44 protein-coding genes (1 of these 44 running past the window's edge) are annotated in these 57,671 nt (G+C 63.4%); 33 read left to right on the top strand and 11 right to left on the bottom strand.

What is annotated here, in order from left to right:
• Positions 1 to 1,419 carry the 5' portion of a penicillin-binding protein 1C gene (gene pbpC, locus NKH97_RS27200; RefSeq protein WP_128303433.1) on the bottom strand. It extends 663 nt beyond the left edge of the window, so only the first 1,419 of its 2,082 coding nucleotides appear in the window; the start codon lies at positions 1,417 to 1,419; its stop codon lies off the left edge, out of view.
• 174 nt (positions 1,420 to 1,593) lie between these two features.
• Entirely contained in the window at positions 1,594 to 7,092 is a 5,499-nt protein-coding gene (locus NKH97_RS27195) for an alpha-2-macroglobulin family protein (RefSeq protein WP_352799161.1), read from the bottom strand.
• A 272-nt stretch (positions 7,093 to 7,364) separates the two neighbouring features.
• On the opposite strand from NKH97_RS27195, the gene NKH97_RS27190 reads away from it, so the two are divergent.
• From NKH97_RS27190 to NKH97_RS27155, 8 genes are all read left to right on the top strand, one after another.
• The gene (locus NKH97_RS27190; RefSeq protein ID WP_352611324.1) at positions 7,365 to 9,293 is read left to right on the top strand and encodes an autotransporter assembly complex protein TamA; all 1,929 of its coding nucleotides are present in this window, start codon (positions 7,365 to 7,367) and stop codon (positions 9,291 to 9,293) included.
• 3 nt (positions 9,294 to 9,296) lie between these two features.
• Positions 9,297 to 15,350, top strand: a complete 6,054-nt coding sequence (locus NKH97_RS27185) for a translocation/assembly module TamB domain-containing protein (protein ID WP_352799160.1) — start codon at positions 9,297 to 9,299, stop codon at positions 15,348 to 15,350.
• A 266-nt stretch (positions 15,351 to 15,616) separates the two neighbouring features.
• Positions 15,617 to 17,269, top strand: coding sequence for an ABC transporter substrate-binding protein (locus NKH97_RS27180; protein WP_352799159.1), 1,653 nt, complete (start codon positions 15,617 to 15,619; stop codon positions 17,267 to 17,269).
• Between the two features lie 228 nt (positions 17,270 to 17,497).
• Entirely contained in the window at positions 17,498 to 18,532 is a 1,035-nt protein-coding gene (locus NKH97_RS27175; RefSeq protein WP_027035014.1) for an ABC transporter permease, read from the top strand.
• A 12-nt stretch (positions 18,533 to 18,544) separates the two neighbouring features.
• Positions 18,545 to 19,702 carry an ABC transporter permease gene (locus tag NKH97_RS27170; RefSeq protein WP_023813215.1) on the top strand — a complete coding sequence of 386 codons (1,158 nt, stop codon included), beginning with the start codon at positions 18,545 to 18,547 and terminating at the stop codon, positions 19,700 to 19,702.
• A gap of 66 nt (positions 19,703 to 19,768) precedes the next feature.
• Positions 19,769 to 22,117, top strand: a complete 2,349-nt coding sequence (locus NKH97_RS27165) for a dipeptide ABC transporter ATP-binding protein (RefSeq protein WP_128303439.1) — start codon at positions 19,769 to 19,771, stop codon at positions 22,115 to 22,117.
• A 118-nt stretch (positions 22,118 to 22,235) separates the two neighbouring features.
• Positions 22,236 to 22,463 carry a ribbon-helix-helix domain-containing protein gene (locus NKH97_RS27160; RefSeq protein WP_023813213.1) on the top strand — a complete coding sequence of 76 codons (228 nt, stop codon included), beginning with the start codon at positions 22,236 to 22,238 and terminating at the stop codon, positions 22,461 to 22,463.
• Complete coding sequence (locus NKH97_RS27155; RefSeq protein ID WP_023813212.1) at positions 22,460 to 22,897, top strand: TA system VapC family ribonuclease toxin; 438 nt, start codon at positions 22,460 to 22,462, stop codon at positions 22,895 to 22,897. Before NKH97_RS27160 ends, NKH97_RS27155 begins: the two co-directional genes overlap by 4 nt.
• Positions 22,898 to 22,984: 87 nt before the next feature.
• On the opposite strand, the gene NKH97_RS27150 is transcribed toward NKH97_RS27155, so the two are convergent.
• Complete coding sequence (locus tag NKH97_RS27150) at positions 22,985 to 23,575, bottom strand: transglycosylase SLT domain-containing protein (protein WP_352799158.1); 591 nt, start codon at positions 23,573 to 23,575, stop codon at positions 22,985 to 22,987.
• 215 nt (positions 23,576 to 23,790) lie between these two features.
• Here NKH97_RS27150 and NKH97_RS27145 point away from each other — a divergent pair, with 215 nt between their 5' ends.
• Entirely contained in the window at positions 23,791 to 25,329 is a 1,539-nt protein-coding gene (locus tag NKH97_RS27145) for a trimethylamine methyltransferase family protein (protein ID WP_352799157.1), read from the top strand.
• Positions 25,330 to 25,386: 57 nt separating this feature from the next.
• Positions 25,387 to 27,813, top strand: coding sequence for a GcvT family protein (locus NKH97_RS27140; RefSeq protein WP_352551713.1), 2,427 nt, complete (start codon positions 25,387 to 25,389; stop codon positions 27,811 to 27,813).
• Positions 27,814 to 27,926: 113 nt separating this feature from the next.
• Here NKH97_RS27140 and NKH97_RS27135 read toward each other — a convergent pair whose 3' ends face one another.
• Complete coding sequence (locus NKH97_RS27135; RefSeq protein WP_352799156.1) at positions 27,927 to 28,319, bottom strand: DoxX family protein; 393 nt, start codon at positions 28,317 to 28,319, stop codon at positions 27,927 to 27,929.
• A gap of 182 nt (positions 28,320 to 28,501) precedes the next feature.
• Here NKH97_RS27135 and NKH97_RS27130 point away from each other — a divergent pair, with 182 nt between their 5' ends.
• On the top strand, positions 28,502 to 29,005 hold the full coding sequence (locus NKH97_RS27130) for a hypothetical protein (protein ID WP_502897098.1): 504 nt from the start codon (positions 28,502 to 28,504) through the stop codon (positions 29,003 to 29,005).
• Between the two features lie 99 nt (positions 29,006 to 29,104).
• Here the strand turns inward: NKH97_RS27130 and NKH97_RS27125 are convergent, their stop codons facing one another.
• A complete protein-coding gene (locus NKH97_RS27125; protein WP_352551717.1) occupies positions 29,105 to 29,881 on the bottom strand; it encodes a VOC family protein in 777 nt (258 codons plus the stop codon).
• A gap of 166 nt (positions 29,882 to 30,047) precedes the next feature.
• On the opposite strand from NKH97_RS27125, the gene NKH97_RS27120 reads away from it, so the two are divergent.
• The 11 genes from NKH97_RS27120 to NKH97_RS27070 all read left to right on the top strand — a co-directional run bounded on the left by NKH97_RS27120 (position 30,048) and on the right by NKH97_RS27070 (position 41,535).
• The gene (locus NKH97_RS27120; protein WP_352630904.1) at positions 30,048 to 30,776 is read left to right on the top strand and encodes a gamma-glutamylcyclotransferase; all 729 of its coding nucleotides are present in this window, start codon (positions 30,048 to 30,050) and stop codon (positions 30,774 to 30,776) included.
• A gap of 130 nt (positions 30,777 to 30,906) precedes the next feature.
• Complete coding sequence (locus NKH97_RS27115; RefSeq protein WP_352551720.1) at positions 30,907 to 32,271, top strand: NAD(P)-dependent oxidoreductase; 1,365 nt, start codon at positions 30,907 to 30,909, stop codon at positions 32,269 to 32,271.
• Between the two features lie 2 nt (positions 32,272 to 32,273).
• Positions 32,274 to 33,587 (top strand): NAD-dependent dihydropyrimidine dehydrogenase subunit PreA, encoded by a 1,314-nt coding sequence (gene preA / locus NKH97_RS27110; RefSeq protein WP_027035003.1) that lies wholly within the window; start codon positions 32,274 to 32,276, stop codon positions 33,585 to 33,587.
• Between the two features lie 105 nt (positions 33,588 to 33,692).
• A complete protein-coding gene (locus NKH97_RS27105) occupies positions 33,693 to 34,196 on the top strand; it encodes an RrF2 family transcriptional regulator (RefSeq protein WP_023813203.1) in 504 nt (167 codons plus the stop codon).
• A gap of 43 nt (positions 34,197 to 34,239) precedes the next feature.
• Entirely contained in the window at positions 34,240 to 34,698 is a 459-nt protein-coding gene (locus tag NKH97_RS27100) for a carboxymuconolactone decarboxylase family protein (RefSeq protein ID WP_023813202.1), read from the top strand.
• A 62-nt stretch (positions 34,699 to 34,760) separates the two neighbouring features.
• Positions 34,761 to 35,138 carry a DoxX family protein gene (locus NKH97_RS27095; protein ID WP_352799155.1) on the top strand — a complete coding sequence of 126 codons (378 nt, stop codon included), beginning with the start codon at positions 34,761 to 34,763 and terminating at the stop codon, positions 35,136 to 35,138.
• A gap of 114 nt (positions 35,139 to 35,252) precedes the next feature.
• A complete protein-coding gene (locus tag NKH97_RS27090; protein WP_352799154.1) occupies positions 35,253 to 36,314 on the top strand; it encodes a glycosyltransferase family 4 protein in 1,062 nt (353 codons plus the stop codon).
• 50 nt (positions 36,315 to 36,364) lie between these two features.
• Complete coding sequence (locus NKH97_RS27085) at positions 36,365 to 38,527, top strand: amylo-alpha-1,6-glucosidase (RefSeq protein WP_352799153.1); 2,163 nt, start codon at positions 36,365 to 36,367, stop codon at positions 38,525 to 38,527.
• Between the two features lie 141 nt (positions 38,528 to 38,668).
• Positions 38,669 to 40,447 carry an alpha,alpha-trehalose-phosphate synthase (UDP-forming) gene (locus tag NKH97_RS27080; RefSeq protein ID WP_352799152.1) on the top strand — a complete coding sequence of 593 codons (1,779 nt, stop codon included), beginning with the start codon at positions 38,669 to 38,671 and terminating at the stop codon, positions 40,445 to 40,447.
• A 17-nt stretch (positions 40,448 to 40,464) separates the two neighbouring features.
• A complete protein-coding gene (gene otsB, locus NKH97_RS27075; protein ID WP_502897097.1) occupies positions 40,465 to 41,226 on the top strand; it encodes a trehalose-phosphatase in 762 nt (253 codons plus the stop codon).
• A gap of 60 nt (positions 41,227 to 41,286) precedes the next feature.
• A complete protein-coding gene (locus tag NKH97_RS27070; protein ID WP_352799151.1) occupies positions 41,287 to 41,535 on the top strand; it encodes a hypothetical protein in 249 nt (82 codons plus the stop codon).
• Positions 41,536 to 41,545: 10 nt separating this feature from the next.
• On the opposite strand, the gene NKH97_RS27065 is transcribed toward NKH97_RS27070, so the two are convergent.
• Positions 41,546 to 42,268, bottom strand: coding sequence for an SDR family oxidoreductase (locus NKH97_RS27065; RefSeq protein WP_352799150.1), 723 nt, complete (start codon positions 42,266 to 42,268; stop codon positions 41,546 to 41,548).
• Positions 42,268 to 43,110, bottom strand: a complete 843-nt coding sequence (locus tag NKH97_RS27060; protein ID WP_352799149.1) for an SDR family oxidoreductase — start codon at positions 43,108 to 43,110, stop codon at positions 42,268 to 42,270. Before NKH97_RS27060 ends, NKH97_RS27065 begins: the two co-directional genes overlap by 1 nt.
• 103 nt (positions 43,111 to 43,213) lie before the next feature.
• On the opposite strand from NKH97_RS27060, the gene NKH97_RS27055 reads away from it, so the two are divergent.
• A complete protein-coding gene (locus NKH97_RS27055; protein ID WP_352799148.1) occupies positions 43,214 to 44,101 on the top strand; it encodes a helix-turn-helix transcriptional regulator in 888 nt (295 codons plus the stop codon).
• A gap of 4 nt (positions 44,102 to 44,105) precedes the next feature.
• On the opposite strand, the gene NKH97_RS27050 is transcribed toward NKH97_RS27055, so the two are convergent.
• Positions 44,106 to 44,741, bottom strand: coding sequence for a TetR family transcriptional regulator C-terminal domain-containing protein (locus tag NKH97_RS27050; protein WP_352799147.1), 636 nt, complete (start codon positions 44,739 to 44,741; stop codon positions 44,106 to 44,108).
• Between the two features lie 226 nt (positions 44,742 to 44,967).
• Between NKH97_RS27050 and aptA the strand changes: the two genes are divergently transcribed.
• On the top strand, positions 44,968 to 46,296 hold the full coding sequence (aptA, locus tag NKH97_RS27045; RefSeq protein ID WP_128303455.1) for an omega-aminotransferase AptA: 1,329 nt from the start codon (positions 44,968 to 44,970) through the stop codon (positions 46,294 to 46,296).
• Between the two features lie 112 nt (positions 46,297 to 46,408).
• Here the strand turns inward: aptA and NKH97_RS27040 are convergent, their stop codons facing one another.
• Complete coding sequence (locus tag NKH97_RS27040) at positions 46,409 to 47,047, bottom strand: TetR/AcrR family transcriptional regulator (RefSeq protein WP_013530908.1); 639 nt, start codon at positions 47,045 to 47,047, stop codon at positions 46,409 to 46,411.
• A 121-nt stretch (positions 47,048 to 47,168) separates the two neighbouring features.
• Here NKH97_RS27040 and NKH97_RS27035 point away from each other — a divergent pair, with 121 nt between their 5' ends.
• The 3 genes from NKH97_RS27035 to NKH97_RS27025 all read left to right on the top strand — a co-directional run bounded on the left by NKH97_RS27035 (position 47,169) and on the right by NKH97_RS27025 (position 50,306).
• A complete protein-coding gene (locus NKH97_RS27035) occupies positions 47,169 to 48,419 on the top strand; it encodes a Zn-dependent hydrolase (RefSeq protein WP_352776322.1) in 1,251 nt (416 codons plus the stop codon).
• 61 nt (positions 48,420 to 48,480) lie between these two features.
• Entirely contained in the window at positions 48,481 to 49,932 is a 1,452-nt protein-coding gene (hydA, locus tag NKH97_RS27030) for a dihydropyrimidinase (protein ID WP_352799146.1), read from the top strand.
• Between the two features lie 2 nt (positions 49,933 to 49,934).
• The gene (locus NKH97_RS27025) at positions 49,935 to 50,306 is read left to right on the top strand and encodes a hypothetical protein (protein ID WP_352799145.1); all 372 of its coding nucleotides are present in this window, start codon (positions 49,935 to 49,937) and stop codon (positions 50,304 to 50,306) included.
• 35 nt (positions 50,307 to 50,341) lie between these two features.
• On the opposite strand, the gene NKH97_RS27020 is transcribed toward NKH97_RS27025, so the two are convergent.
• Complete coding sequence (locus tag NKH97_RS27020; RefSeq protein WP_127296050.1) at positions 50,342 to 50,746, bottom strand: cupin domain-containing protein; 405 nt, start codon at positions 50,744 to 50,746, stop codon at positions 50,342 to 50,344.
• Between the two features lie 127 nt (positions 50,747 to 50,873).
• Between NKH97_RS27020 and NKH97_RS27015 the strand changes: the two genes are divergently transcribed.
• From NKH97_RS27015 to NKH97_RS27000, 4 genes are all read left to right on the top strand, one after another.
• On the top strand, positions 50,874 to 51,665 hold the full coding sequence (locus NKH97_RS27015) for an ABC transporter ATP-binding protein (RefSeq protein WP_023813186.1): 792 nt from the start codon (positions 50,874 to 50,876) through the stop codon (positions 51,663 to 51,665).
• 373 nt (positions 51,666 to 52,038) lie between these two features.
• A complete protein-coding gene (locus NKH97_RS27010) occupies positions 52,039 to 52,917 on the top strand; it encodes an ABC transporter permease (RefSeq protein ID WP_352443081.1) in 879 nt (292 codons plus the stop codon).
• Positions 52,914 to 54,068 (top strand): ABC transporter permease, encoded by a 1,155-nt coding sequence (locus tag NKH97_RS27005; protein ID WP_352799144.1) that lies wholly within the window; start codon positions 52,914 to 52,916, stop codon positions 54,066 to 54,068. Before NKH97_RS27010 ends, NKH97_RS27005 begins: the two co-directional genes overlap by 4 nt.
• Before the next feature lie 40 nt (positions 54,069 to 54,108).
• Positions 54,109 to 55,080 carry an ABC transporter substrate-binding protein gene (locus tag NKH97_RS27000; RefSeq protein ID WP_352443079.1) on the top strand — a complete coding sequence of 324 codons (972 nt, stop codon included), beginning with the start codon at positions 54,109 to 54,111 and terminating at the stop codon, positions 55,078 to 55,080.
• A gap of 50 nt (positions 55,081 to 55,130) precedes the next feature.
• Here NKH97_RS27000 and NKH97_RS26995 read toward each other — a convergent pair whose 3' ends face one another.
• Complete coding sequence (locus NKH97_RS26995) at positions 55,131 to 55,589, bottom strand: Lrp/AsnC family transcriptional regulator (RefSeq protein ID WP_352443078.1); 459 nt, start codon at positions 55,587 to 55,589, stop codon at positions 55,131 to 55,133.
• 125 nt (positions 55,590 to 55,714) lie between these two features.
• Here NKH97_RS26995 and NKH97_RS26990 point away from each other — a divergent pair, with 125 nt between their 5' ends.
• Positions 55,715 to 56,998: a cystathionine gamma-synthase family protein gene (locus tag NKH97_RS26990; protein WP_023813181.1), complete on the top strand. Its 1,284-nt coding sequence runs from the start codon at positions 55,715 to 55,717 to the stop codon at positions 56,996 to 56,998.
• 147 nt (positions 56,999 to 57,145) lie between these two features.
• Positions 57,146 to 57,589, top strand: coding sequence for a CHRD domain-containing protein (locus NKH97_RS26985; protein WP_352443077.1), 444 nt, complete (start codon positions 57,146 to 57,148; stop codon positions 57,587 to 57,589).
• The last annotated feature ends 82 nt before the right edge of the window (positions 57,590 to 57,671 follow it).

The following is a 57,671-nucleotide window of genomic DNA, read 5'->3' as shown; positions in this document are numbered from 1 at the left end:
AGGCTCGGTGCCATCATGCAGCGTGTGCGTCTTGCCGCCATTGGCGAGCCCTGTGTAGAGCTGGACGAGGTCGCGCAATGTCACCCCGACGCCGCCAAGACCGATGGCCAGGCCCGGGGCTTCGTTGACCGGCAGTATGGGGCTGACGCCGGCCTGGCGGAAGCGCGCCATCAGCCGCGTTGGCCCGACCGCGTCGAGCACGCGGATCGCCGGCACATTGAGCGACAATTGCAGCGCTTGCCGGATGCTGACATCGCCCTGGTAGCCCATATCGAAATTCTTCGGTCGGTAGCCGGAGAAATCGACGGGGCTGTCGTCGATCAGCGTTTCCTGCGCCACGAGGCCCTGTTCGAAGGCCAGACCGTAGATGAAGGGCTTCAGCGTCGAGCCGGGCGAGCGGACGATCTTTGTCATGTCGATCCAGCCGGAGCGGCTGGCGTCGAAGAAATTGGCCGAGCCGACTTCGCCAAGGATGTCGCCGGTGCGGGAGTCGGCCAGCACCATAGCGACCGACAGGCGAGGGCCGAGCTTGGTGGCCGCGTCCCTCGCCACCTGTTCCAGCCCCTCCTGGACGCTCTTGCGGATCGTCAGCTGCAAGGGCTGGCCGGGGACGGCCTTGGGCAACATCGCATAGGCGGCGTGCGCGGCGAGCGCCGGCAGCGTGCGGCGCAGGTCCGAGACATCGTCGAGGGCGGCCCGTGCGGCCTCGCGCTCGCCGAGCAGGCGGGAGGAGACCATTCGGGTCAGCACCCGGTCGCGGGCGGCGTGGGCGATCTTCAAATTGCGGTCGGGCCGGCGCTTTTCCGGCAATTGCGGCAGAGCGACGAGCAGGGCGGATTCGGAAACGGTGAGCCGTTTCGGCTCCTTGCCGAAATAGGCGAGCGAGGCGGCGCGCACGCCTTCCAGATTGCCGCCATAAGGCGCCAGCGTCAGGTAGCGTTCGAGGATCTCGCGTTTCGACAATCGCCGCTCGATCTGGATGGCGCGCAGCATCTGCTTGACCTTGGAGCCGAGGCTGCGGCTTTCGCGCGGCTCGATCAGCCGGGCAAGCTGCATCGAAAGCGTCGAGCCGCCGGAGACGATGTGGCCGCTCGTGGCGAACTGGCCGGCGGCGCGGGCCAGCGCCAGCACGTCGACACCTTCATGGTCCCAGAAACGCTTGTCTTCGTAGGTGACCAGCATGTCGACGAACTGCTTGTCGACCTGGTCGAGGCGGGTTTCGAGCCGCCAGTAGCCGTCCGGCGTGGCAAAGGCGCGCAACAATTCGCCGTCGCGATCCTGGACTTCGGTGGAGACCGTGAGTTCGGCTGGAAGCGGGGGTGGGAAAGCACGGTCGAGTTCCCAGAGGCTGGCTGCGGAGAGCGCCAAAAGGCAGGCGCCCCCTGCGGCTCCAATAGCGAGTTTGCGAAGTATCTTCATGGCTGGAAAGACGCCCCCTCATCCGGCCGCTTCGCGGCCACCTTCTCCCCGATGGGGAGAAGAGACTGGCGCCGGCGCTGGTCGTCTCCTCTCCCCTCGGGGAGAGGTCGACCGAGCGAAGAGGAGGGCGGGTGAGGGGGCACTTTGCTTATCGCGTCCATCACCATCGGAGCCTTACGGCGCCTTGACCTCCATCATGCCGGTGGCGGTGCGGGCCGAATATTGCGGCCGGTACATGTCCTCCACCGTTGCCGCCGGGTGCGCATAGGTACCCGGCGTCACCGCGCGCACGACATAGGCGAGTGTCAGATTGTGGTCATGATCGCCATCGGCCGGGTTGAACGCCGCGACGAAACGGTCGTCGCGGAATTCGAGATGGGCCGCATCGGTCTGCGCCAGCCAGGAGAAGTTCGTCAGCTGGGCGCTGGAGACCAGGCCGGGATTGTCGATCTCGAAGCCGGCCGGCAACAGGTCGGTGACCAGCAGGCGCGACGGCCATTTGTTCTGCTCGTTGACCTTGAGCACGACGACATAGCGTTCGTTCTGCGTCGCCTCGGTGACATTGGCCTCGGTGCCGTCGAGCTTGTAGTAGGTGCGGCTGATGGTGAAGCCGTCGCCGCCGGCCGGCAAGGGCTGGACCGGCGACGCCACGGTGGTAACGACTGCCTGCAGCGGGGTCTTGCCGGTGTTGGCGATGGTCAGCGGGCTGTCGGCCAGGTCAGAGCCTTCCACCTGGTTGGAGTAGCCGCCGGAATGCGCCGCGCCATTGACGGCCAGCGTGATCGAATCATTGCCTTCCTTCAGCGCGCGGGCCGCAAGCAGCATCCAGGATTCGTCCTGGGTGCTGGTCCAGCGGGCTTCGGCGCGTTCCCTGGTCACCAGCTTGATCAGTTCCGGCACGATTGTCGGCACCGGCTTGGATTCCGCCGCCAGCGCCAGCATCGCCGCGCCATCACGCAGCCGCGAACCGTAGTCGGAGCGGTAGTAGTCGTAGTCGGTGGTGGACTTTGCCAACTGCAAGGCAGTCTTGAAGGTGGCTTCGGCGCGCGGTGTATCGCCGTAGAGCGCCAGGCTTGCCGCCAGCTGGGCAACGGCCATCGGGCTTGAGAAAGCTTCGAGCTGGGTGTCCGCATAGTAGCGCAGGTCGCCGATCGAGGCCTTCTTGTTGCGGGCCAGAACGTAGAGGGCGTAGGCGATCTCGCTGCCACGGTCCTGGACGCTCTGGTCGTAGCCGAGCGAGTTCTGCAGATTGCTCAGCGCCTGGTTCATGGCCAGGCTCGGCACGTCGTATTTCTGCTCGCGCGCCCTGGTCAGGAAGTCGGTGACATAGGCATCGAGCCACAGATCGCCGGAGCCCGGACCCCACAGGCCGAAGCTGCCGCCCGAAGCCTGGTAGCTCAGAACCTTGTAGATGGCGTCCTGGATGCGGCCATGGATATCGGGATCGCTGGCCATGCCGATGCCGGATGCCAACTCATTGACGTAGAGAAGCGGCATGGCGCGGCTGGTGGTCTGCTCGGCGCAACCATAGGGGTAGCGGTCGAGCGTCATCAGCAGCGACGGCACGTCGAAGGCGGCGGCCTGCGAAACGCCGACGCTGACGGAGGCGCCGTTGAGCAGGCTGGCTGCCAGCAGTTCCTTGTCGACGCGCAGCGCTCCGCCATCACCTTTGAGGTCAACCACCAGCCGGGTGGTCACCGGTAATTGCGCCGGGCGCACCGGCACATAGAGCGTCTGCTCGACCTTGGTGCCGTCGGCATGGGCGAGCTTGATGGTGAGCGAGGCATTGCCGGCCGTCTGAGCGATCAGCGGCACGGTCAGCGTCTGGCGCTTGCCCTGGGCGAGCGTCAGCTTCTGGGGCAGGGGCTTGTCGCCGGTCGACAAGTCGCCCGTCGTTTCGATCGAGAACGCATAGTCGCCAACCGGACCATCGGTGTGGGCGACATCGAGGCGCATGACGGCGGCGTCACCAGGCGCCAGGAAGCGCGGCAGGCCGGCGGTGATCACGATGGGATCGCGCACGATGACATCGGACTGGGCGTGGCCGACCGCATCCTTGGTCCAGGCGACGGCCATGACGCGCACGGTGCCGTTGAACTGCGGGATGTCGAAGTCGACCCGCGCCTTGCCGTCGGCATCGAGCTCGACGATACCGGAGAAGAAGGCGACCAGCTTTTCGGTCGGCGGGCTGCCTTGCGCCTGCATGTTGGCGCCGTCGCCGCCGGTCCTGAGCTTGCCGGTGTTGCCAAGCGAGCCGTCGATCAGGCGGCCGTAGATGTCGCGGATTTCCATGCCCAGCATGCGCTGGCCGAAGAACCAGCTCTCCGGGTCCGGTACCTTGTAGTTGGTCAGGTTGAGGATGCCGACATCGACGGCGGCAACCATGACATAGGCATTGCTGCCCGGCTGCACGCCGGCGACCGAAACCGGGATCGACAGCTGCTGGCGCGGCATGGTCTTGTCCGGCGGCGTCAGGGTGACCGCGAGCTTCTTCGAGCCCGGATCGACCTTCAGCCATTTCACGCCGATGGCGCGCGCCGGCATGCGCGTTTCCTGCGCCTCGCCCGGCCGGAACAGGGTTGCGGTGACATAGGCGCCGGCGCCCCAGTCGTCGCCGACCGGGATGTCGACGGTGCTGCCGCCGGCCGGCACGGATGCCGTGACGGTCTTCAACAGCTTGTCGGAACCGATGTTGATGAGAAGTTCGCCGGCAAAGTGCGGCGAGACTTTCAGCCTGGCCACTTCGCCGGCGGCATAATTGTCCTTGTCGAGGGCGATTTCGAGGCCGTCAGGCGTTTCGGTGGTGGTCGAGGAGACATACCAGCCGGCATCGAACTCGTAGCTTGTCGCCGGTCCCTCGGGATCCGATGTCTCGACTTCGAGGCGGTACTGACCCCAGTCGACCGGCACGGAGACCGTTGCGTCGCCGTCGGCGCTGAGGTCGACCTGGCCGTTGGCGATCGACTTGGTGAAGTTGACCGGCTCGTAGTTCCAGGAATTGTTGGAGCGGTACCACTGGTAATTGCGTTCGACCTTGACCAGCGTCCACTGCGCGCCTTTCAGCGCCTCGCGCTTGCCGTCGGGATCGACGGCGATCAGGCTGAACTTGGCGGTGCCACCCTGCGGCACTTCATTGTCGGCGAAATCCGGACGGATGCCGATCATATGGCCTTGCGGGCGGATGCCGATGTTGAGCGAGCGCTCTATGGCGCGGCCGCCGGATTCGCGCATCCTCACCGTCACCTTGGCGTCGACCAGCTTGGTGGTCGAGGGCAGTTGGTCGACGGAGACCGGGAAGGTCACCTTGCCGTCATCGCCGACCACCGGCAGATCGGCGAGGGGGGTGACCGTGGGTTCGGCCGACTGCTCGTCGGCGAGACCGAAGGAAAAGCCCTGGAAGCGGTCCCAGTCGCGCGACGTCGACAGCGTCAGCTCGCCTTCCAGCGCCAGGCCCGCCGCCGGCGCGCCATAGAGGAAGCGGCCGTCAATGTCGATGTTGGCGGTTTCGCCCTGGGCAATCTCCTGCTTGTCGGCCTTCATGTCGAATTCGATGCGATCCGGTACGAAATCCTCGACCAGGAACATCTGGCTGGCCACCGCCGGCTGCTTGGGATCGGTGTAGATCGACACCGACCAGGTGCCGCGCATGGCGTTGGGTGCGAGGGGCAGGTCGACGGCATGGCCGCCGGCGGAGGCGCCGTCGCTGACGATGCGGCGATCCTCGACACCGTCGGGACGCGAGAAGATGAAGGTCAACGGCAGGTTTTCGACCCCCTTGGCGGCGCCGTCGCGGGCAAGGGCGGCGACATGGACATCCTCGCCGGCGCGGTAGATACCGCGTTCGGTCCAGGCATAGACGTCGAGCGCGCCGGGCGCCGCGCGTCCGGTGACGCCGCGGTCGGACAGGTCGAAGCCGGCCCGGCCCATGTCGAGGAAGACGAAATCATTGTCGCCCTGCTTGGCCATCAGCACGGCCGGGACCATGCCGCCGTCGCCGCGCGTCAGGCCGGGGTTGAAGACGGCATGGCCGTCGGCATCCGACGTCGCCGTGCCGAGAACCTCATTGTTCCTGGCAACCAGCGTCAGTTCGGCGCCGGCGATCGGCTTGGCGCTGCCCAGCGAACGGGCAAAGACATTGAGCCCGTCCTGGCCGGTATAGGTCGACAGACCGATGTCGGAGACGACGAACCATTGCGTGGCCATCGAATTGTAGTCGTCGCTCTTGTTGTTGACGGCCTGGGCGGTCAGCACGTAGACGCCGGGCTTGCGCTGCGGCAGCGCCTCATCAACCGGGAAGGAGGTGGTGACCTCCTTGTTGAGATCATTGGCGATGTCGAGCTGGCCTTGCCAGACCGGCGCGCCCATCTGTTCGGAAATGTTGGAGATGTCGTAGCCGTCGAGCTGGTGCAGGAACTGGTAGCCCGACAGAAGCTGGGCCAGCGAACGATCGCCGATGCGGTAGAGCTTCATCTCGGCGGCGTTCATGTTGACGGTGACGACGGGAATGCCGCGGCGCGCGCCGGCCGGCAGCACGAAGCTGTCACCGGTGAAGCGGGCGGACGGTGCGCGGTCCTGCACATATATCGACAGCACCACGGGGGCCGCGGTCACTTCGCCGATTGCCGCCGGCAGGCCGGCGCGGAAGGTGACGTCGTAGTGCTGGCCATGCTCCAGTCCTTCGACGCAGATTTGCTTGTCCTTGGCCTCGACGCCCTTGGGTGGCGCGTTGTCGACGGTGACGAACTGCGCGTAGTCGACGCCGGTCTTGACCAGATCCTCGGAGAATTGCGCGCAGATGCGCGGCGCGCTGGTGTCGGCGTCGACGGTATGGTCGATCACGCGAAAACCCTTGCGGGCCTTGAGATCGGCATAGTCGGCCTGGACCGCCGGCGAAGGGTTCAGCGCAAGGCTGGCCTCATAGGCCTGCAGCGCCGGCCGGTAGAGATCGCGCTTGTCGAGCCCATTGCCGAGCAGCGCCAGCACTTCGGCGCGCGTCTTGGCGGTGCGCAGCAATTTATAGGCATTGAAAGCGGCCGACGTGCCGTTCGCCGGCAAAGTGGATGCTTCGGAGGTGCTTGCGGCGGGCTGAACGGCCAGCGTTTCACGCGCCAGGTTGAGCCAGAGCTGGCCATCATCGGGCAGCACCGAGACCGCGGCCTCGTATTTCAGCATGGCGGAGCGGTGATCGCCGGTCAGCACGGCCTGTTCGGCGGCGTTATGCAAGGCAGCCATGCCTTCTGTAGGTCTGTCATAGGCCGGGCCGAGCAGCTTGTTGCGGTATTGCTGGGCCTGATCGGCCATCCAGTTGGGGAAGAAAGCGAGTTCCGGCGGCGCGCCGATATCAGGATCGCCATCGATGTTGACGACCTTGCCCGCGACCGCGCCGTTGAAGGTTTTCAGCTGGTTGTAGTCGGATTTGAGGAAGCACCATTTGGCTTTTTTGTTGTAGGTGAAGGCGCGGCAGGCCGGGTCTCCCAGGCACGTCGTCTTGCACTGGTCGATTGTCACATTCTGGTCGGACCTGAGATCAAAGCCGAAATAGTCGGAATTGTCCGTTGTCGCTATTCGCCGGGCCTCGGCCGCTTGCGCGGCGCTGCTCCAGGCCAGGACATTGGCCCAGGCGAAAAACAGAAGAATCAGGATAGACAGACCACGAGCCGCGCGCATTGCCATAACACCCCTCCAGACACAGCTGACGTCCGGGCATGATCAAGCTTCAGTCAGGCTTGTCAACACAAGGACGCGGCAGGGTTCCGCCTGCCAGCGGTTTCCTTTCCGGCCGATGACCGGTAGTACCTCCATAGGACAGGGGATCACGCATTCTTGCGGCGACGCAAAAGGTGTGAATTCCAAGCCCGCCCTATTTCAGACAATTGGATTGTGGCCCCTTTACGAGCGCTTCAGAACTTCATTCCAATTTTAGTTTTGTAATCTAGGTTGTCTTAATGCCGGCGCATGAAGAGCAGATGTCAGGAGGTCGCGCGCCAGGGCGTGCGCTTCCGCGCGCCCTGCTGCTGGCCATGATGTGCTCGACCGTGCTCGTCGCCGAATCGCGCCCGGCGGCCGCTTTCGAGCTTTTCGGCATCAAGCTGTGGGGATCGTCCAGCGACGAGGATGCCGATATCGTCGATCCCCTGCGCTACGCCGTGACCATCAATGCCCCCGACGCCGACAAGGATCTGGTCAAGAAGCTCGAAAATGCCTCGGCGCTGAAGAGTGACGAGGAGCGTCCGGTTTCAGGCTCGCTCGGGCTGATGGCCAAGGCGCGCAGCGACCGCGAACAGCTTGTCGCCGCGCTTTATGCCGATGCCCGTTACGAAGGCGTCGTCACCGTCACCATCGACGGCAAGCCGCTCGACGATTTGCCGCCGGATGCCGAATTCAAGGGGCCGCAGCCGGTTCCCGTGGTCATTGACATTGCCACCGGGCCGAAATTCACCTTGGGCAATATCCACCTTGAGGGCGATGCGGCAGGACTGATGAGCGCCGATTATGGCCTGATATCAGGCGGCGACGCCGGATCCGGCGCGGTGCTCAAGGCCGAGGCGCTGATCGTGCGGACGCTGAAGGAGCAAGGCAGACCGCTGGCCAAGGTGACAAACCGCCAGATCGTCGCCGACCATGCGACCTCGACGCTCGACGTGACGCTGACGGTCGCCGCCGGACCGGTCGCCGGCTACGGCCCGACCACGGTGGAAGGCACCGAGAAGGTCGACCGTGACTTCACCGAATACATGACCGGCCTCAAGCGCGGCCGGCAATATTCGCCGCAAGAAATCGACGACGCGCGCGACCGGCTGCTGGCGCTCGAGGTCTTCAACAGCGTGACGTTCAAGGAAGCCGACACGCTCGATGCCGACCGCAACATTCCGATCGGCGTCCAGGTAAGCGAGCGCAAGCCACGCTATTTCGGCGTCGGCGGCACTTTTTCCAACACCGAGGGGCTGGGCCTTGAGGGCTATTGGGGCCACCGCAATTTGTTCGGCCGGGCCGAGAAGCTGCGCATCGAGGGCAAGATCAGCGGCATCGGCAGCAACGATCTCGGCGAGCTCAACTACAATGCCGGCATCATGTTCGAAAAGCCGGGCGTGATCGGGCCGGCATCGAAGTTCTTCGCCAGCGTCAAGACGGTGCTCGAACATCCTGACGCCTACGACCATTTCTCGGTCAAGGGCAGTACCGGGCTGTCCTACGAACTGACGAAGAAGCAGACGGTTTCGGCGGAAGTGGCGCTCGACTATTCCCGCATCCACGACGCTTTCGGCAAGCACAAATACCTGATCGCCAGCATTCCGCTGCAATATGTCTACGACAACCGGGACAACCGGCTGAACCCGACAAGCGGCTTCCGGGTGCTGGCCTATGCCGAGCCCAGCTACGACATTTTGAGCGGTGCGGCGTTCCTGAAGCTGAGGGGCGAAGGATCGGCCTATCAGTCGCTGGATTCGGCTTCGAAGTTCGTCCTGGCCGAACGTGTCGCCATTGGTTCGATCGTCGGCACCAGCCTCGAACATGTGCCAGCCGACCGGCGCTTTTATTCCGGGGGCGGCGGTTCGGTGCGCGGCTATGCCTATCAGGGCATCGGACCCAAGGACTTCACCGGCCAGCCGATCGGCGGCCTGTCATTCTTCGAAACCTCGGTCGAGATGCGCATCGCCATCACCGATACGATCGGCATCGTGCCGTTCGTCGACGCCGGCACCGTGTCGACCAAGTCGGTCCCCGATTTCGCCGATGTCAAGGTCGGCGCCGGCGTCGGCCTGCGCTATGTCACGCCGTTCGGGCCGTTGCGCATCGATGCCGCCGTGCCGCTCAACCGCGATCCGGGTGACCCGCATTTCGGCATCTATGCCGGCATCGGACAGGCATTCTGAGCGATGAAAACAGTCTGGCGCATCCTCCGCATTGTTCTCTACACGCTGCTGATCGTGGTTGCGGGAGCGATCGGCGCGCTGGTCGTGCTGACCAAGACCGAGCGCGGCCGCGACAATCTCGCCGGCATCATTTCGCGGCTGGCTTCGAACGACGACCGCAAGATCACGGTCAGCGGCATAGACGGCGTCTGGTCCGGGGCGCTAAGCGTCGACCATGTCGTGCTGGAGGACCGCGAGGGCGCCTGGCTGGTGGCGCGCAAGGTGGCCGTCGACTGGTCGCCGCTGGCGCTGCTGTCGAAAAACTTCAGCGCCGACCGTATCGCTGCCGAGCGTATTGAGTTGGCGCGATTGCCGGTGGCCAGCACGCAGCCAGCGCCGAGCGGGGGCACGGCGACGCTGCCGGTTTCCATCGACATCAAGCAGATCGATCTGCCCGAGATCGCGCTTGGCCAGCAACTGGCCGGCAGCGGCATCGCAGAGCTTGCGGCCAAGGGATCGGTCAAGGCCGATGCCGCGCCACTGGCGGTCGAGACGGTGCTCTACATCACCCGCCATGACGGCAAGCAAGGTAATGTCGACGCCAAGATCCACTTTGCGCCGGCGGACAACAGGCTCGATCTCGACCTCAAGGCCTCGGAGCCGGCAGGCGGTATCATCGCCAACCTGCTCAAGCTGCCCGACACGCCGCCGGTCGACATAAATGTCTCGGGCACCGGGCCGCTCGCCAATTGGAACGGCATCGGCACGTTCTCGGTCGACGGCAAGATCGTCACCCAGCTGACGGGTCGCCACCAACTGACCGACAAGGGCAATCATATCGAGGCCAAGGGCGATGGCGATTTCGCTCGCTTCCTGCCTGAGAATCTCAAGCCGCTGTTTGCCGGCAAGACCAGTTTCGACATTGCCGGCACCGCCACATCGGCCGGTGGCGTCAGTGTCGACCGCGCCAACATCGACAGCGATGCGGTGCACGGCACCGCGACCGGCATTGTCGATCCTGCCGGCGCCAGCGACCTCTCGGTCGAACTCGCCGCCAAGGGGCCGCCCGTGGTGATCAGCGTCGGCAGCAAGGCGCAGCCGATCACGCTGGCGATCAGCAATGCCACCGCCCGCGCCTTCGGCGACGGCAAGGCGCCGATCATCGACGTCGGCGCCTCCTTCGTCTCCATCGTCGCCGGCGGCACGCGGCTGGATGATCTGGCGGCCCAGATCCATTCCGACGGTTTTGACATCCAGAACCGCGCCGGGCCGGTCACCGTCAAGCTGGAGGCGGGCGGCCTCAACACCGACGTGGCGACGCTGGCGCCGCTGATCACCGGCAAGATCGATGTCGACCTGGCCGGGTCGGTCAGCAAGGACGCCATTGCCATCGACCAGGGCACGCTGCGTTCCGACGCGCTCAACGCTTCGCTGACCGCGACGGTGGCGCTTGCCGACCTGTCGATGCAGCTCAAGATGAACGCGGATGCCGTGGCGACGGCCTTTCCGCCGCAGATCGCCTCGGTGCTCGGCGCTAGGGTGAAATTCTCGGCGAGCGCGGCCCGCGACCCGCAAGGGTCTTTCGCCGCCAACTCGATCGAGTTCACGTCCGGCACGCTCAGCGCCGCCGGCACGGCCAGCATGCAAGGCACCGACATCCAGGCCGACATCAAGGGCAAATTGGGCGACGTTTCCGTGCTGTCGCCGATAGTCGGCGTGCCGGTTGCCGGTGGCGTCGATTTCGCGCTGTCGGCAAGTGGCGCCATGACGGCGCCGGATTTCACCGTTACCGCCGACAGCGACAGCCTGACGGCATCGGGCCGCACGGTGAAGAGCATCAAGCTGACGGCAAGCGGCAAGGCCGATATCACCAGTCCCGCCGCCAACGTATCGCTGACCGGCTCCGTCAACGACCAGCCGCTCGACATCAAGGCAGCGCTGGTGACGAGCGAAGGCAAGCGTTCGATCAACGGATTCCTGGTCTCGCTGGGCGACAACAAGGTCTCGGGCGATCTCGCGCTCGACGACAAATTCATGCCGCTCGGCACGCTGACGCTCGATGCACCCGCTATCGACCAGCTGGCCGCACTTGCCGGCCAGGCAGTGACGGGCGACATCGACGGCACCATCCGCTTTGCCAAGGAGGGCGACGCACCCTCGGTCGCGATCGATGCGAAGAGCACGTCGATCGCGCGCGGTGAGGTGACGGCCAAGGCCATCACTGTCAATGCGCTGATCGCCAATTATCTCAAGGCGCCTGCGATCGCCGGTTCGATCAAGGCCGGCAGCGTCACCTCGGGAACCTCCGAAATCGGCGATATCGGCGTCGACCTGAAGCGCGATGGCGACTGGACCAATTTCACCGGCGGCGCCACCATAGCGGGCATTCCGGCAACCGCTGCCGGCCGGGTGAAGATCGCCGACGGCACGACCAGCGTCGAGATTGCCTCGGGCGAAGCCACTGTTCGCGGCATCAAGGCGGCAATCGCTCAGGCGTCGACAATGAGCATCGCCAACGGCACGACCAGCATCGAGAAACTGGCTCTCGATGTCGGCGGCGGTTCGGTGACGCTGTCGGGCACTGCCGGTCAGACGCTCGACCTCGCGGCGCAATTTTCGGCACTGCCCGCGGCGCTCGCCAATGAATTTTCGCCCGGCCTCGATGCTGTGGGCACGCTCAGCGGCACGGCTGGTGTGACCGGACCGCCAGCCGCTCCCGATGTCCGCTTCAATGCGCAACTGACCGGAATCGAAACCAGCCAGACCCGGCAGGCCGGGCTCGGGCTGCTCGCCGTCGATGCGGCCGGCAGCTACACCTTGGCCGGCGGCGTGATGCTCGATCAGGCGACGCTGACCGGCGACAAGATTTCCGGCAAGGCCGCCGGCACCCTCAACCCGAACGGCGCTAGCGATTTTGCGCTGGATCTCATATCATCCGGCCCCAGCCTGCCCCTGACTGTCGGCAGCGCCGAGAGTCCGGTCAAGATCGAGATCCAGTCGCTGTCGGCAAAGGTGGCGGGCGAGAGCACGCGGGCCCGCCTGGATATCTCCGCGATCCTGCCCTCGATCGTCACCAGTCCGGCGAGGGTGGAGGGGCTTGCCCTGGCGTTGCACTCGGATGCGTTCGATCTCAAGAACCGTGCAGGGCCGGTTTCCGGCACAGTGTCGGTGGACGAGGTCGGTCTCGACAATCCGGTGATCGCGCCGCTGATCGCCGGCAAGGTCACGGCAGCCGTCAGCGGCCGCCTGACGGCCGACCTGTTTGCCATCGACAGCGGCTCGCTCAAGAGCGATGCGTTGAACAGCCAGGTCGCCGGCCAGGTATCGCTGCGAGACGGTGCCATCGACCTCAATCTGAAGGCGGATGCCCCATCGTCGGCCTTGCCGGCGGCGGCGCGCGGCATGCTTGGCGAACGCGCTGAGATCAGCGCCACGCTGAAGCGCGATCCCAAGGGCAGCATCAACATAGGCGGATTGAAGTTGACCTCGGGTGCGCTGACTGCCGACGGGCAAGCCAGCCTTGCCGACAACAAGGTGGCCGCCGACATCAAGGGCGCGCTGAGCGACATCTCTCTGCTGTCGAAGGATGCCAAGGGCGCCATCGCCTTTGCGTTGAAGGCACAGGGGCCGGCCACCGCGCCGGACCTGTCACTGACGGTCGACAGCGACAGGCTGCTGGTGGCGGCGCGAGAGATCACCGGGTTGAAGCTGACCGCCACCGGCAAGGCCGATGCCGCCAATCCGGCAGCCAACGTGCAACTGACCGGCAATGTCGCCGGCCAGGCGCTGCAAGGCAGCGCGGTGCTGGCGACGGCTGACGGCAAGAGCGCCATCAACGGGCTGCTGCTGTCGCTCGGCAAGAACAGGATTTCAGGCGATCTGGCACTGGACGAGAAGTTCGTGCCGGTCGGCACCATCGCGCTCGACCTGCCTGATATCGGACCGCTGGCGGCACTGGCGCTGGAAAAGGCCGAAGGCGACGTACGCGGCACGATTGCCTTCTCGAAGAATGGCGCAGCACCCCAGGTCGCCATCAAGGCGGCGACAGCGTCGATTACGCGCGGCGACCTGCAGGCGAAAGCCGTCTCGATCGATGCGCTGGTCGCCAACTATCTGGCGGCGCCCGTGATCTCCGGAAAGATCCGCGCCGACACCGTCACGTCGGGCGGCACCGTGATCAGCGGCATCGATGTCGATTTGAAGCGCGACGGCGACTGGACCGGTTTTTCCGGCGGCGCCACAGTCAAGGGCATTCCGGCACAGGCTGCTGGCCGCGTGAAAGTGGCCAACGGCACGACGACCATCGAGCTTGCCTCCGGCCAGGCGACCGTCCAGGGCATCAAGGCGGCCATTGCCCAAGCCTCGACCGTCAGCATCGCCAATGGCACGACGACGCTGGACAGGCTGGTGCTCAACCTTGGCGGTGGTACGGCGACGGTAACCGGCAAGGTCGGCACGGCGCTCGACATCAACGCGACGCTGGCGCGGGTGCCGATGTCGCTTGCGAACAGTTTCTCGGCCGGCCTCGACGCCGCCGGCTCGATTTCGGGCACGGTGAAGGTGACGGGTGCGCCGGCCAGCCCTGCGGTCGCCTTCAATATCGATGCGGCCGGCGTGCAAACATCGCAGACCCGAGGCGCTGGTGTCGGGGCGGTGAGTGTTTCCTCGTCCGGCACCTTTGCCGCCAACAAGCTGGCCTTCACCGCCAATGTCAGCGATGGCGCCGGCCTTGGCCTCAAGGGCGGCGGCACCGTGACGACGGCCGGCACGCCGGCGCTGGTGCTCGACTTCAATGGCGCCGTGCCGTTCGGCCTGCTGAGCCAGAAGCTCGCCGCGCAAGGCATGTCGCTGACGGGCACGGCCAATGTCAACGTGCAGGTGCGCGGTCCCGCGACATCGCCCGTCATCGGCGGCAGCGTCAGCACCTCCGGTGCGCGCCTTGTCGATGCGCGCTCCGGCCTCGCCGTCAACGATCTCGCCGCCGATGTCACGATTGCCGGCGGCGTCGCCAGGATCAACCGGCTGACCGGAACGCTGTCGACGCGCGGCAGCCTGTCGGCCAGCGGCACGGTCGGCATCAACCCGGCGCAGGGTTTTCCGGCCGATTTGTCGATCAAGCTGGTCGACGGCCGCTATACGGACGGAAGGGTGGTGACCGCCAATCTCGGGGGCGACCTGACGATCAAGGGACCGCTGACCTCCGCACCGGTCATTGCCGGCACCGTGAATCTCGCCAAGACGGTGATCACGGTTCCGGACAAATTGCCGGGCTCGCTGGCGGCGCTCGACGTCAAGCACAAGAACGCGCCAGCTGCGGTCAAGGCACAGGACACGGCGCTGCGGCCGCCGACGACCAGCGGCAAGGGCGGCGGTAGCGGCCTTGCGCTCGATGTCACGGTCAACGCCCCGAACCAGATCTTCATCCAGGGCAGGGGCGTCGATGCCGAACTTGGCGGCTCGCTCAGGCTGACCGGCCCGGCCTCGTCGCCGCAAGCGGTCGGCACCTTCACCTTGCAGCGCGGACGGCTGTCGATCCTCGGCAAGCGGCTGACCTTCACCGAAGGCACGGTCGGGTTTTCCGGCTCGCTGGTGCCCTATCTCAATTTGACGGCGACCACGACGACGACCAGCGCCACCGTCACCATCGTGGTGTCGGGCGAAGCGACCAATCCGAAGTTCACCTTCTCCTCGGTGCCGGCGCTGCCCGAGGACGAGGTGCTGGCGCAATTGATCTTCGGCCGCTCGATGTCGAACCTGTCGCCGCTGCAGATCGCCCAGTTAGCCGAGGCCGCCGGGCAACTGGCCGGCGTCGGCGGCTCGACGTCGCTTCTGGAAAACCTGCGCAGCGCCATTGGCGTCGACGATCTCGACGTCACCACCGACGACCAGGGCGGCACGGCGGTTTCGGCGGGCAAATACCTCAACGACCGCACCTATGTCACGATCCAGAAGGGCGACAAGCCGGGCTCGGGCAAGGCTACGATCGACCTCAATGTCGGGCGCGGCGTCAAGCTGCGCGGCGAGGCCAACGATGCCGGCGAAGCCAAGGGCGGCATCTTCTACGAGAAGGAATACTGATAATTCGGCAGGGCTTTTGGCCTCATGATGGATCGATTCTGGCGCTGTTCGGGCTGGAGTAAATGTCTCAGTTTAATCGACTATCGAGATTCCAGAAGAATCCATCGGACAGTAGCAAATTTGCGCCAAGACTGTCGTTATCACGCGAACCGCTCCCCTTTCAAAGTTGCACATTCCCTAACATGTTCTCAATCCACGCCGTCTTTGACATCATGGCCTGGATGCGGAATGTTAAAAGGCGGAAAGCCAACAATGGGAGTTAAGTCATGACAATTTATAAGAGTAATGGCGATCGCGTTCCGGATCACATCCTGGCCATGGCCGAAGAAGCCAAGGCAGGCAAGGTGGACCGCCGCGAATTCCTGGCCATGGCCAGCGTCTTCGGCGCATCGACGGCAATGGCTTACGGCTTGCTCGGGCTCGCCGATCCGACGCCGGCGAAGGCCGAAGAGGTAAAGGGCAAGAAGGGCGGCACGCTGAAGATCGCCCAGTGGATCAAGGATCCCAAGGACCCGCGCAAGGCCGACTGGTCGGAAATCGCCAATGCCGAGCGCCAGGCGCTCGAGCCGTTGGTCAAGTACACGTCCGAATACACGTTCCGCCCCTATCTGCTGGAAAGCTGGGACGTCAACGACGATGCCACGCAGTACACGCTGCATGTGCGCAAGGGCGTCACCTGGTCGAATGGCGATGCCTTCACCGCCGCCGACGTCGTCTTCAACCTGAAGCGTTGGGCCGACAAGAAAGCCGAAGGCAATTCCATGCCAGGCCGTCTTGGCTCGCTGGTCAAGGACGACAAGCTCGACGAAAGCGCCGTGACCATGCCGGACGACCACACGGTCGTGCTGAAGCTCACCAAGCCGGACATCGCGCTGATTCCGAACATGTGCGACTATCCCGGCCTCATCGTCCACAAGACCTTCGACGAGAAGGGCGGCGACTTCAAGGCCTGCCCGATCGGCACCGGTCCGTTCGAACTCGTCTCCTACGATGTCGGTCAGAAGGTGGTCTACAAGCGCCGCACCGACGACAAGTGGTGGGATGGCGAAGTGTTCCTCGATGGCCTGGAATTCATCGACTACGGCACCGATCCGGCAGCCATGGTCAGCGCTTTCGAAGCCGGCGAAGTGCACACCAATTTCGAGACTTCGGCCGACTATGTGTCGATCCTCGACGGCATGGACCTGGTGAAGTCGGAGATCGTCACCGCGTCGACCATCGTCTGCCGCACCAACGTCAACAACAAGCCCTATGGCGACCAGAAGGTGCGCAACGCGCTGCAGCTTGCGGTCGACAACAATGTCGTCTTGCAGCTCGGCTACGGCAATGCCGGTTCGGTCGCCGAAAACCACCATGTCTGCTCGATCCATCCGGAATATTACGAGCTGCCCAAGGTTGCCCGTGATCCGGCCAAGGCGAAGGCGCTGATGGCGGAAGCCGGCCAGGCCGACTTCGAACACGAGCTGATCACCGTCGATGAGGACTGGCACAAGAACACCGGCGATGCGATCGCCGCCCAGCTGCGCGACGCCGGCATCAAGGTGAAGCGCACCGTTCTGCCGGGTTCGACGTTCTGGAACGACTGGACGAAGTATCCGCTGTCGATGACCAACTGGAACATGCGCCCGCTCGGCGTCCAGGTTCTGGCCATCGCCTATCGCACCGGCGAGGCCTGGAACGAGGCCGGCTGGTCGAATCCGGACTGGGATGCCAAGCTCAATGCGGCGCTCGCCGTTGCCGACGCCGCCAAGCGCAAGGAGATGATGAAGGAAATCGAGCAGATCCTGCAGGATTCCGGCATCATGATCCAGCCGTACTGGCGCAAGCTCTACAGCCACTCGGTCAAGGCGGTGCAGAACTACAAGATGCACCCGACCTTCGAGCGCGACTACGGCAAGATCTGGCTCGAGCAGGCTTGATCGCACCGGCATTGGGGGAAGAGGCTCGCTCCCTTCCCCCGCTCTTTGCATCGTCCGTCCCTGCTGGTCCGCACTTTCTCAAAAAAGTTGCGGACTCGCGGGCAAGGCCATGCAACAAAAACAGGGTTGATCGCATCCGAAGGCCTGTTTGACAGCCAGCCCCGCCGGTCACGGTAGGGTTGGCTTTCATAGCCGGCTCAAACCCCAACCCATCGGCAGGGGGCCGCCATGCTTTCCTTCGTTATCAGGCGTCTTGGCACCATGGCATTGACGATGCTGTGCCTGACCATGGTCGTCTTCTTCCTGATCAACCTCGAACCCAATCTGAAGAAGCTGGCGATCAGTCAGACCGAAATGCATACGTCGGCCGAGCAGCTCGAGAGCTGGCTGGTCAATCATGGCTATCGGCAGAACTTCTTCGTCCGCTATGGGCAGTGGTTGGGCGTGGTGCCCAAGCAACCTGTGACAGACCCGGCGACCGGCAAGCCGGCGCAGCGTTTCTCCTTCTGCAACGATCCACTCGTGCCGACCTTCGCCGGCGTTTTCCAGGGCGATTTCGGCTGCTCGACCAAGTTCAAGGCGACCGTCGCCTCAAAACTGTTTCCGGCACTTGGCGCTACGGGCATCCTGATGTTCTGGGTGCTGGTGGTGATGGTGCCGATCTCGCTGCTGATCGGCATTCTGGCCGGCATGCGCGAGGGGTCGCGAACCGACCGCGTGCTGTCGGTGGCATCGATCGCCTCGACGGCGACGCCTGAATATGTGTCGGGCGTCATCTTCACCGTCATCTTCGCCTCATGGCTAGGCTGGCTGAACGGCTCGGCGGCTTCGGCCAGCCAGGGCATCACCTTCTATAATTTCACTTTGCCGGTGATGACGCTGGCGATTTACGGCATCGGCTACATCGCCCGCATGACGCGTGCCTCGATGGTCGAAGTGATGACGCAGCAATATATCCGCACTGCCAGGTTGAAGGGTCTTTCCTTCGGCAGCGTCGTGGTCAAACATGCCTTGCGCAACGCGCTGATCGCACCGTTCACCGTCATCATGCTGCAGTTTCCCTGGCTGCTCACCGGCGTCGTCATCGTCGAGGTGATGTTTCGTTACCAGGGCTTCGGCTACACGCTGGTCGAGGCGGCCGGCAACAACGACATCGACCTTTTGCTCGGCTGCTCGCTGGTCTCGGTGTTCATCGTCTTGATCACGCAGCTCATTTCCGATGTCGGCTACGCATTTCTCAATCCGCGTATCAGAGTTCAGTAGGGAGCGAAGCGGATGCCGGTTCAATACATCAGTGGCTTCACCGTCGTTCTCGAAGTGCTGTCGCGCTTCTGGCCGGTCTGGATCGCGCTCGTCATCGTCATGGGCGCGAGCTTCGCCTACAAGAAGAAGCTGGCGCTCTACGGCCAGCTGTTCGACAGCGGTGTCGGCATCGTCGGCGTCGGCATCTGCCTGTTCTGGCTGTTCACGGCAATCTTCGCCGCGACCGTTTCTCCCTTCGATCCGCTGGCCCAGATTCCCATCATGAAGGATGTGCTGCCGGGCGCCGTCGAACCGAAATCGGGGCTGACCTATCTGTTCGGCGGCGACAAGCTGGCGCGCGACGTGTTTTCGCGCATGGTCTATGGCAGCCAGATCGTGCTGATCATCGCGCCTGCGGCAACCGGCTTCGCGCTGATGGTCGGCATCACGCTCGGCCTGCCCGCCGGCTACTACGGCGGCAAGATCGACACCGTGCTGTCGTTCCTGGCCAATCTCGTGCTGGCCTTCCCTGTGATCCTGCTGTTCTACCTTTTGGTGACGCCGGGCATCATGGACACGCCGATCCCTTATGGCATGGCCGGCGTCTTCTTCCTGTTCCCGATCATCTTCTTCAGCGTGCTGTTCTGGACCCGCTACAAAAACCGGCCCGACCGGCTCTACATCCTGCTCGGCATCACCCTGATCCTCGGCGGCTGGATCTATGCCGGCCTGGTCTTCGACGCCGATCCGCTGAAGATCGTGCATATCGACCCCAACCAGCTCAATATCTTCGTGGCGGTGGTGTTCGCGTCCAGCCCCGGCGTGTTCCGCATCGTGCGTGGCTTGGTGATGGACATCAAGACGCGTGACTATGTGGCGGCGGCGCAGACGCGCGGTGAATCGCCCTGGTACATCATGCTATGGGAGATCCTGCCCAATGCGCGCGGGCCACTGATCGTCGACGCCTGCCTGCGCATCGGCTACACCACGATCCTGCTCGGCACGCTCGGTTATTTCGGCCTTGGCCTGGCGCCGGAAAGTCCGGACTGGGGCACTGCGATCAAGGACGCCAGCCGCCTGCTGCGCTCCTTCATCCACCCGGCGTTGCCGCCGACGATCGCACTGATGTCGTTCGTGCTGGGCTTGAACCTGCTCGCCGACTCGCTGCGCGAACAATCGATGAAAGACTGATCTCGCGGGTTTCGACCCGATGCGCCTGATAGAAACGGCCTAGAAGAACCAGGATTGGAGCGACCCATGAACGAGGCAGTTCGAAATCCCGCGACGCCAACCAATGGGCCGGCCAACGCGCCGATCATCGAGATCGAGAACCTGTCGATCTCCTTCTTCACCCGCAAGGGCGAGATCCCGGCGGTCATGGATTTTTCCTGCACCGTCATGCCCGGCGAGGCGATGGGCATCGTCGGCGAATCCGGCTGCGGCAAGTCGACCGTGTCGCTCGGCATCATGCGCGACCTCTCCAACATCGGGAAGATCGTCGGCGGCAAGATCAAGTTCCAGGGCAAGGACATGGGCGAGCTCTCCGACGAGGAGTTGCGCTCCATTCGCGGCAACAAGATCGCGATGATCTACCAGGAGCCGATGGCGAGCCTGAACCCGGCGATGAAGGTCGGCCAGCAATTGATGGAAGTGCCGCTGATCCACGACAAGGTGTCGAAGGAAGAGGCCCATAAACGCGCGCTTGACATGGTGCGCGCGGTCAAGCTGCCTGATCCCGAGCGCATGATGCGCTCCTATCCGCACCAGCTCTCGGGCGGCCAGCAGCAACGCATCGTCATTGCCATGGCGCTGCTGTCGAAGCCGGCGCTGCTTTTGCTCGACGAACCGACGACGGCGCTCGACGTGACGGTGGAGGCCGGCATTGTCGACCTGGTCAAGGGGCTCGGCGAGAAGTTCGGCACGTCGATGATTTTCGTGTCGCACAATCTCGGCCTGATCCTGGAAACCTGCGACCGCATCACGGTTATGTATTCGGGCGAAGCGGTCGAAACGGGCAAGATCAAGGACGTGTTCGACCGGATGCGCCACCCTTATACGCAAGGGCTGTTCCGCTCGATCCCGCTGCCCGGCGCAGACAAGAATTCGCGGCCGCTAATTTCGATCCCCGGCCAGCTACCGCTGCCGCACGAGCGGCCCAAGGGCTGCAATTTCGGCCCTCGCTGCCACCATTTCGTCGAGGGCGTCTGCAACGCCGCCGAAATCCCGATGATCGAGGTCGCGGGCCACGAAGGCCATTTCTCGCGCTGCGTGCGCTTCAACGAGATCGACTGGGAGGCGCTGCCGCCCGGCGCCAAGAAGGTCAATGAGCGCGTCGTGCCCGGCGCTCCGGTGCTCAAGATCGAGGATCTCAGAAAATACTACAGGGTCGGCGGCAGCGAGGTGTTCGGCTCGAGCGAGGGCCGCGTCGTCAAGGCCAACGAGACGATCTCGTTCATGGCGCGGGAATCCGAGACGGTTGCCATCGTCGGCGAATCCGGCTGCGGAAAGTCGACGCTGGCCAAGGTGCTGCTTGGGCTGGAGACGGCAAGTGCCGGCACGGTGACGCTGGGCAACAAGGAAATCCAGTCGACGGGCATCGAGAAGCGGAGCGTCGACACGGTGTCGTCGATCCAGATGGTGTTCCAGAATCCGTTCGACACGCTCAATCCCAGCCATTCGGTCGGTTCGCAGATCATCCGCACGCTGGAGAAGTTCAATGTCGGCAAGACGGTTGCCGATCGCCGCAAGCGCATGCTGGAACTGCTCGACCTGGTGAAGCTGCCGCGGGCATTCGAAACCCGCAAGCCGCGCCAGCTATCGGGCGGCCAGAAGCAGCGCATCGGCGTGGCGCGCGCCTTTGCCGGCGACGCCAAGGTGGTGGTGGCCGACGAGCCGGTCTCGGCATTGGACGTGTCGGTGCAGGCGGCGGTGACCGAACTGCTGATGGACATCCAGCGCAAGAACAAGACGACAATGCTGTTCATCAGCCATGATCTGTCGGTCGTGCGCTACATCGCCGACCGCGTCGTGGTCATGTATCTCGGCTATATTGTCGAGCAAGGCACGACCGACCAGATCTTCGCGCCGCCCTACCATCCCTATACCGAGGCGCTGCTGTCGGCGATCCCGATCGCTGACACCAGCGTGGTCAAGCGGCACATCGTGCTGGAGGGCGACATTCCCTCGGCGATGAACCCACCGTCCGGCTGCCCGTTCCAGACCCGCTGCGGCTACAAGAAGCTGGTGCCTGACAATCTGTGCGAGACCAAGGTGCCACCGGTCAAGCATCTCGGCGGCGGCCATATGAGCCTGTGCTGGCTCTCCGACGACGTGCTGGCAACGATGGAGCCGGTGATCAAGTTCGACAAGGAGCACGCCGCGCACGAAGGCGTGCCGGATGACGCGCCGCATGGCGATGGCCCCGGTTTTGCCGGCACGCCACCGAAGCGTCCGCGCGGCAAGACGGGCAGCGCGGAAGCCGATGCAGCGAGGCAGGCCGGCGAGGAGACGGAAGCCGTTTCGAAAGCCCGCCGTCACGAGGTCCGCGACGAGGTTTCGGAAACCGGCGATACCCCAAAGCCGGGCGTTTCTAGGAAACCGAACTGACCGGCATCAGGCAATGCCATCAATTTCATATGCTGCGCAAAACATGCGTCCCTTGAGAATCTCAGTCTGTTGCTCTATGTGATGCGTGATGTTTGATGCTTGGAAAGGAGGACGAATTGTGAGAACGACACTTGCAATCGATGATGATGTCCTTCTTGCCGCCAAGGCTATGGCGCGGCAGCAGGATCGCAGCGTGGGAGAAGTCATTTCCGATCTGGTTCGCCGTTCGCTGCGTCGGCCGCAGGCGGGCGGTGAGCGCAACGGCATTCCCTTGCTTTCGTCGCGGCCCGGCGGGCCGATGGTCGATCTCGAAACGGTCAATGCGCTTCGCGACGAGCTGCCGTGACCTTCCTGCTCGACGTCAATGTGTTGATTGCGCTGATCGATCCGGCTCATGTCGCGCATGACGATGCCCATCGGTGGTTCGAATCCACCGGGCATCACTCATGGGCCACATGCCCCATCACCGAGAATGGCGTTATCAGGATCGTGGGCAACCCCAAATACCCCAACTCTCCTGGCTCCCCTGCCGTCGTCGCGCCGATCGTCGGCAAATTGCACGCACTTGCCGGACACCAGTTCTGGCCCGATGACATTAGCCTTGTCAGTTCCAGAGAGATCGACGCGGGCAAGATCCTGACTTCGACGCAAGTAACCGACAGTTATCTGCTGGCGCTGGCCAAGTCGCATGACGGCGAGTTGGCGACGTTCGACCGAAAGCTATCGACGACGGCGGTAAAATCAGGGAAGGCAATCCTTCATCTGATCCCAAGCAAGTGAATCGCTGAGATCTTTTCTGCTCGAGGGGCGACATCGCTTTTCGCAGCGCCAAGTGATTTCACTTGGCTGCGTAATGCTCCGGCAAAGTCAGTTGCCGCACTCGCTCAGTTGCTGCGCATAGTCCCGCGCCATCTTGTCGGTGGCCCGGGCATAGCCCTGGACGCCGGCATCGCCCCGGTTGCCGCGGCCATAGGCGGTCCAGCCGAGATAGTAGGCAAGATAGAGGTTGTAGGTATCGTTGCGGGCAACGCCATACCTGTCTGCGGTCTTGGAATGATACCAGCCGACAAAGTCGACGGCGTCGGCGAATTTCGTCCGCCGTGCCGCCCAGTTGCCGGTCTCGCGCTGATATTGCGACCAGGTGCCGTCCAGCGCCTGCGAGAAGCCGGTGGCCGACGAGACATGCTTCCACGGAATCAAGCCGAGCAGCTTGGTGCGTGGCGGCCGTGCATTGCTCTTGAAACCGGATTCTTTGCGCACCGTCGCCATCAGCACGGGAACGGGGATGCCGTATTTCTGCTGGGCGCGCTCGGCGGCCGACTGCCAGTTGTCGAACCAGCCGTCATTCTGGTCGAAGACGGCACAGACATTGTTGATGTGGCTGGGCGGCGTGGCGCAGGCCGAAAGCGCCAGCAGCACGCAAACCGCACCAATTTTACTAAAACTCGAACTACGCATGGGCAGAGCAATAGGCCGAAATCATAAAGGGAATCTTGCGGCGTCCGTTAACGCTTCGCCGGCGCAGTCTCTAAGGAAATCCAGTATCGATAATCCGACGCACTTCGTCGCTTTTTCTAAACAGACATTGCAGAAATGCCGCCGTGGCTAAAATCGCGCCCGCAGACGACGTATTTCTGACAGCTTGCCCGGTTTGCCGGGGCTTTGATACCGGCATGAACGAACCAAGACGCAAACGCGGCGCCGAGCGCACCAGCAACAGAGGGCCATCGGCCATCCCGCAACTGTCGCTCAGGCGGGTGACAAATCCCTATCCGCCAATGGCGATGCTGTCGCCCGACCAGATCGAGCAGATCCATCAGGCGTCGATGCACATATTGGAGAATTTCGGCATCGAGGTGATGAGCCCGCGGGCGCTGTCGCTGTTCGAGAAGGCCGGCGCCAAAGTCGATCATGCCTCGGCGAATGTCCGCATCGATCGCGGCCTGGTCGAAGACGTGCTGAAGACCACGCAGTCCAGCTATGTGTTGACGCCGCGCAACCCGGCCAACGCGGTTCATCTCGGCGGCAACACCATCAATTTCACGCTGGTTGCCGGACCGCCCAATGTGCACGATATGGAGCGCGGCCGCCGCGCCGGCAATTTGCGCGACTATGCGGATCTGACCCGGTTGGCGCAGCATTTCAACTGCATCCACATGCTGGGCAACCAGGTCTGCGCACCGGTGGAACTGCCGGCCAATTCCCGCCATCTCGACACCTATTTCACCAATCTGACGCTGACCGACAAGAGTTTCCATGTCTCGGCGATCGGGAGGGGCAGGGCGCTTGACGGCATCGAGATGATGGCGATTTCGCGCGGGCTGACGCTCGATCAGATGCGCGACGATCCCGGCATCACCACGATCATCTCGGTCAACTCGCCGCGCCGCTTCGACGAGATGATGACCGAAGGACTGATGACCATGGCCGAGTTCGGCCAGTCGGTGGCGGTGACGCCGTTCACGCTGATGGGGGCGATGAGCCCGGTGACGCTGGCTGGCGCGCTGGCGCAGCAGAACGCCGAGGCGCTGTTCGGCGTCGTGCTGACGCAGCTTGTCCGTCCAGGCGCGCCGGTCATGTATGGCGCCTTCACCTCCAATGTCGACATGAAGTCCGGCGCGCCGGCCTTCGGCACGCCTGAGAACACCAAGGCCAACATTGCGTCGGGGCAACTGGCGCAGCGCTACGGGCTTCCGTACCGCACGACGCCGGGCTCGGCTTCCAACGCTGCCGATGCGCAGGGCGCCTATGAGACGCTGATGGCGCTGTGGGGCGCGGTGCTCGGCCACGGCAACCTCGTCTACCACGCCGCCGGCTGGCAGGAGGGCGGGCTGACGGCGTCGTTCGAAAAATTCATCATCGATGTCGAGATGATCCAGCACATGATGGAGTTCTTGCGCCCGATCGAGGTCAATGAGGCCGAGCTCGCCGTCGAGGCGTTGGGCGCGGTGCCGACCGGCGGCCATTTCTTCGGCGAACCGCACACGCTGGAGCGCTACGCCACCGCCTTCTACCAGCCGATGCTGTCCAACTGGCAGAATTACGAGGCGTGGCAGGAGGCTGGCGGGCTCGACGCGACGGCGCGCGCGACGCGGCTGTGGAAGAAGGCGCTGGAAGACTATGTCGAGCCGGTGATGGATATCGCCGTGCGCGAGGCGCTGGAGGCTTACATGGCCAGGCGCAAGGAAGCGATCGGGCAGGGCGAGCCGTGATCGTTCCCAGCTTGAATCCACTCACCCATCCAACTCACTGATAACAGAGCAAAACTCATGAAATCGCATGCAAAGGTCGTGGTCATTGGCGGTGGCGTCGTCGGGTGCTCCGTGCTGTTCCATCTCGCCCGCCACGGCTGGACCGATGTTGTCCTGCTGGAGCGCGACGAATTGACGTCCGGCTCGACCTGGCACGCGGCCGGCGGCATGCACACCATTAATGGCGACCCTAACGTCGCCAAGCTGCAGAAATACACCATCAACCTCTACAAGGAGATCGAGGAGCTTTCCGGGCAGGCGACCGGCGTGCATCTGACCGGTGGCGTGCTTCTGGCGGCAACCGAGGCGCGGCTGGACTGGCTGCGCGGCGTCGTCGCCAAGGGCCGCTATCTCGGCATCGAGCTGGAGGAGATCTCGCCCAACGAGGCGGCCGAACTGATGCCGCTTCTCGACCCCAGGCAGTTCGTCGGCGCCGTCAGGAACAAGGAGGACGGCCATCTCGACCCCTCGGGCGTCACCCATGCCTATGCCAAGGCCGCGCGGAAACTTGGGGCGGAAGTGGAGCGTTTCACCAAGGTCGAGGACATCGTGCGGCGTCCCGACGGGCTGTGGCGGGTCATCACCAACAAGGGCGAGGTGGTGGCCGAGCATGTCGTCAATGCCGGCGGCCTGTGGGCGCGCGAGGTCGGCCGCATGGTTGGTCTCGAACTGCCGGTGCTGGCCATGGAGCACATGTACCTGATCACCGAGGATATGCCGGAGGTCGCCGCCTGGAACGCCAAGACCGGCACCGAGATCATCCACGCGGTCGACTTCGATGGCGAGCTTTACCTGCGCCAGGAGCGCGGCGGCATGCTGATGGGCACCTATGAGAAGGCCAACAAGCCGTGGTCCGAATACCAGACGCCATGGAATTTCGGCCATGAACTGCTGGCGCCGGACATCGACCGCATCGCGCCGTCGCTGGAGGTCGGCTTCCGCCATTTCCCGGCCTTCCAGAACACCGGCATCAAGCAGATCATCAACGGCCCCTTCACCTTCGCGCCGGACGGCAACCCGCTGGTCGGGCCGGTGCGCGGGCTGCCGGGCTTCTGGGTCGCCTGCGGCGTCATGGCCGGTTTTTCGCAAGGCGGCGGCGTCGGCCTTGCTTTGTCGAACTGGATGATCGAGGGCGATCCCGGCGCCGATATCTGGGCGATGGATGTCGCGCGCTACGGCGACTGGGCGACGATGGCCTACACCAACGCCAAGGTGCGCGAGAATTATTCCAGGCGCTTTTCGATCCGCTTCCCCAATGAGGAGCTGCCTGCCGGGCGGCCGCTGAAGACGACGCCGATCTATGATCTGCTGTCTGCTGCGGGTGCGCAATGGGGCGTTGCCTATGGGCTGGAAGTGCCGCTGTGGTACGCGCCGGAAGGCGTCAAGGACGAATTCTCGTGGCGCCGCTCGAGCGACTTCACGCAGGTCGCCAAGGAGGTCGCGACGGTTCGTGACGGTGTCGGCCTGTCCGAGATTTCGAGCTTCGCCAAATACAAGGTGACGGGTGAGGGGGCGGCCGCCTGGCTCGACCGGATGCTTGCCTGCAAACTGCCGAAACCCGGCCGCATGACGCTGGCGCCGATGCTGAAGCAGGACGGCAGGCTGATCGGCGACTTCACGCTGGCCAATCTGGGGGAGGACGGCTGGTTCCTCGCCGGCTCCGGCATCGCCGAGCAATACCACATGCGCTGGTTCGAGCAGCACCTGCCAGACGATGGCTCGGTCCGCATCGAGGCGCTGGGCGCGAAGCTCACCGGCCTGTCGATCGCCGGCCCGAAGGCGCGGGATGTGCTGGCAAAGGCCACGCGTTCGGATGTCTCCAATGCGGCATTTTCCTTCATGGCCATTGGCCGGATGGATATCGGCATGGCGCCGTGCCTGGTCGGCCGTGTGAGCTATACCGGCGACCTCGGCTACGAAATCTGGGTGGCGCCGGAATACCAGCGCGCCGCCTATCAAGCGCTGATGGCGGCGGGCGAGGAATTCGGCATCGGCCTGTTCGGCTCGCGCGCCCTCAATGCGCTGCGGCTGGACAAGAATTACGGCTCATGGGGGCGCGAGTACCGGCCGATCTACGGACCGCTGGAAGCGGGGCTCGACCGCTTCGTTGCTTACGGCAAGGACGCCGATTTCATCGGCAAGGCCGCGGCGCTGGCCGAGCGCAAGCTGGGCGGCAAATTGCGCCTGCGCGCCTTTATCGTCGATGCCGACGATGCCGATGTCATTGGCGACGAGCCGATCTGGTTCGATGGTGCGGTGCGCGGCTGGGTGACGTCGGGCGGCTATGCGCATCATTCGAAGAAATCCGTCGCCATCGGCTATGTGCCGAAGGAGATCGCCGATGAGAGCGACGGCTTCGAAATCGAGCTGCTGGGCAAGCGCCATGCGGCGCGCATTCAGGCGGTGCCGCTTTTCGACGCCAATTTCGAACGGATGCGTGCCTGAAGCGCTTCGGCTTCGCCGATGCGCTTCAGATTCCTGTTTTGTGCATGTCGTTGTCCCAAAACCGCTGGGCACTTTTGGGCGACATGCACTAGGCATGCCCCTTCTTCTGGGCGTCAGGCGCTGCGGCGGTTGTCCAGCGCGAAGGCGCCGGCGCCGGCAAACACCAGATATAGGAAGATGAAGCAGAACGAGATCGCTGAATCGCCGCCATTGTTGACGGGGAAGAAGTCGCGCGGCATGTGCGCCATGAAATAGGCGATCGCCATTTCGCCGGCCAGAAGGAACGCGACCGGCCGGGTGAACAGGCCCAGCGCCAGCAGGATGCCGCCGGCGAATTCGAGGATGCCGGCGGTGAGTGACAGCCCGCTCAAAGCACCGGCGTGGTCGCTGATCGGGAAATTGAACAGTTTCTGGGTGCCGTGTTCGATGAACTGCAGCGCGGTCACGATGCGCAGAATGCCGAGTGCCTGCGGCTGATATTTGGCAAGGCCGTCGAAAAGCTTCATCTAAAACTCCTTTAGCTTCCGGGATCGGCCATAGTTTATCGCCCGGCATTGGACCATTTATTCCCCTGGGTTGCCATCAACAATCAGTGATTGGGAATGTTCCCAATTCCCTTCAAATGTTTCTCGCCAGGGTTGCATTAATACCTCTATGGTTGTATCAGGGCGTGTACAACAATCTGAATGTGTGGGGTCTTGCCATGAAAAAAGTCGTCATCAGCCTGTTCGCGATCGTCGCAGGCACCAGCTTCGCCATGGCCGAGGACGCCGGCTGTGAGGCCTTCAAATGGCCGGTGACGCGGGAGCAGACCCTGTTTGCCGCGGCACCGGCAACGCCGTCCGGAGCGGCGCTGGCGGTTGGTGCGGCTGCGGACCTGGCGCTGGTGCCGGTAGAGAAAGCCGGTTTTGCGGTGGCGCCCGAACGTGCGCCGGCATCAGACACGTTTGGGGCCGTCGCCAGCGTGGAAGTGCCATCCGAGGGAGCCATCCAGATCAGTCTCTCGGGGGAGGCCTGGATCGATGTCATCCAGGATGGCCAGGCCATCAAGTCGGCGGGCTATAGCGGCGTGAAAACATGCCCTGGCATCCGCAAGAGCGTGCGCTTCAAGCTTGCGCCCGGCCCGGCCACCGTCCAGTTCAGCGGCGCGAAAAAAGCTGAGTTGAAGGTTGCGGTGCTGGCGCCGGAATGAGACGGCGCCAGTCAGGGGGTAACGGCGCCAGGGGGTAGAGGCCTTCATCGGGTGGTCTGATGAAAACCCGCGCTTTGTTTCAGCGGTGTTCGATCGCGGTCAGCGGACTGGCGCCATCAAGGCGAAGTGCGCGTCTTGCGGGTCCTGGCATTGGACGATCCAACTGCCGCCGGGGACCTCCATCGGGCCCATCAGGATCTTGCCGCCATTGTCAGTGACCCGTTTTGCCGCCGCGTCGATGGCCGCAACGTTGAAGTAGAATTGCCAGACCGGCACCGGGATCTGCTCCGGCTTGTTCATGATGCCGCCGCCGGATTCGGGGCCAGCCGTAAAAGTCTGGTAAGTGCCCATCGGGCCCATGTCGAAATCGCCGGCGTCGACCCAGCCGAATTGCTCGGAATAGAAATCGAACGCGGCTTTCCAGTCGCTCGTATAAAGCTCGTGCCAGCCGATGTGGCCCGGCGTGCCGGCCGGCACGACAGGCTGGTCCGGGCCGTTCGGCTGCAGGAACATGAAGGTCGCGCCTTGAGGATCGGCGACGACGGCAAAGCGGCCGACGCCCGGAATGTCGTCGGGCCGCCGGTGAACGGTGCCGCCGGCTTTCTCCAGCGATGCCGTGGCGGCGTCGACATCCCTGGTGTGGATATAGCCAAGCCAGGCCGGCGGCATGCCCATCTTGGCGGCATCCTCGGGCAAGGTCATCAGGCCGCCGACGCCACGTTCGCCGACATTCATCACGATATAGCGCGGCATGCCGGGGGCTGTGTCGAAGGGCTGCGCCGTCCAGCCGACCACTTGGGTGTAGAACGCCTCGGCGGCGTCGAGATCTGATGTCATCAGTTCGTACCAGAAGAAGGGCATCGGGGTTTTTGGCATTTTCGGTCTCCTCACCTTTCATGCATCGATCGTCGTCCACCATAGGACGATCCTCACGACGGAAATCCGACATCGCCCGGACAACAATGGGCATGCGTGCCAAGCGTTCCCTGGTTGCACGCGCGCTGGTTTTCGATTTCTCTGCGGTCATGAGGGGTTGTCGTCCATGCGCTTGATGTCGCTCACGCCCGAGCTTGTCGCACTGTGCCATCGGGAAGAGGCCGATCCCGGCCCGGATCCGAGTTGGACAGACATGAACGACGAGGACTTTCGAGACCTTGCCTTGCGGCTGTCCAATGAAGCCGATGACGGACCGCTATGGGTGTTCGCCTATGGGTCGCTGATCTGGAAGCCGGAATTCGAGTCGGTCGAGCAACAGCTCGCCACGGCTTTTGGCTGGCACAGGTCCTTCTGCCTCGACATGGTGCGGTGGCGCGGCAGCGCCGAGCAGCCGGGATTGATGATGGCGCTCGAACGGGGCGGACGCTGCAACGGGGTGATCTATCGCTTGCCGGAGGGCGAGAAACCGGCGCAGATCGAAAGGTTGCTGCGGCGCGAGATCAGCGACCACGAAAGCATCGAGACGGTCCGCTGGCTGCGGGTGCATACGCCGCAAGGCACGCTGCGCGCGCTCGGCTTCTGGGTCGGCGTGAAGGGCAGGGGAACGTCGCTGAACCAGCCGTTGGACAGAGTGGCGAGCGTGCTGGCCAGAGCCTGCGGGCATATCGGATCCGGCGCCGAGTATCTCTACAACACGGTCAGCCACCTTGAAGCGTTCGGCATCCACGACCGCAATCTGTGGCGATTGCAGCAACTGGTCGCGGACGAGGTCCGGGCTATCCATGGCCATGGACTTGAGTCCGGCCATTCGCTCACGCTGCAAACGCAGCCGTAATTGCCAATAACATGACTAAAAAAATCATGTTATTGTCGAGCCTTTTCAGGGGCTTGTGCCGAAAATTGACCAATTGATAAAAAAATAAAACGTGCTAGCCTTCCTCAAAAGAAAACATGGGGAACTGACGATGCCAGAAGGCCAATTCAGGGAAGGCATTGCGGGCGGCAGGCTCTCGGCCGACCAGTATGCGGACAATTTTTCCGACCTGCATCCGCCGCTCGATCACCACGAGGCGCTGGTCGAATCCGATCGTTGCTATTTCTGCTACGACGCGCCGTGCATGAACGCATGCCCGACCTCGATCGACATTCCGCTGTTCATCCGCCAGATCTCGACCGGCAATCCGATCGGTTCGGCCAAGACCATCTTCGATCAGAACATATTGGGCGGCATGTGCGCCCGCGTCTGCCCGACCGAGACGCTGTGCGAGGAAGTCTGCGTGCGCGAGGTGGCGGAAGGCAAGCCGGTGCAGATCGGCCGCCTGCAGCGCTATGCCACCGACGTCGCCATGAGCGAGAACAAGCAGTTCTACCCGCGCGCCGAGCCGACCGGCAAGACTGTCGCCGTGGTCGGCGCCGGGCCGGCCGGCCTTGCGGCCGCGCACCGGCTCGCCCGCCACGGCCATGACGTGACCATCCTGGAGGCGCGCGCGAAGGCCGGTGGCCTCAACGAATACGGCATCGCCGCCTACAAGAGTGTCGACGATTTCGCCCAAGCCGAAGTCGACTACGTGACCGCGATCGGCGGTATCGACATCCAGAACGGCAAGGCGCTCGGCCGCGACTACCAGCTGTCGGACCTGATCCGCAATTACGATGCGGTGTTTCTCGGCATGGGCCTTGGCGGCGTCAACGCGCTGCGTGCCGATGGCGAGGAGGCCGACGGCGTCATCAACGCGGTCGAGTTCATTGCCGAACTGCGCCAGGCCAGCGACCTTTCCGGCCTGCCGGTTGGCCGCCGCGTCGTCGTCATAGGTGGTGGCATGACGGCCATCGACGCGGCCGTACAGTCGAAGCTGCTCGGCGCCGAGGAGGTGACGATCTGTTACCGGCGCGGCCAGGAGCACATGAACGCTTCCGAATTCGAACAGGATCTGGCGGCAGCCAACGGCGTCAGCATCCGCCACTGGCTGCAGCCGAAGCGGGTGATCGCCGAAGGCGGCAAGGTCACCGCCGTCGAACTCGAATACACGGCGCTGAACGGCGACAGGCTTGCCGGCACCGGCGAGACACTGACGCTCGTTGCCGACCAGGTGTTCAAGGCGATTGGTCAGAGTTTTGTGCCGGTCGCCCTTAATGGCAGCGGTGCGTCGATCGATCTTGAAGCCGGCCGCATCAAGGTCGATGCGGAAGGGCGCACGTCGCTCGACAGGGTCTGGGCCGGTGGCGACTGCATCTTCGGTGGCGACGACCTCACCGTCTCCGCGGTCGCGCAGGGCCGCGACGCTGCGGAGAGCATCAATCGGGCACTGACCTCGAACGGGAGGGCATGAGCATGGCAGATATCAGAAACAATTTCGTCGGCATCAAATCGCCCAATCCGTTCTGGCTGGCCTCGGCGCCGCCGACCGACAAGGCCTACAACGTCATCCGTGCCTTCAAGGCCGGCTGGGGCGGCGTGGTGTGGAAGACGCTGGGCGAGGAAGGCCCACCGGTGGTCAACGTCAACGGCCCGCGCTATGGCGCGATCTGGGGCGCCGACCGCCGCCTGCTCGGTCTCAACAACATCGAGTTGATCACCGACCGCGACCTGCAGGTCAATTTGCGTGAGATCAAGCAGGTCAAGAAGGACTGGCCCGACCGCGCCATCGTCGTCTCGCTGATGGTGCCTTGCGTCGAGGAGGCCTGGAAGGCGATCCTGCCGGTGGTCGAGGAGACGGAGGCCGACGGCATCGAGCTGAATTTCGGCTGCCCGCACGGCATGTCGGAGCGCGGCATGGGCGCGGCTGTCGGCCAAGTGCCGGAATATATCGAAATGGTGGTGCGCTGGTGCAAGCAGAACACCCGCATGCCCGTCATCACCAAGCTGACGCCCAACATCACCGATGTGCGTAAGCCCGCACGGGCGGCACATGCCGGCGGCACCGACGCGGTGTCGCTGATCAACACCATCAATTCAATCACCGGTGTCGACCTCGACAGCTTCGCGCCGCAGCCGACCATCGACGGCAAGGGCTCGCATGGCGGCTATTGCGGCCCGGCGGTGAAGCCGATCGCCATGAACATGGTGGCCGAGATCGCGCGCGATCCCGAAACCCGCGGCCTGCCGATCTCCGGCATCGGCGGCATCACCACTTGGCGCGATGCTGCCGAATTCATGGCGCTCGGCGCCGGCAATGTGCAGGTCTGCACGGCGGCAATGACCTATGGCTTCAAGATCGTGCAGGAAATGATCGCGGGCCTCGAAAACTGGATGGACGAGAAGGGGCACGCCTCGCTCAACGACATCGTCGGCCGCGCCACGCCCAATGTCACCGATTGGCAGTATCTCAACCTGAACTACGTCGCCAAGGCGCGTATCGACCAGGATGCCTGCATCAAATGCGGCCGCTGCCACATCGCCTGCGAGGACACTTCGCACCAGGCGATCACCAGCATGGTCGACGGCGTCAGGCACTTCGAGGTGATCGAGGCCGAATGCGTCGGCTGCAATCTGTGCGTTAATGTCTGCCCGGTCGAGAACTGCATCACCATGGAACCGCTGGCGGCAGGCGTGATGGACCAGCGCACCGGCAGGCCGGTATCGCCGGTCTATGCCAACTGGACGACGCACCCGAACAATCCGATGGCCAAGGTGGCGGCGGAATAGGGACTTACCCCAAAGAGCGGCGCTTTCGAGCGCCGTTTTTAATTTTCCTATTGCAGATAATAATTATCCACGATAGTATATATCCATGATAAAGGAGCCGATCCAATGAAGCTGGGCGAGGGCGTTGAGGCAGCTATCCATTGCGCTGCCACGCTGGCCAGTGTGGAGGGGAACAGCACCATGCCTGGCGCCGCTCTGGCCGAGTCCTTTGGCCTGTCGCCTAGCTATCTGCTGAAGCATCTCAACATGCTGAGCGCGGCGCGCATCCTGGAATCGGTGCCCGGGCCTGCCGGTGGCTATCGGCTGGCGCGGCCGGCCGAGCGCATCACGCTGCTCGACATCGTGCTGGCCATCGAAGGGCGCGAGCCGGCTTTCCGTTGCGGCGAGATCCGCCAGCGCGGTCCGGTGAAGCTCGATGCTTCGGCCTATGTCAAACCCTGCGGCATCAACGCCGCGATGCTGAAGGCCGAGCGTGCCTATCGCGCCGCGCTCGCCGAGACCAAGCTGTCCGATATCGTGGCCACCTATGCGGCAGAAGGCGATCCCAGGTCGCTTGCTGCGAGCTGCGCCTTCGTCGAGCGCCACCAGCGGCCGCAGAAATCCAGTTAACCCCGTAGACCCAAACCCAAAGCAGATTTGAAAGGACAGGAAGATGAAACAGAGGCTGCAATTTTTCGCCAAGGCGCCGGAGATCATGAAGGCTGTGTCGGCGCTCAACAAGGCGGTGGACGAATGCGGGCTCGAGGTGAGCCTGCTGCACCTGATCAAGCTCAGGGCATCGCAGATCAATGGCTGCTCGTTCTGCGTCGAGATGCACAGCCGCGAGGCGAGGCGCGACGGCGAGACCGAGCAGCGGCTCTATCTGGTTTCAGCCTGGAAGGAATCGCCGCTGTTTTCCCTGCGCGAACGCGCTGCCCTGGCCTGGACCGAAGCCGTCACCTTGATCGCCAGCAATGGCGTGCCGGACGAACTCTATGCAAAGACGCTCGAGCATTTCTCGGAAGAGGAACTGGTCAAGCTTTCCGTTGCGCTCGGCATGATCAACACCTGGAACCGGCTGTGCATCCCGTTCCAGGCCATTCACCCGGTGCCGGCGGCGAAGGCCGCCTGATTGTCCGGTTATGTTGGGAGCGCCGTCGAAAGGCGGCGCTCCACTTTCAAAGGGAGCGTTTGATGCCTGCCGATTTGCCTTCGACCTTGTTGTTTCTCGCTCGCCTGTTGCTCGGCGGCGCCTTCGTCTTCGCCGGCCTGCGCAACATCCAGAACGCGGCCTTCCTGACCCAGCTGATGGCCGCGCGCGGTGTGCCGCAGGCAAGATTGGCGCTGTGGCTCGGCATCGTGCTTCAGATCGCCGCCGGCGTGCTGGTCATCGCAGGATTGTGGACGGCACTCGCGGCCGCGGTGCTGCTGCTGTTCCTCATCATCGCCACGCCGATGTTTCACAATTTCTGGGACCATCAGGGCCAGGACCGTGCGTCCCGCATCAACGGCTTCGTCGGCAATGTCGCGCTGAGCGGTGGCTTTCTGACCCTGATCGCGCAATCTGTTTGACGCACAGTTCCATGCCGACTGCGGCCTCTGGTGCCCACGGCTCGATCATAAAATCGGAACCAATCGAGCCGTTGACGCATTTCACACCTGCATGCCCAGCATCCAGGATGGAATATGAAAATCGCCCATGTCGCGCCGCTTTATGAATCGGTGCCGCCAAGGCTCTATGGCGGCACCGAGCGCATCGTCTCGTATCTGACCGAAGCGCTGGTCGATCTGGGCCATGAGGTGACGCTGTTCGCCAGTGGCGACAGTCAGACTTCCGCGACGCTGGTACCCAGCCGGGAACGCGCGCTGCGCCTCGATCCGCGTCCGCTTAAATCCGAGATCGCGGCGCATCTTTCGATGCTTGCGCAGGTGAGGGAACGGGCGTCGGAGTTCGACGTCATCCACTTCCATCTCAGCCATTTCCTGCACTTTTCCTTCTTCGAGGATCTCGCCGACCGCACGGTGACGACGCCGCATGGCAGGCTGGATTATGTCGACCTGGCGCCGGCCTATGAACGGTTCCCTCGTTTTCCCCTGATTTCCATTTCGCACAGCCAGAAGGCGGGCTTTGCCAACGCCAACTGGTTGGCGACGATCCATCACGGATTGCCGACCACTCTCTACGAACCGACTTTTGAGACGACGGCGGAAGAACCCTACCTTGCCTTCCTCGGCCGGTTCTCACGCGACAAGCGCCCGGACCGCGCCATCGAGATCGCTATGCGCTCAGGCCTCAAGCTGAAGCTTGCGGCAAAGATCGGCGACGACGACCGCGCCTATTTCCACGAGGTGGTCGAGCCTTTGATCGACGGCGATCGCGTGGTCTATGTCGGCGAGATCGAGGAGGACCAGAAGGCGGAATTTCTCGGCAAGGCGGCCGGCCTGCTGTTCCCGATCGACTGGCCGGAGCCGTTCGGCCTTGTCGCCATCGAGGCCATGGCCTGCGGCACGCCGGTCATCGGCTGGAATTGCGGCGCGCTGCCCGAGATCATCGATCAAGGCGTCACCGGTTTCATCGCTGGCACGGTGGACGGCGCGGTCGCCGCGGTGCCCGACTTGCTGCAACTCGACAGGCGAAAGGTGAGGGCCGTTTTCGAAAAGCGGTTCTCCGCTCGAAGAATGGCTGGCGATTATCTGGCCGCCTATGCGGGCCTGATCGGCGTCCCGAGCGCGGCGAAGGCGTCTTGAGCAACGACGTGCTCGAGCCACGACAACGAAACAACAGGGATCTTTGACGAATGGCCCAACTCGATGAGCGCCAGCTCGATCCCGCGGTTGCGCTTGCATCGCTCGACGCCACCGCCCCTCGCGAGCCGCATCGGTTGTTTGCCCTCAAGCAGGGCGATTGCTTCGCGGTTGCCGACGCCTATGGCGACATACGCGGAGCCGGCGACGGTTTCTTTCGCGACGACACACGGGTTCTTTCCGAGTTCCGGCTGACCGTCGGCGGCAGGCAGACATCGCTGCTCGGCGCCTCGCTCAGCCAGGACAATGTGCTGTTCACCACCAATTTGACCAATCTGCCGATACAGAGCGCCGGTGGACGCGACATCCCGCAGGGAGCCATTCACATCGAACGCGTCAGGCTGCTTTGGCAGGACAGGCTGTTCGAACGCATCACCCTTTCCAATTACAGCCGGGAACACTCGACGATCAGCGTTTCCCTGCACTATTCCGCCGATTTCCGCGACATGTTCGAAGTGCGCGGCTCGACACGGCTGAAGCGCGGGCTGGCCCATGCCGCCGAAACAGACGCGACGTCCGTCCTGCTGCGCTATGACGGGCTCGACGGCCTGGCCCGCCTCTCTGCGATATCGTTCTCGCAGGCGCCGGACCAACTGACAGCCACCCGTGCCGATTTCCTGATCGCCGTGACCAAGCGCAGCAGGAAGGTGCTTTATGTCGAGGTCGGTCCCGAGGTGGCCGATAAGCCCGACCGCGACCGGTTTCGCGCCGCTGCTGCCCGCGCCCGCTTTGGCATGCGGGCCAAACGTCGCCATGGCGCGACGGTGCGCAGCTCGGGCCGCGTCTTCAACGACTGGGTCGAGCGCGCCCGCGCCGATGTCGCGCTGCTGACCACCGAACTGGCGACCGGCCCCTATCCCTATGCCGGCATCCCCTGGTTCTCGACGGCGTTCGGTCGTGACGGCGTCATCTCGGCACTGCAGATGCTGTGGCTCAATCCGGGCCTGGCGCGGGGCGTGTTGGCCTTTCTGGCCCAGCACCAGGCGACCGAGACATCGCCGTTCAGCGATTCGCAGCCGGGCAAGATCATGCACGAGACCCGCAAGGGCGAAATGGTGGCGCTGCGGGAGCTCCCCTTCGGCCGCTACTACGGTGGCGTCGATACGACACCGCTCTACATCTATCTTGCTTGCGCCTACGCCGATCGTACCGGTGACATGGCGTTCATCGACGGCCTGTGGCCGTCACTGTGCGCCGCGGCCGAATGGACGGAGGAGGCAGGCCGGGAGACCGGATTCGTGGCTTACCAGCGAGCGGCCGAGTCCGGCCTCGCCAACCAGGGATGGAAGGACAGTTTCGATTCGGTCTTCCATGCCGATGGCCGCATTCCCAAGGGTCCGATCGCCCTGGTCGAAGTGCAAGGCTATGTCTTTGCCGCTTTCCGGGGGCTGGCCAAGCTTGCCCGCCGCCGTGGGGAGGACGACAGGGCCGACCATTGGGATGGTCGCGCCGAGGCGATGCGGGTCGCCGTGGAACGCGATTTCTGGCTTGACGATCTCGGCTTCTATGCCCTCGCGATCGACGGTGCGGGCGAGCCCTGCAAGGTGCGGACCTCGAATGCCGGGCATCTGCTTTTTGTCGGATTGCCTGAGCCGGCGCGGGCCCAGATGGTCGCCGACCAGCTGCTTTCCGCCTCCTTCCATTCCGGCTGGGGACTGCGGACGCTCGCCGACGATGCCGTGTTCTTCAATCCGATGTCGTACCACAATGGCTCGATCTGGCCGCACGACACCGCCCTGTGCGGTGCCGGCCTGGCGCGCTATGGCGAGCGCGAAAGCGTGGTTCGCCTGATGAGCGGCACATTCGAATCCGCAGTCCATTTCAACATGCGGCTGCCCGAACTGTTCTGCGGTTTTACACGTGCGCCGGGCGAAGCACCCATCGCCTATCCCGTCGCCTGCCTGCCGCAGGCGTGGTCGGCGGGCTCCGCCTTCATGCTGATGCAGGCCTGCCTTGGCCTGGAGATCGACGGCTGGGATGGCGAAATCCGCGTCACCCGCCCGAGGCTGCCGATCGGCATCGACACGCTGACACTGCGGCACCTGGGCGTCGGCGACCGGGTCGTCGATCTCACCTTCCAGCGCGTCGGCGATCGGGTCGTCGCTTTCCTTGCCGACCGCCATGAAGGGCTGGTGCCGCTCATCGTAAGGACATGATCCGAACAAAATTGGCGGAACCGATCCGAGCTTTGTGCGTTGCAAAAATACGGGTCCGAACGCCGACCACGTGGTCGGCGGACCTTTTCAAACGGGAAACACGAAAAAACGGTCGCCGACGGCCGGGTGAGTTGACATTCAATGACAAACTACGGTGCGGAACTGCTCTGGGTTCTGATCTTCGCGAGCCTCGGTTTTTCCGCTCTTGCCGTATTCCTCTCCCTATCGCGGCAGCGCCGCAGTCACCCTCCGGCGGTTGCCCATACAGCGGGCGAAGACGTGGCCGCGGAGGCGGCGCGCAAGGTGATACGTGAGTTCGAAAAGAACGGCCAATCGGCCGATGCGGCGCTGGTGACGTGGTCGCCCGAGACATTGCGCAAGATCCTCGCCGACGATCTGCCCGATGCGCAGGTCATCGTGGTGTCGAACCGCGAACCCTATATCCACAACATCAGGGATGATGGCGTCGAATTGTTGGTGCCGGCCAGCGGGCTGGTGTCCGCGCTCGAGCCGATCACCCGCGCCTGTGGCGGCACCTGGATCGCCTATGGCGGCGGAACGGCGGACCGCCTCACCGTCGACGACCACGACCGGGTACAGGTGCCTCCCGGCCATCCGTCCTATACGCTGCGCCGGGTCTGGCTGACGGAGGAAGAACATCAGGGTTATTATCTCGGTTTCGCCAATGAGGGGCTCTGGCCGCTTTGCCACATCGCCTTCACCCGACCGATTTTTCGCGCCTCCGACTGGGCTGCCTATGAAGCCGTTAACCGGAAGTTTGCCGATACGGTGGTTGCCGAAGCGCGCAACGAGCGGCCGATCGTGCTGGTCCAGGATTACCACTTCGCGCTGCTGCCGCGCATGATCCGCGAGCGCCTGCCGGAGGCGATCGTCATCACCTTCTGGCACATCCCATGGCCGAACTCGGAGGTGTACAGCATCTGCCCTTGGCGTGAACGCATCCTCGAGGGGCTGCTCGGCAGCTCTATCATCGGTTTCCACACCCAGTTCCACGCCAACAATTTCACCGAAAGCGTCGATCGCTTCCTGGAAAGCCGCATCGAGCGGGCCGATGCGGCGATCTCCTATGGTGGCCAGACGACGCTGGTGCACGCCTATCCCATCTCGATAGAATGGCCGGCGGACCTGTTGGCAAAATTGCCTCATGTCGATGACTGCCGCGCCCGCCTGCGCAACAGGTTCGGACTGAAAGCGGATGTGAAGCTGGCCGTGGGTGTCGAGCGTCTCGACTACACGAAGGGCATTCTGGATCGATTTCAGGCGCTGGACGAATTGTTCAAGCGATACCCTGAATGGATCGGAAAGCTGGTTTTCCTGCAGATCGCGGCTCCCAGCCGCGGCACGCTGCCGGCCTACAAGCTGCTCCACGACGAATGCCACCGCTATGCCGAGGAGCTCAACCAACGCTATGGCAGCGAGGGCTACAGACCGGTGATCATGGTGGCCGAGCATCACTCGCAGGAACAGGTCTATGAGATCTATCGCGCCGCCGACATATGCATGGTCACCAGCCTGCATGACGGCATGAACCTGGTCGCCAAGGAGTTCGTCGCGGCGCGCGACGACGAACAGGGCGTCTTGATGCTCAGCACCTTCGCCGGCGCCTCGCGCGAATTGCTGGAGGCGCTGATCGTCAACCCTTACGACGCCGCCATGATGAGCGAAGCGCTGCTGCAGGCGCTGATCATGACTTCAGACGAACAGCGCGAGCGCATGCGGCCCATGCGCGAGACGATCCGCAACAACAATGTCTATCGCTGGGCCGGCAGCATGCTTCTGGATGCAGCGCGCTTGCGCAAGCGCGGTGACCTCGACCGGGTAACCGGTGTCGGTGACCGGCTGCCTAGCGTCGACAATGTCGTGTCCATGTTCGAGCGCAAGCGGGTAGTCATGTCATGAACGAGGTTCTGCAAAAGATGATCAGCGAAAGCCCGCAAAAGCCGCAGGCCGTCATGCCGAAACCGCAGACTGTGCTGACCGGCGAATGGGCGTTGTTCCTCGACATCGACGGCACCCTGCTGGAACATGCCGAACACCCGGACGCCGTCTCGGTCAGCGACGAGCTCCGCTCCTTGCTGCAAGGCCTGGACCGCAAGCTGGACGGGGCGTTGGCGTTCATCACGGGCCGGTCCGTTGCGGCTGTCGACCATCTGTTTCAGCCTTTGAAACTGCGCGCGGCCGGGCTGTATGGATTGGAGCACCGGCTTCTCCCGGACGACGACGTCGAAGTCGCGGACGAGCCGGCGGATATCGCGGCCCTTGCCGACGAGATCGAGGCCGAGCTCGGTCGTGGGGCCTATATCGAGCGCAAGGGAAGGGTGCTGGCCATCCACACGCGCGCCGCCCCCCATCTGCTTCCCCGCGCGACGCAGCTTGTCGAGCAGGCGCTGGCCACGCTGCCAAAGGGCTACCGGGTGGTTGCCGGCAACGCCGGTGTGGAGTTGCTGCCGCTCGAGGCCGCCAAGGGCGCCGCGATTCGGCGATTCATGGACATCGCGCCGTTCACCGGCCGTCGCCCCGTCTTCCTGGGCGACGACACCTCGGACGAAAATGGCTTCGTAACCGTCAATGATGCCGACGGCATATCGATCCGGGTCAAGCCACCAGCGCATACCACAGCGCGGTACGGGCTTGCCGGCGTTGTCGAGACGCTGGCCTGGCTGAGAGGTCAACTTTAGGTCCAGCTGACGCAACCGCGATCGCGCCTCCTGGAAAAGACAAGGAAAGGAACGGTTTCGATGGGACGCTTTGCACAATTGGTCCGAGAGATCACCCCGAACTGGCTGCACTCTCGCTCCTCCCGCCATGAGATTGCCGACGTTTCACCGTCGGACGCGGATTTCAGCTGGCAAGAAGCGATCGACAACAAGATGTATGGGGCGGATACATCTGACTACTCCCATGTTCCGGAAAAGCCTGTTTCGGCAAAACCGGCAGGCGACAGGCCTGCGGACGAGAACGACCGCGTTCCAAAGAAGGCCAATTAACGGTCCTGTCCTATGCCGCAAATCGCAGTCCGCCGTCGCAGGTCAATACCTGACCGGTCACGAAGCCGTTGGAGACGAGGAAGGCTATTGCCGCGGCGACGTCTTCGGCGCGGCCGATGCGGCCGACCGGGGTCCTGCCTGCGTAATCGGCAAACAGCGCCTGCCTCTGCTCCTCGGCCAGAAAATCCCACCAGGGTGTGTCGACGACGCCTGGCGCCACAACATTGACGCGCAGCGGCTTCAGTTCCACCGCCAGGATCGGCACCACGGTCAACAGCATGCCGTTGATGGCAGCGATACCGGCAACGCCCGGCGTCACGAGCTGCGCCGACACCGCCGAGATGAAGGTGACCGATCCGGCCTTGTTGAGTGTCGGCAAGGCGGCCTGCAGGCAAGACAGCTGCGGGCGGACCTTTTCCTCCACGCCACTGCCGATGTCGCTCAGGTCAAGCGTCGGGAAGGGGCCGAGGCCCTTGCCGCCGCTGGCCGCCAGCACCAGATGGTCGAAAGGCCCGAGGCTCTCGAAGAACTGGCGGACCTCATCCGGCTTCGCGGCGTCGAAAGCAGCCTTCTCGGCAGCACCGCCAAGGCTTTTCCAAGCGCTCTTCAGTTTCTCCTCGTTGCGCCCGGTGATGGTCACCTTCATGTCCCGGCCGAGCAACTTGCGTGCCGTCGCCAGGCCGATGCCGGACGAGCCGCCGATGACGACGGTGTGTTCGATTGTCTTGGTCATCAATGCTGTTCCTTCGATGTGAGGGAGGCCGGGTCGATGAGATCGAGGCTCAGGCTTCGCAGCCGTTGCCTTGCCTTGGCGTCATAAGCCTGGGCGTCGGCACGGGATTCCCGCAGGCCGTCGAAATAGAGGCCGCTTTTTCCGTCGAGCGCGGGTGAGGCGGCGAGGTTGAGGATGGCCTCGGCACCGGTCTCGACCGAACTCCACGGCGTCACACCAGCCTGCCGGACCATGGTGGTATTCATGTAACTCGCCGGGTGCAGCGCGTTGACGGTGACGCCGGTACCTTTCAACTGTTCGGCCAAATCGACGGTGAACAGGATCTGCGCCAGCTTGCTCTGGCAATAGGCGCGCACGCCCTCATAGGAGCGGGTCAGCATGACATCGCTGAAATCGATCGCCTGCTGCCCCGCCGAGGCGACATTGACGATGCGGGCCGGCGTGCTCGCCTTCAGTAATGGCAGAAGCTCCGATGTCAGCACGAAACCGGCGAGATAATTCACCGCGAAGCGCAGTTCGTAGCCGTCGGCGCTGATCTGTCTTTTGGCACCTTGGCCCGCCGTGCCGATGCCGGCATTGTTGATGAGGATGTCCAGCCGATCCGTCCTGGCGCGCACCGCCTCGGCGAGATGGTGCACTTCGGCCAGCGACGAGAGGTCGGCGACCAGAAGCTCCGCCTTGCCGTCGGCGGCTTCGATCTCGGTGACAACAGCCTTGCCGCGCCTCGCATCGCGGCCGTGCACCAGCACGCGGGCGCCCGCGGCGCCGAGCCGTTGCGCGACGACGCGGCCGACGCCATCGGTCGAGCCTGTGATGAGGATCGTCTTGTCTTTGAGTTCCATGTTCAGAGCCTCCGTTCTGTTGCTCTGAACGGAAGATGGGACAGTTGGCGCGGGCCAAACAGTTCAAACTTTATCCTGGTATCAATACTGCTATACTAGGCACATGGATTCCCAACCCGTCGCTGCTCCAACACGTTCGGCCGAAGACAGCCGCCGGCGCGAACTCGGCGCCTTCCTGCGTTCGCGCCGCGAAAGGCTGACGCCCTCGGCCACCGGCATCGCGACTGGTCTCAGGCGGCGCACGCCGGGCTTGCGCCGCGAGGAGGTCGCGATGATCGCCGGCGTCGGCACGACCTGGTACACATGGCTGGAGCAGGGGCGGGAGGTCAGGCCCTCGGTCGAGGTGCTTACGGCACTTGCCGAAGCACTGCGCCTCGACGCGGCCGAAAAACAGCATCTGTTCATCCTTGCCGACCGCCAGCGGCCTGAGTGCCGTGCGGTGGCGCCGGAAAGGGTCGACGGCCCCTTGCTGCACATGCTGCAGAGCCTGGTGCTGCAGCCGGCCTATGTGGTCGGGCGGCGCTGGGACGTGCTGGCCTGGAACCCGGCGGCGGTGGCGGTGTTCGGCGATTATGGCCTGCTGGAAGGGGATGCCCGCAACATCATCCATATGGTGTTCACGAGCCCGCACCACCGGCGCCTGCTGGTCGACTGGGAGCAACTGGCGCGCACCGTGCTGGCCTCGTTCCGGGCGGCGAGCGCCCGCTATGTCGGCGATCCGGACTTCGAGCGGCTGATCGAGTTGATGACGCGTTCGAGCCCCGAATTTCGTGCCTGGTGGCCGCAGCGCGACGTCGCACACCGATTGTCGGGGGTGAAACATGTCCGGCACCCGAGCGCGGGCGCCATGAGCTTCGAGCATATGAGCCTGTCGATCGGCGACGGCTCGGACATGAAGCTGATCGTCTACACGCCGCTCGCCGAGCAGAATTCGATCGCCAAGCTGCAGACATTGCTGGATGAACTGCCGGCCAAGCGGCGCAGCGCCTGAAGCGTCAGGTCTTCGGCTTCAGCCCATCAAGAAACAGTTGTTCCAGGAAGCGGGCCGCATCCTCGAAGCGGCCGTCGCCGCCGCGGTTCGGCCCGAGCACGGCGCGGACCTGGACGTCGAAATCGGCATAATGCTGCGTCGTTGCCCAGATCGAGAAGATCAGGTGCCACGGATCGGTCTTGGCGATCTTGCCAGCGCGCATCCAGCCCTTGATGACGGTCGCCTTCTCGTCGACCAGCGTCTTCAACTCTCCGGCCAGCAGCGGCATGATGCGCGGCGCGCCTTGCAGGATCTCGTTGGCGAACAGCCGGCTCTCGCGCGGAAAGTCGCGCGCCATCTCCAGCTTGCGCCTGATGTAGCTGCGCAGTTCGGTAAGGGGATCCCCAATGTCGTCGAGTTCGCGCAGCGGCGCCAACCAGGTGTCGAGCAGGCGCTGCATCAGCGTTTCGTGGATGTCTTCCTTGCGGCGGAAATAATAGAGCAGGTTGGGCTTCGACATGCCTGCGGCTTCGGCGATCTGGTCGATGGTCGAGCCGCGGAAACCGTTGGCGGAGAAAACCTCGAGCGCCGCCTCCAGGATGAGTTCGCGCTTTTCCTGCTGGATGCGGGTGCGGCGAGGGGCGTCCGTGCCGGTGGTCACCGTTGCAAGCCCTCGTGTTGAGGGTCATCTGGACCAATTCTCTGGACCAGTTTTTCCCTAGCCTGTGGAACGCACTTCAGGTGCCGCATTTCCGCTAGTAATCCTTGACCGCCGAGAGGGCGGTGCTAACGTTTGTCCAATCGGTCAAAAATTTGCGTAGCATGAAAACGCGGCAAAGACCAAGCGTTGGGCGCAGCGAAACAGTTTACAAGGGGAAGTCCTGGTCATGTCCAACCGGCTGAAAGTCACGCCGAACGATCTCAGCGCATTCTGGATGCCGTTCACGGCAAACCGGCAGTTCAAGCAGGCGCCGCGCATGATGGTGTCCGCCAAGGACATGCACTACACGACCAGCGACGGCCGCAAGGTGCTCGACGGCACCGCCGGCCTGTGGTGCGTCAATGCCGGCCATTGCCGGCCGAAGATCACCGAAGCGATCCAACAGCAGGCCGCCGAGCTCGACTATGCGCCCGCCTTCCAGATGGGCCATCCGATCGTGTTCGAACTGGCCAACCGCCTGGTCGACCTCGCGCCCAAGGGCATGGATCATGTCTTCTTCACCAATTCCGGTTCGGAATCGGTCGAGACAGCGCTCAAGATGGCGATCGCCTATCACCGTGTTAAAGGCGAGGGCTCGCGCACCCGGCTGATCGGCCGCGAGCGCGGCTATCACGGCGTCAATTTCGGCGGCATCTCGGTCGGCGGCATCGTCACCAACCGCAAGATGTTCGGCACGCTGCTCGGCGGCGTCGACCATATGCCGCACACGCATCTGCCGGAAAAGAACGCCTTCACCAAGGGCGTGCCGGAGTATGGCGCGGAACTCGCCAACGAACTGGAGCGTATCGTCGCTCTGCACGACGCTTCCACCATCGCTGCCGTCATCGTCGAGCCGGTCGCCGGCTCCACCGGCGTCATCCTGCCGCCGAAGGGTTATCTCGAGAGGCTACGCGAAATCTGCACCAAGCATGGCATCCTGTTGATCTTCGACGAGGTCATCACCGGTTTCGGCCGTCTCGGCACGCCGTTCGCCGCCGACTATTTCGGTGTCACGCCCGACATCATGACCACCGCCAAGGGCGTCTCCAACGGCGTCATCCCGATGGGCGCTGTGTTCGTGAAGAAGGAGATCCACGACGCCTTCATGACCGGCCCCGAGCACATGATCGAGTTCTTCCACGGCTACACCTATTCGGGCAACCCGATCGCCTGCGCGGCCGCACTCGGCACGCTCGACACCTACAAGGAAGAGGGCCTGCTGACCCGTGGCGAGGAGCTGGCGCCGTACTGGGAAGACGCGCTGCATTCGCTGAAAGGCGAGCCGAACGTCATCGATATCAGGAACATCGGCCTGATCGGTGCGATCGAGCTGGCGCCGATCGCCGGCCAGCCGACCAAACGGGCCTTCTCGGCCTTCGTCAAGGCGTTCGAGCGCGGCGCGCTGATCCGCACCACCGGCGACATCATCGCGCTGTCGCCGCCGCTGATCATCACCAAGGGCCAGATCAACGAATTGATCGACCATGTGCGGGAAGTGCTGAGGTCCATCGATTGACGGACTGACACGATATCCCTCGCCCTGGAGGAGAGGGTCGCCGCGAAGCGGTCGGGTGGGGTCGGTGCGGCAGCGCGCCGACCTGATCTTTTGCTGCAACGAACGGTTACAGTCAGGCGGGCAACGCGCCGATCCCGGTCAGGATCACCCGCTTGATATTTTCCTTGGCTTCCCGCCATTGCCGGTCGGACAGCGGCTTGCCGCCATTGAGCGTCTCGATCTGGTGACCGAAATCGGCGTAGTGCTGGGTCGTAGCCCAAAGCATATAGAGCAGATGGCGCGGATCCACCGGGTCCATCTTGGCTTCCTCGATCCAGCGCCTGATGATCTCGACGCGGCCGTCCGTCCATTCGCGCAGCGTCGATTCCATATAGTCCTGAAGCACCGGCGCACCGTGCATCACTTCAGAGGCCCAGACCTTGGAGCCGTCAGGATGGCGGCGTGATATTTCCATCTTGGCGTCGATATAGGCACTGATGCCGTCTATGGGTCCGCGCGCCGCGTCGAAGCAATTGGCCGCCTGTAGCCAGATTTCAAAGATGTTTTGAACTACCGACCGGTAAAGCTCTTCCTTGGTGGCGAAATAATAGTGGAGATTTGCCTTCGGCAGTCCCGCCAGATCCGCGATCAACTGCATCGTGGCGCCGCCGAACCCTGCCTCCGCAAACACCTTCTCGGCAGCGACGAGAATGGTTTTTTCATTCTCTCGTCGGATCTCCTGTCGCCGCATGGGGCGGGTGGGTTCTGCCATGTCTACCCCAAGATTCTAGTTGACCGCTTGGTCAGGTTGTGTAGTTTAAAAGCTGACCATACGGTCAAGCTGTAAATCACTCAAGGGGCGACAAGAACCCTGGTGTAGATGGGAACTCAAGATGGCCGCACCCGGCGAGAATCTGCGAATCAATTCAGACCGTTTGTGGGATTCCATCATGGAGATGGCGAAGATTGGCCCCGGCATTGCCGGCGGCAACAATCGTCAGACCGTGACCGACGAAGACGGCGAAGGGCGGCATCTGTTCAAGCGCTGGTGCGATGCGGCCGGGCTCGAAATGGGCGTCGATGAAATGGGCACGATGTTTGCCCGCCGCGAAGGCACCGATCCCAGCCTGCCGCCGGTCTATGTCGGCAGCCATCTCGATACGCAGCCGACCGGCGGCAAGTATGACGGCGTGCTCGGCGTGCTGGGTGGGCTTGAAGTGGTGCGCTCTCTCAACGATCTCGGCATCAAGACCAAACATCCGATCGTCGTCACCAACTGGACGAACGAGGAGGGCTCGCGCTTCGCGCCGGCGATGATGGCGTCCGGCGTGTTCGCCGGCGTGCTCGACCAGGCCGATGTGTACGGGCATGTCGACAAACAGGGCAAGAAATTCGGCGAGGAACTCGAGCGCATCGGCTGGAAGGGCAGCGAGAAGGTCGGCGACCGTAAGATCTACGCCTTCTTCGAACTGCATATCGAACAGGGTCCGATCCTCGAGGACGAAGATATCGACATTGGTGTCGTCACCCATGGCCAGGGCCTTAAATGGCTGCAGGTGACGCTGACCGGCAAGGAAGCCCACACCGGCTCGACGCCGATGCCCAAGCGCCGCAATGCCGGGCTCGGCATGGCGCGGGTGATCGAACTGGTGCACGAGATCGCCATGGACTACCAGCCCGATGCCGTCGGCGCGGTCGGCCACATGGAGGTCTATCCCAATTCGCGCAACATCATCGCCGGGCGCACCGTCTTCACCGTCGATATCCGCTCGCCGGAAAAGGAAGTGCTGGACGCGATGGACGGCCGCATCCGCGAAGGCATCGACACGATCTGCGATGCACTCGACATTCGCTACGAGATCGAACAGGTCGGTGCTTTCGATCCGGTGACCTTTGATGCCGGCTGCGTCAAGGCGATCCGTGATGCCGCCGAACGCCTCGGCTATTCCCACCGCAACATCGTCTCCGGCGCCGGCCACGACGCCTGCTGGATCAACCGCGTCGCGCCCACCGCCATGGTGATGTGCCCTTGCGTCGATGGCCTCAGCCACAACGAGGCCGAGGAGATCACCAAGGAATGGGCTTCGGCGGGCGCGGACGTTTTGTTCCACGCGGTGGTGGAGACGGCTGTCATCGTGGAGTGAGCTTAGAATCTACCTTCAAACGACGCTCGTAAGAAGCGCGGCAAGAACAACGGAACAACCAATGACCAAAGTCATCCGAAACGGCACCATCGTCACTGCCGACCGCACCTGGAAGGCCGATGTCCTGATGCAGCACGGCAAGATCGTGGCCATCGGTTCGGGCCTGCATGGCGACCACGAGTTCGATGCCACCGGCTGCTATATCATGCCGGGCGGCATCGACCCGCACACCCATCTCGAAATGCCGTTCATGGGCACCTATTCGGCCGATGATTTCGAATCCGGCACGCGCGCGGCGCTCTCCGGCGGCACGACGATGGTGGTCGATTTCTGCCTGCCGGCGCCGCAGCAGTCGCTGCTCGAAGCCTTGCAGATGTGGGACAACAAGACCTCGAAGGCGTCCTGCGACTATTCCTTCCACATGGCGATCACCTGGTGGGGCAAGCAGGTGTTCGACGAGATGGCCACTGTCGTCGACAAGGGCATCACCTCGTTCAAGCATTTCATGGCCTACAAGGGCGCGCTGATGGTCGACGACGACGAGATGTATGCGTCGTTCCAGCGCTGCGCCGATCTCGGCGCGCTGCCGCTGGTGCATGCCGAGAATGGCGACGTCGTTGCCGCCCTGTCGCAGAAGCTGCTGGCTGCCGGCAACAACGGCCCCGAGGGCCACGCCTATTCACGGCCACCCGAAGTGGAAGGCGAGGCGACCAACCGCGCCATCATGATCGCCGACATGGCCGGCGTGCCGCTCTATGTCGTGCATGTCTCCTGCGAGCAGAGCCACGAGGCGATCCGCCGGGCGCGGCAGAAGGGCATGCGGGTGTTCGGCGAACCGCTGATCCAGCACCTGACGCTGGACGAGAGCGAGTATTTCGACAAAGACTGGGATCATGCGGCGCGCCGCGTGATGAGCCCGCCCTTCCGCAACAAATTGCACCAGGATTCGCTGTGGGCCGGCCTGCAGGCGGGCTCGTTGCAGGTGGTGGCGACCGACCATTGCGCTTTCACCACCAAGCAGAAGCGTAACGGCATCGGCGATTTCACCAAGATCCCGAACGGCACCGGCGGGCTCGAAGACCGCATGCCGGTGCTGTGGACCACAGGCGTCAACACCGGCCGGCTGACGATGAACGAGTTCGTCGCGGTGACCTCGACCAACATCGCCAAGATCCTCAACATGTATCCGAAAAAGGGCGCCATCGTCGAAGGCGCGGATGCCGACATCGTCGTCTGGGATCCCAAGCGAAAGAAGAAGATCACTTCTAAGCAGCAGCAGTCCGTCATCGACTACAACGTGTTCGAAGGGTTCGAGGTGACCGGTCTGCCGCGGTTCGTGTTCTCGCGTGGCGAACTGTCGATCCAGGAGGCCGAGATCAAGGCCAAACCCGGGCATGGAGAATTCGTCGGCCGCGAGCCGAATGCGGCGGTCAACCGGGCGCTGTCGACGTGGAAAGAGATTTCCGCGCCGCGAAAGGTGGAACGCACCGGCATCCCGGCGACCGGGGTTTGAGCTTGGCGCGTTCGGCCGCGCTCATTTCGTTGGTCCTGATGGCAACTGCCTCAGGTCCGGCAGCAGCGGACGGCCTACTGGCCGGCTCCTGGGGCAATGATGTCGGCTGCGCCGGCGTCAAAGCCGGTTATCAGGAGAGCGATGCCTATATCGTGCTGACCGCCGAAGGCGTCGAGACCTATGGCAGCGGCTGCCGGTTCACACAGCAATTGACATCGGTGCTGGGCGCGCAATCGCTTGGCGCGACCTGTTCGGCGGAAGGCGAGGCGGGAACGACAATCGAAACCGTCGTGGTCACCAACAAGGGAGAGGATGGTTTCTTCGTCACCATCCCCGGCCTTGAGGAAATGGGGCCGCTGCAATTATGTTCGTGACGGTGCCGATGGCGGCCATTCCGTCGATGCTGGCCTCACGCGACCAGCGCATCCAGTTCCGGCAGCAGGACGACGCTTTCCTGTTCGTTGGGATCGGTGCGCGCAATGACGGCCGAAGACGGGGCGCTGCTCAGATTGGCCGGCAGATGCGGCACGCCGGCGGGAATATAGAAAAGGTCGCCGGCCTTGGTGACGATATGATGCTCGAGCCGGTCGCCGTACCAGGTGTGGACTTCGCCGGAGAGCACATAGATCGCCGTCTCGTGGCTCTCATGCATATGCGCCTTGGCGCGCGCGCCGGGCGGGATGGTGAGCATGTGCATGCAGATGCCGGAGGCGCCGACGGTTTCGGCGGTAATGCCGGCGAAATAGGTCAATCCCTGCTTGCCTTCATAAGTGCTTTCAGGGCGGATAAGATGACAAGTGGGTTTGGGCGACATCGGGGAAACTCCGGGCGTCGATCGAGTGGGACAAGACCAATGGGACAGGGCGAGTGGAAAACAACATCGCGATAAAAGCAATCGGATTCCAGCCGCCGCAGGGACGGAAACAGGCAGGCGGCAGCCGATGACGGGGACTTCGCCAGCCGTCGTCGCGGCAAGCAAACTCGGACTGACCTTCCAGACCAATGACGGGCCGGTGCAGGCGCTGTCCAATGTCGATCTCACCATCGGCAAAGGGGAGTTCGTCTCCTTCATCGGGCCTTCGGGCTGCGGCAAGACCACGCTGCTGCGCGTCATCGCCGATTTGGAGAAGCCGACCTCGGGGACGATTTCGGTCAACGGCATGACAGCAGAACAGGCGCGCGAGAAACGCGCCTATGGCTATGTTTTCCAAGCCGCCGCGCTGTTTCCGTGGCGGACGATCGAGCGCAATGTCGGGCTGCCGCTGGAGATCATGGGTCTGTCCAAGGCGGAGCAAGGCGAGCGTATCAAGCGCACGCTCGACCTCGTCAACCTCTCTGGCTTCGAAAAGAAATATCCCTGGCAGCTCTCGGGCGGCATGCAGCAGCGCGCCTCGATTGCCCGTGCGCTGGCCTTTGATGCCGACCTGCTGCTGATGGACGAGCCGTTCGGCGCCCTTGACGAGATCGTGCGCGACCATCTCAACGAGCAATTGCTGGAATTGTGGGGACGCACCAACAAGACCATCTGCTTCGTCACCCACTCCATTCCGGAGGCCGTCTATCTGTCGACGCGCATCGTCGTCATGTCACCGCGGCCGGGCCGCGTCAGCGACATCATCGAATCGACGCTGCCGAGAGAGCGGCCGCTCGACATCCGCGAGACGCCGGAGTTTCTGGCGATCGCAGCGCGCGTGCGTGACGGGCTGCGGGCAGGGCACAGCTATGATGATTGAGGGAGCAAACGACGGGCTCCCTCCTCTCCCCACCACCGGGGAGAGGAGGGCCGGAGCGAAGCGGAGGTCGGGTGAGGGGGCGGCCACCCGCGCCTTCGTCATCCTAGGGCGGAGCCGATGCGAAGCGGCGAGCGCAGACCCTAGGATGCATGCCGTGACGTCTGCCGAAAGGCCAAAACGGTTGAGAGTATCGGCCAAGCAGGGCGAGGCAGAGGGGATCATGTTCGGCACCGTTGCGGAGCGGAGAGGTAACGGCATGGATCCTAGGGTCTGCGCCGCGTCGCTTCGCTCCTTGCTTCGCCCTAGGATGACGAACGCGTGGTGGGTCGCTCGCGTTACGCAGAGCGCACGCCTGTCCGGCGAGGCCTGCTAGATGGACACCTTCCGCGACAAACTCATCCCCGTCACCTCCATCCTCGCTGGCGTGGTCGTGCTCTGGTATGTTTTCGCCGTCATCCTCAACGCGCCGTTCCAGCGTGATCTCGACCGCCGTGCCAATGAGACCTCCACGTTTAGCGAACTCATCGGCAAGACGCTGTCGCAGCCGAAGCCGACATTGCCGGCGCCGCACCAGGTGGCGGTGAATTTCTTCGAGAACACCTTCCTGCGGCCCATCACCTCGAACCGCAGCCTCGTCTACAATGCCTGGGTGACGCTGTCGTCGACGCTGCTCGGCTTTGCCTTCGGCACCGCGCTCGGCATCATCATTGCGGTCGGCATCGTGCATGTGGCGACGCTCGACCGCAGCCTGATGCCGTGGATCATCGCCTCGCAGACCATCCCCATCCTGGCGGTGGCGCCGATGATCATCGTCGTGCTGGGGGCGATCGGCATCAGCGGCCTGATCCCGAAGGCGATGATCTCCACCTATCTGTCGTTCTTCCCGGTGACTGTGGGCATGGTGAAGGGGCTGCGCTCGCCCGAGATCATGCATCTCGACCTGATGCACACCTACAATGCCAGTCGTGCGCAAACCTTCTGGAAGTTGCGCGTGCCGGCTTCGGTGCCGTTCCTGTTCACCTCGATGAAGGTGGCGGTGGCGGCAAGCCTGGTCGGCGCCATCGTCGGCGAACTGCCGACCGGCGCTGTCGCCGGCATCGGTGCCAAGCTTTTGGCTGGCGCCTATTACAGCCAGTCCATCGACATCTGGTCGGCGCTGGTCGCCGGTTCGGTGGTGGCCGCACTTCTGGTCATGGTGGTCGGCATTGCCGGGCGCCTCGTCGACCGCGCCATGGGCGGGAGGCCGGCATGAACTGGCTGAAACCCTCCTGGCAAGCGGTGCTGGCGATCGTGCTGTGCCTGATCGCTGTGGCGCTCGGCGCGATCGCCGCGCCGAAAGTGGATGCACTGGCGCAGCCCGCAGGGACGTTGATATATCCCTATGCGGCGACGAACTGGCTGATCTTCGGCGTGCTGCTTCTTGTTGCCTTGATCACGATGGCCAGAATACCGTCCGTCGTCGAAGCGGTTGTGCTTTTCATCGGCGCACATCTGGTCGCCTGGCTGCTGATTGGCGGCATCGCCGGCTTCGAGGGCCTGGCACGGGCGCCCTATTTCCTGCTGCTCACGGCTGCCTGGCTGCTTGGCTGGCGCTGCGTGGCGGTGCTGTCATCATTGCGTCCTTTCGCCAAATGGGCGCGGACCGCGTTGCGCCTGATCATCCCGGCCATCTTCGGCGCCTGGATACTGATCATCTGGGAAGCGGTGACGCGCGGGGCCGGCATACCCTTCATCCTGCTGCCGCCGCCAAGCGCCATCGGCGCACGCATTGCCGGTTCGCTGCCGGTGCTCGGCGCCGATATCAGGCAGACCATCTTCAAGGCGGTGATCTTCGGCTATGTGGTGGGCAGCGGCGCCGGCTTCATCACCGCGGTCCTCGCCGATCGCGTGCCGTTCCTGCGGCGCGGCCTCTTGCCGATCGGCAACATGGTCTCGGCACTGCCGATCATCGGCGTGGCACCGATCATGGTGATGTGGTTCGGCTTCGACTGGCAGTCCAAGGCGGCGGTGGTCATCATCATGACCTTCTTCCCGATGCTGGTGAACACGGTCGCCGGCCTTGCCGCCTCCGGCCACATGGAGCGCGACCTGATGCGCACCTATGCGTCGGGCTACTGGCAAACCCTGCTGAAGCTCAGGCTGCCGGCAGCAGCGCCCTTCATCTTCAACGCGCTGAAGATCAACTCGACGCTGGCGCTGATCGGGGCCATCGTTGCCGAGTTCTTCGGCACGCCTGTCGTCGGCATGGGCTTCCGCATCTCGACCGAGGTCGGGCGGATGAACATCGACATGGTCTGGGCCGAAATCGCAGTTGCAGCACTTGCGGGTTCGGTCTTTTATGGCGTGGTCGCTCTTGTCGAAAGAGCCGTCACGTTTTGGCATCCCTCTGTCCGTGGTGGATAGGGGCGGTGGGTTTAGGGCACTAACTTCAGAGGGTAAAAAAATGAAAAGACTGATTATTCCCGTTCTGGCCGGCGCGATGTCGCTCGCCGCGTTCCAGGCAATGGCCGCCGACAAGGTGACGTTGCAACTGAAATGGGTCACGCAGGCCCAGTTTGCCGGCTACTATGTCGCCAAGGCCAAGGGTTTCTATGAGGCCGAAGGTCTCGACGTCGACATCAAGCCGGGCGGTCCCGATATCGCGCCCGAGCAGGTGATCGCCGGCGGCGGCGCCGATGTCATCGTCGACTGGATGGGCGGTGCGCTGGCTGCCCGCGAAAAGGGTGTGCCGCTGGTCAACATCGCCCAGCCGTTCAAGAAGGCAGGCATGGAGCTGGTCTGCCCGAAGGACGGCCCGATCAAGACCGAAGCCGACTTCAAGGGTCACACGCTCGGTGTCTGGTTCTTCGGCAACGAGTATCCGTTCTATGCCTGGATGAACAAGCTCGGCCTCAAGACCGAGGGCGGCCCGGACGGCGTCACCGTCTTGAAGCAGAGCTTCGACGTGCAGCCGCTGATCCAGAAGCAGGCGGATTGCATCTCGGTCATGACCTACAACGAGTACTGGCAGTTGATCGACGCCGGCTACAAGCCCGAACAGCTGACCGTGTTCAACTACTCGACCATGGGCAACGACCTGCTCGAGGACGGGCTCTATGCGTCCGAAGACAAGCTCAAGGACCCGGCCTTCGAAGACAAGATGGTGCGTTTCGTGCGCGCCTCGATGAAGGGCTGGAAATACGCCATCGACAACAATGACGAGGCCGCGGGCATCGTCATGGACGGCGGCGGCCAGGACGAGAACCACCAGAAGCGCATGATGAGCGAAGTCGCCAAGCTGATCGACAATGCCGACGGCAAGCTCGACCCGGCGACCTACGAACGCACCGCCAAGGCGCTGCTCGACCAGAAGATCATCACCAAGGAGCCGACCGGCGCCTACACCACCGCCATCACCGACAAGGCAGTCAAGTAAGCCTAGTCGGCAACACATTTATCCAGAAAGCGGCGCCTCCGGCAGAAATGTCAGAGGCGCCGTTCCTTTATGGTGTTCATGACGAAACTGGTTTCGATCGAGGCGACGCATTTCAGCCGCGCGATCTTTTCCTTGATGAAGCGCTCGTACTGTTCGAGGCTTCCCGTCACCACCTTCAGCACATAGTCGCGCGAGCCGGTGACGAGGTGGCATTCCAGCACCTCTTCCCAGCCGCGGATCGCGTCCTCGAACATCACGATCTCGTCTTCGTTCTGACGGCTGAGCCGGATGGTGGCGATGGCGACCATGCTCCAGCCAAAGGCTGAGGGATCGACCAGCGTGGTGTAGCCCCTGATAATTCCGGTCTCCTCCAACCGCCGCACCCGCCTCAGGCAGGGCGATGGCGACAGACCGATCCGCTCGGCAAGCTCGTGGTTGGTGATGCGGGCGTCGGCTTGCAGCTCACGCAGGATCTTGCGGTCGAAATCGTCGGCTATCTTCTGCTGCACGTTCGGTCTCTCCGGGCAATTTGTTGCGGGAATGCAGCCATGAGAGCCCCAAAATAGCAAGAACTGGTGGAACAGGATCGCATAAATTGCCGTTCAATATTTCACTCGAACAGGCAGGAAAGATCATGACCGCGCCACGCCCGTCGAAAACCCATATCGGCAACCACAAGCTCCACCCGCAGACGCTGATGCTGAGCTATGGCTTCGATCCGCAGCTTTCGGAAGGCGCGGTCAAGCCGCCGGTGTTCCTGACCTCGACCTTCGTGTTCAAGTCGGCGGAAGAAGGACGCGACTTCTTCGATTACACCTCCGGCCGCAAGGAGCCGCCGAGCGGCACGGCGTCCGGCCTGGTCTATTCGCGCTTTAACCATCCCAACAGCGAGATCGTCGAGGACCGTCTGGCGATCTATGAAGGGACGGATGCCTGCATCCTGTTTTCATCAGGCATGTCGGCGATCGCCACGACACTGCTCGCCTATATCAGGCCGGGCGACGTCATCCTTCATTCGCAGCCGCTTTACGGCGGCACCGAGACGCTTTTGACGCGCACGCTCTCCGGTTTCGGCATCGGTGCTGTCGGTTTCGCGGACGGCGTCGACGAGACGGCGGTGCGCACGGCCTCCGACGCCGCCGTCGCGAAGGGCCGCGTGTCGGTCATCCTGATCGAGACGCCGTCAAATCCGACCAACAGCCTGGTCGATATCGCGCTGATGCGCAAGATCGCCGACGAGATCGGCGCGAGCCAGGGGTCGACGCCGATCGTCGTCTGCGACAACACGCTGCTCGGCCCGGTGTTCCAGCGGCCGATCGAACATGGCGCCGACGTGTCCGTCTATTCGCTGACCAAATATGTCGGCGGCCATTCCGACCTGATCGCGGGGGCCGCCATGGGCGGCAAGGCGGTCACCAAGCCGATCAAGGCGCTGCGCGGCGCGATCGGCACGCAGCTCGACCCGCATTCCTGCTGGATGCTCGGCCGCTCGCTGGAGACGCTGTCGATCCGCATGGAGCGGGCCAACGACAATGCGCGGCTGGTCGCCGAATTCCTGCGCGACCATGCCAAGGTCGAGAAGGTGCATTACCTGCCGTTCCTGGGCGAGGACACGCCGGCTGGTCGCACCTACAGGGCGCAATGCACTGGTGCCGGCTCGACCTTCTCCTTCGATATCAAGGGCAGAGAGAAGGCGGCTTTCGCCTTTCTCAACAACCTGCAGATCTTCAAGCTGGCGGTGAGCCTGGGCGGAACGGAATCCTTGGCCAGCCACCCCGCGGCCATGACGCATTCGGGCATACCCTTCGAGGTGCGCGAGCGCATCGGCGTGCTGGAGACCACGGTCAGGCTGTCGATCGGCGTGGAGCACCCGGACGATCTGATCGCCGACCTGACGCAGGCGCTGGCGGCGGTCTGACGCTCCCCGTATCCGGGGTATCGCGCGGTCCATTAGTTTGCACGTAAGTGTTACTCGCGCGCAGCCATTCGCTCTTATAAGCGTTGTGCCGATACATCCGCGCGCCGGGGAGCCGTGGCTGGATGTCATCAGCAAACGGAGATCCTCATGCGTATCCAATCCTTGGCGCCGATGCTTTCGGCACTGGCCATCTCGGCGTCCTTCCTTACGGCAGCGCCGGCCCTGGCCGAGACGGTGAAGCTGAAAGCGACGCTCGACGGCGCCCAGCAGAACCCGCCGGTGACCACAAAAGGCAAGGGCACCGCAGCTCTTACCTTCGACACGGCCACGAAGAAACTCAGCTGGAACGTCAAATATTCCGGCCTCAGCGGGTCGGCGACCGCCGGGCATATTCACGGCCCAGCCGCGATGGGTGAAAACGCCGGGGTGGCGATCCCGTTCAAGGGCAAGCTCAAGAGCCCGATCAAAGGGTCGGCCGTGCTGACCGACGCGCAGGCCGCCGACCTGATGGGCGGCAAGGATTATGTCAATTTGCACACGGCAGCCAACAGGGACGGCGAAATCCGCGGACAGATCGAGGCCGCGAAATAGAGCGATTCCTATTTTGAGAGAATCGTAGGATTCCCAAAGCCGGATGTTTGTGATTCAAGATGCTGGCTGGATTGGAGGCCAG

Source organism: Mesorhizobium sp. M0870, assembly GCF_040319775.1.
Lineage (GTDB): Bacteria > Pseudomonadota > Alphaproteobacteria > Rhizobiales > Rhizobiaceae > Mesorhizobium.
This window is presented reverse-complemented; position numbering and strand designations above follow the sequence as displayed.

Coding starts and splice junctions, on each gene's coding strand:
- NKH97_RS27195 (WP_352799161.1), bottom strand. CDS start 7,092: ATGGCAATGCGCGCGGCTCGTGGTCTGTCTATCCTGATTCTTCTGTTT.
- NKH97_RS27190 (WP_352611324.1), top strand. CDS start 7,365: ATGCCGGCGCATGAAGAGCAGATGTCAGGAGGTCGCGCGCCAGGGCGT.
- NKH97_RS27185 (WP_352799160.1), top strand. CDS start 9,297: ATGAAAACAGTCTGGCGCATCCTCCGCATTGTTCTCTACACGCTGCTG.
- NKH97_RS27180 (WP_352799159.1), top strand. CDS start 15,617: ATGACAATTTATAAGAGTAATGGCGATCGCGTTCCGGATCACATCCTG.
- NKH97_RS27175 (WP_027035014.1), top strand. CDS start 17,498: ATGCTTTCCTTCGTTATCAGGCGTCTTGGCACCATGGCATTGACGATG.
- NKH97_RS27170 (WP_023813215.1), top strand. CDS start 18,545: ATGCCGGTTCAATACATCAGTGGCTTCACCGTCGTTCTCGAAGTGCTG.
- NKH97_RS27165 (WP_128303439.1), top strand. CDS start 19,769: ATGAACGAGGCAGTTCGAAATCCCGCGACGCCAACCAATGGGCCGGCC.
- NKH97_RS27150 (WP_352799158.1), bottom strand. CDS start 23,575: ATGCGTAGTTCGAGTTTTAGTAAAATTGGTGCGGTTTGCGTGCTGCTG.
- NKH97_RS27145 (WP_352799157.1), top strand. CDS start 23,791: ATGAACGAACCAAGACGCAAACGCGGCGCCGAGCGCACCAGCAACAGA.
- NKH97_RS27140 (WP_352551713.1), top strand. CDS start 25,387: ATGAAATCGCATGCAAAGGTCGTGGTCATTGGCGGTGGCGTCGTCGGG.
- NKH97_RS27135 (WP_352799156.1), bottom strand. CDS start 28,319: ATGAAGCTTTTCGACGGCCTTGCCAAATATCAGCCGCAGGCACTCGGC.
- NKH97_RS27125 (WP_352551717.1), bottom strand. CDS start 29,881: ATGCCAAAAACCCCGATGCCCTTCTTCTGGTACGAACTGATGACATCA.
- NKH97_RS27120 (WP_352630904.1), top strand. CDS start 30,048: ATGCGCTTGATGTCGCTCACGCCCGAGCTTGTCGCACTGTGCCATCGG.
- NKH97_RS27115 (WP_352551720.1), top strand. CDS start 30,907: ATGCCAGAAGGCCAATTCAGGGAAGGCATTGCGGGCGGCAGGCTCTCG.
- preA (WP_027035003.1), top strand. CDS start 32,274: ATGGCAGATATCAGAAACAATTTCGTCGGCATCAAATCGCCCAATCCG.
- NKH97_RS27105 (WP_023813203.1), top strand. CDS start 33,693: ATGAAGCTGGGCGAGGGCGTTGAGGCAGCTATCCATTGCGCTGCCACG.
- NKH97_RS27100 (WP_023813202.1), top strand. CDS start 34,240: ATGAAACAGAGGCTGCAATTTTTCGCCAAGGCGCCGGAGATCATGAAG.
- NKH97_RS27095 (WP_352799155.1), top strand. CDS start 34,761: ATGCCTGCCGATTTGCCTTCGACCTTGTTGTTTCTCGCTCGCCTGTTG.
- NKH97_RS27090 (WP_352799154.1), top strand. CDS start 35,253: ATGAAAATCGCCCATGTCGCGCCGCTTTATGAATCGGTGCCGCCAAGG.
- NKH97_RS27085 (WP_352799153.1), top strand. CDS start 36,365: ATGGCCCAACTCGATGAGCGCCAGCTCGATCCCGCGGTTGCGCTTGCA.
- NKH97_RS27080 (WP_352799152.1), top strand. CDS start 38,669: ATGACAAACTACGGTGCGGAACTGCTCTGGGTTCTGATCTTCGCGAGC.
- otsB (WP_502897097.1), top strand. CDS start 40,465: ATGATCAGCGAAAGCCCGCAAAAGCCGCAGGCCGTCATGCCGAAACCG.
- NKH97_RS27070 (WP_352799151.1), top strand. CDS start 41,287: ATGGGACGCTTTGCACAATTGGTCCGAGAGATCACCCCGAACTGGCTG.
- NKH97_RS27065 (WP_352799150.1), bottom strand. CDS start 42,268: ATGACCAAGACAATCGAACACACCGTCGTCATCGGCGGCTCGTCCGGC.
- NKH97_RS27060 (WP_352799149.1), bottom strand. CDS start 43,110: ATGGAACTCAAAGACAAGACGATCCTCATCACAGGCTCGACCGATGGC.
- NKH97_RS27055 (WP_352799148.1), top strand. CDS start 43,214: ATGGATTCCCAACCCGTCGCTGCTCCAACACGTTCGGCCGAAGACAGC.
- aptA (WP_128303455.1), top strand. CDS start 44,968: ATGTCCAACCGGCTGAAAGTCACGCCGAACGATCTCAGCGCATTCTGG.
- NKH97_RS27040 (WP_013530908.1), bottom strand. CDS start 47,047: ATGGCAGAACCCACCCGCCCCATGCGGCGACAGGAGATCCGACGAGAG.
- NKH97_RS27035 (WP_352776322.1), top strand. CDS start 47,169: ATGGCCGCACCCGGCGAGAATCTGCGAATCAATTCAGACCGTTTGTGG.
- hydA (WP_352799146.1), top strand. CDS start 48,481: ATGACCAAAGTCATCCGAAACGGCACCATCGTCACTGCCGACCGCACC.
- NKH97_RS27020 (WP_127296050.1), bottom strand. CDS start 50,746: ATGTCGCCCAAACCCACTTGTCATCTTATCCGCCCTGAAAGCACTTAT.
- NKH97_RS27015 (WP_023813186.1), top strand. CDS start 50,874: ATGACGGGGACTTCGCCAGCCGTCGTCGCGGCAAGCAAACTCGGACTG.
- NKH97_RS27010 (WP_352443081.1), top strand. CDS start 52,039: ATGGACACCTTCCGCGACAAACTCATCCCCGTCACCTCCATCCTCGCT.
- NKH97_RS27005 (WP_352799144.1), top strand. CDS start 52,914: ATGAACTGGCTGAAACCCTCCTGGCAAGCGGTGCTGGCGATCGTGCTG.
- NKH97_RS27000 (WP_352443079.1), top strand. CDS start 54,109: ATGAAAAGACTGATTATTCCCGTTCTGGCCGGCGCGATGTCGCTCGCC.
- NKH97_RS26990 (WP_023813181.1), top strand. CDS start 55,715: ATGACCGCGCCACGCCCGTCGAAAACCCATATCGGCAACCACAAGCTC.
- NKH97_RS26985 (WP_352443077.1), top strand. CDS start 57,146: ATGCGTATCCAATCCTTGGCGCCGATGCTTTCGGCACTGGCCATCTCG.